Source organism: Rhodoferax potami (genome assembly GCF_032193765.1).
GTDB classification, from domain to species: Bacteria; Pseudomonadota; Gammaproteobacteria; order Burkholderiales; family Burkholderiaceae_C; genus Allorhodoferax; species Allorhodoferax potami.
Genome location: NZ_JAVBIJ010000001.1, coordinates 3628471 through 3686141, shown reverse-complemented (window position 1 = coordinate 3686141; position 57671 = coordinate 3628471). Strand labels below are relative to the sequence as shown.

At 59.1% G+C, this 57671-nt stretch carries 48 protein-coding genes (2 of these 48 only partly in view); 13 read left to right on the top strand and 35 right to left on the bottom strand.

Annotated elements, in window-relative coordinates; all coding sequences use genetic code 11:
- From RAE21_RS17720 to RAE21_RS17705, 4 genes are all read right to left on the bottom strand, one after another.
- Window positions 1-392 carry the 5' portion of an exopolysaccharide biosynthesis protein gene (locus RAE21_RS17720; RefSeq protein ID WP_313882494.1) on the bottom strand. 226 nt of this gene lie to the left of the window's left edge, so only the first 392 of its 618 coding nucleotides appear in the window; it begins with the start codon at window positions 390-392; the stop codon falls past the left edge of the window.
- Window positions 389-1348 carry a TerC family protein gene (locus RAE21_RS17715; RefSeq protein ID WP_313882493.1) on the bottom strand — a complete coding sequence of 320 codons (960 nt, stop codon included), beginning with the start codon at window positions 1346-1348 and terminating at the stop codon, window positions 389-391. Before RAE21_RS17715 ends, RAE21_RS17720 begins: the two co-directional genes overlap by 4 nt.
- Before the next feature lie 277 nt (window positions 1349-1625).
- Window positions 1626-2444 (bottom strand): phosphatase PAP2 family protein, encoded by an 819-nt coding sequence (locus RAE21_RS17710; RefSeq protein ID WP_313882492.1) that lies wholly within the window; start codon window positions 2442-2444, stop codon window positions 1626-1628.
- A 5-nt stretch (window positions 2445-2449) separates the two neighbouring features.
- Window positions 2450-3913, bottom strand: a complete 1464-nt coding sequence (locus tag RAE21_RS17705; protein ID WP_313882491.1) for a glycosyltransferase family 39 protein — start codon at window positions 3911-3913, stop codon at window positions 2450-2452.
- A 115-nt stretch (window positions 3914-4028) separates the two neighbouring features.
- Here RAE21_RS17705 and RAE21_RS17700 point away from each other — a divergent pair, with 115 nt between their 5' ends.
- Entirely contained in the window at window positions 4029-4220 is a 192-nt protein-coding gene (locus tag RAE21_RS17700) for a 4-oxalocrotonate tautomerase (protein ID WP_087496029.1), read from the top strand.
- A gap of 28 nt (window positions 4221-4248) precedes the next feature.
- Window positions 4249-5139 carry a class II glutamine amidotransferase gene (locus RAE21_RS17695; protein ID WP_313882490.1) on the top strand — a complete coding sequence of 297 codons (891 nt, stop codon included), beginning with the start codon at window positions 4249-4251 and terminating at the stop codon, window positions 5137-5139.
- Window positions 5140-5193: 54 nt separating this feature from the next.
- Here RAE21_RS17695 and RAE21_RS17690 read toward each other — a convergent pair whose 3' ends face one another.
- The 18 genes from RAE21_RS17690 to RAE21_RS17605 all read right to left on the bottom strand — a co-directional run bounded on the left by RAE21_RS17690 (window position 5194) and on the right by RAE21_RS17605 (window position 23573).
- The gene (locus RAE21_RS17690) at window positions 5194-5772 is read right to left on the bottom strand and encodes a PKD domain-containing protein (RefSeq protein WP_313882489.1); all 579 of its coding nucleotides are present in this window, start codon (window positions 5770-5772) and stop codon (window positions 5194-5196) included.
- A 157-nt stretch (window positions 5773-5929) separates the two neighbouring features.
- Window positions 5930-6373, bottom strand: a complete 444-nt coding sequence (locus RAE21_RS17685) for a VOC family protein (RefSeq protein WP_428984072.1) — start codon at window positions 6371-6373, stop codon at window positions 5930-5932.
- 51 nt (window positions 6374-6424) lie between these two features.
- Complete coding sequence (gene gshB, locus RAE21_RS17680) at window positions 6425-7396, bottom strand: glutathione synthase (protein ID WP_313882487.1); 972 nt, start codon at window positions 7394-7396, stop codon at window positions 6425-6427.
- 53 nt (window positions 7397-7449) lie between these two features.
- Window positions 7450-8667 carry a benzoate/H(+) symporter BenE family transporter gene (locus RAE21_RS17675; RefSeq protein WP_313882486.1) on the bottom strand — a complete coding sequence of 406 codons (1218 nt, stop codon included), beginning with the start codon at window positions 8665-8667 and terminating at the stop codon, window positions 7450-7452.
- Between the two features lie 51 nt (window positions 8668-8718).
- Window positions 8719-10587, bottom strand: coding sequence for a potassium transporter Kup (locus RAE21_RS17670; protein ID WP_313882485.1), 1869 nt, complete (start codon window positions 10585-10587; stop codon window positions 8719-8721).
- A 169-nt stretch (window positions 10588-10756) separates the two neighbouring features.
- Entirely contained in the window at window positions 10757-12043 is a 1287-nt protein-coding gene (gshA, locus tag RAE21_RS17665) for a glutamate--cysteine ligase (protein ID WP_313882484.1), read from the bottom strand.
- Window positions 12044-12164: 121 nt separating this feature from the next.
- The gene (locus RAE21_RS17660) at window positions 12165-13445 is read right to left on the bottom strand and encodes a glutamate-5-semialdehyde dehydrogenase (RefSeq protein ID WP_313882483.1); all 1281 of its coding nucleotides are present in this window, start codon (window positions 13443-13445) and stop codon (window positions 12165-12167) included.
- A 44-nt stretch (window positions 13446-13489) separates the two neighbouring features.
- The gene (locus RAE21_RS17655) at window positions 13490-14050 is read right to left on the bottom strand and encodes a hypothetical protein (RefSeq protein ID WP_313882482.1); all 561 of its coding nucleotides are present in this window, start codon (window positions 14048-14050) and stop codon (window positions 13490-13492) included.
- Between the two features lie 20 nt (window positions 14051-14070).
- Window positions 14071-15168: a DNA polymerase III subunit delta gene (gene holA, locus RAE21_RS17650; protein WP_313882481.1), complete on the bottom strand. Its 1098-nt coding sequence runs from the start codon at window positions 15166-15168 to the stop codon at window positions 14071-14073.
- Window positions 15169-15221: 53 nt separating this feature from the next.
- Window positions 15222-16130 (bottom strand): arginase, encoded by a 909-nt coding sequence (locus RAE21_RS17645; RefSeq protein WP_313882480.1) that lies wholly within the window; start codon window positions 16128-16130, stop codon window positions 15222-15224.
- Window positions 16127-17179: an ornithine cyclodeaminase gene (locus RAE21_RS17640; RefSeq protein WP_313882479.1), complete on the bottom strand. Its 1053-nt coding sequence runs from the start codon at window positions 17177-17179 to the stop codon at window positions 16127-16129. The genes RAE21_RS17645 and RAE21_RS17640 overlap by 4 nt, the downstream gene beginning before the upstream one ends.
- Window positions 17180-17357: 178 nt before the next feature.
- Window positions 17358-17831, bottom strand: a complete 474-nt coding sequence (locus RAE21_RS17635) for an Lrp/AsnC family transcriptional regulator (protein ID WP_313874885.1) — start codon at window positions 17829-17831, stop codon at window positions 17358-17360.
- A gap of 7 nt (window positions 17832-17838) precedes the next feature.
- The gene (locus RAE21_RS17630; protein WP_313882478.1) at window positions 17839-18339 is read right to left on the bottom strand and encodes an LPS-assembly lipoprotein LptE; all 501 of its coding nucleotides are present in this window, start codon (window positions 18337-18339) and stop codon (window positions 17839-17841) included.
- A gap of 5 nt (window positions 18340-18344) precedes the next feature.
- Complete coding sequence (gene leuS / locus RAE21_RS17625; RefSeq protein ID WP_313882477.1) at window positions 18345-21083, bottom strand: leucine--tRNA ligase; 2739 nt, start codon at window positions 21081-21083, stop codon at window positions 18345-18347.
- A gap of 73 nt (window positions 21084-21156) precedes the next feature.
- A complete protein-coding gene (locus tag RAE21_RS17620) occupies window positions 21157-21585 on the bottom strand; it encodes an ExbD/TolR family protein (RefSeq protein ID WP_313882476.1) in 429 nt (142 codons plus the stop codon).
- Window positions 21586-21587: 2 nt separating this feature from the next.
- Window positions 21588-22238 (bottom strand): MotA/TolQ/ExbB proton channel family protein, encoded by a 651-nt coding sequence (locus RAE21_RS17615; RefSeq protein WP_313882475.1) that lies wholly within the window; start codon window positions 22236-22238, stop codon window positions 21588-21590.
- A complete protein-coding gene (gene dapB / locus RAE21_RS17610; protein ID WP_313882474.1) occupies window positions 22235-23038 on the bottom strand; it encodes a 4-hydroxy-tetrahydrodipicolinate reductase in 804 nt (267 codons plus the stop codon). Before dapB ends, RAE21_RS17615 begins: the two co-directional genes overlap by 4 nt.
- Window positions 23039-23063: 25 nt before the next feature.
- Window positions 23064-23573 carry an outer membrane protein assembly factor BamE domain-containing protein gene (locus RAE21_RS17605; RefSeq protein WP_313882473.1) on the bottom strand — a complete coding sequence of 170 codons (510 nt, stop codon included), beginning with the start codon at window positions 23571-23573 and terminating at the stop codon, window positions 23064-23066.
- Window positions 23574-23701: 128 nt separating this feature from the next.
- Between RAE21_RS17605 and fur the strand changes: the two genes are divergently transcribed.
- Window positions 23702-24136: a ferric iron uptake transcriptional regulator gene (gene fur, locus RAE21_RS17600; protein ID WP_313874878.1), complete on the top strand. Its 435-nt coding sequence runs from the start codon at window positions 23702-23704 to the stop codon at window positions 24134-24136.
- Here fur and hprK read toward each other — a convergent pair.
- The 4 genes from hprK to RAE21_RS17580 all read right to left on the bottom strand — a co-directional run bounded on the left by hprK (window position 24133) and on the right by RAE21_RS17580 (window position 27357).
- Window positions 24133-25083, bottom strand: coding sequence for an HPr(Ser) kinase/phosphatase (gene hprK, locus RAE21_RS17595; RefSeq protein ID WP_296510778.1), 951 nt, complete (start codon window positions 25081-25083; stop codon window positions 24133-24135). The genes fur and hprK overlap by 4 nt on opposite strands.
- 27 nt (window positions 25084-25110) lie before the next feature.
- Complete coding sequence (locus RAE21_RS17590) at window positions 25111-25578, bottom strand: PTS sugar transporter subunit IIA (RefSeq protein WP_313882472.1); 468 nt, start codon at window positions 25576-25578, stop codon at window positions 25111-25113.
- A gap of 76 nt (window positions 25579-25654) precedes the next feature.
- The gene (gene hpf, locus RAE21_RS17585; protein WP_313874876.1) at window positions 25655-25984 is read right to left on the bottom strand and encodes a ribosome hibernation-promoting factor, HPF/YfiA family; all 330 of its coding nucleotides are present in this window, start codon (window positions 25982-25984) and stop codon (window positions 25655-25657) included.
- 164 nt (window positions 25985-26148) lie between these two features.
- Window positions 26149-27357, bottom strand: coding sequence for an MFS transporter (locus tag RAE21_RS17580; RefSeq protein ID WP_313882471.1), 1209 nt, complete (start codon window positions 27355-27357; stop codon window positions 26149-26151).
- Window positions 27358-27564: 207 nt separating this feature from the next.
- On the opposite strand from RAE21_RS17580, the gene corA reads away from it, so the two are divergent.
- Window positions 27565-28551, top strand: a complete 987-nt coding sequence (gene corA, locus RAE21_RS17575) for a magnesium/cobalt transporter CorA (RefSeq protein ID WP_313882470.1) — start codon at window positions 27565-27567, stop codon at window positions 28549-28551.
- Between the two features lie 52 nt (window positions 28552-28603).
- Here corA and RAE21_RS17570 read toward each other — a convergent pair whose 3' ends face one another.
- The 5 genes from RAE21_RS17570 to RAE21_RS17550 form a co-directional block, all read right to left on the bottom strand.
- A complete protein-coding gene (locus RAE21_RS17570; protein ID WP_428984071.1) occupies window positions 28604-29278 on the bottom strand; it encodes a 5'-methylthioadenosine/adenosylhomocysteine nucleosidase in 675 nt (224 codons plus the stop codon).
- Window positions 29279-29337: 59 nt separating this feature from the next.
- Entirely contained in the window at window positions 29338-31011 is a 1674-nt protein-coding gene (locus RAE21_RS17565) for a long-chain-fatty-acid--CoA ligase (RefSeq protein ID WP_313874872.1), read from the bottom strand.
- A gap of 105 nt (window positions 31012-31116) precedes the next feature.
- Window positions 31117-32553, bottom strand: coding sequence for an NAD(P)(+) transhydrogenase (Re/Si-specific) subunit beta (locus tag RAE21_RS17560; RefSeq protein WP_313882468.1), 1437 nt, complete (start codon window positions 32551-32553; stop codon window positions 31117-31119).
- Window positions 32550-32870: an NAD(P) transhydrogenase subunit alpha part 2 gene (locus RAE21_RS17555; RefSeq protein ID WP_313874870.1), complete on the bottom strand. Its 321-nt coding sequence runs from the start codon at window positions 32868-32870 to the stop codon at window positions 32550-32552. The genes RAE21_RS17560 and RAE21_RS17555 overlap by 4 nt, the downstream gene beginning before the upstream one ends.
- 65 nt (window positions 32871-32935) lie before the next feature.
- Complete coding sequence (locus RAE21_RS17550) at window positions 32936-34063, bottom strand: Re/Si-specific NAD(P)(+) transhydrogenase subunit alpha (RefSeq protein ID WP_313882467.1); 1128 nt, start codon at window positions 34061-34063, stop codon at window positions 32936-32938.
- A 123-nt stretch (window positions 34064-34186) separates the two neighbouring features.
- Between RAE21_RS17550 and RAE21_RS17545 the strand changes: the two genes are divergently transcribed.
- From RAE21_RS17545 to RAE21_RS17515, 7 genes are all read left to right on the top strand, one after another.
- The gene (locus tag RAE21_RS17545) at window positions 34187-34678 is read left to right on the top strand and encodes an NUDIX hydrolase (RefSeq protein ID WP_313882466.1); all 492 of its coding nucleotides are present in this window, start codon (window positions 34187-34189) and stop codon (window positions 34676-34678) included.
- Between the two features lie 101 nt (window positions 34679-34779).
- A complete protein-coding gene (mnmA, locus tag RAE21_RS17540) occupies window positions 34780-35901 on the top strand; it encodes a tRNA 2-thiouridine(34) synthase MnmA (RefSeq protein WP_313882465.1) in 1122 nt (373 codons plus the stop codon).
- Between the two features lie 86 nt (window positions 35902-35987).
- Complete coding sequence (locus RAE21_RS17535; RefSeq protein ID WP_313882464.1) at window positions 35988-36368, top strand: hypothetical protein; 381 nt, start codon at window positions 35988-35990, stop codon at window positions 36366-36368.
- Entirely contained in the window at window positions 36369-38558 is a 2190-nt protein-coding gene (locus RAE21_RS17530; RefSeq protein ID WP_428984044.1) for a type I secretion system permease/ATPase, read from the top strand.
- Entirely contained in the window at window positions 38558-39973 is a 1416-nt protein-coding gene (locus RAE21_RS17525) for an HlyD family type I secretion periplasmic adaptor subunit (RefSeq protein ID WP_313882462.1), read from the top strand. Before RAE21_RS17530 ends, RAE21_RS17525 begins: the two co-directional genes overlap by 1 nt.
- Window positions 39970-40608 (top strand): response regulator transcription factor, encoded by a 639-nt coding sequence (locus tag RAE21_RS17520; RefSeq protein WP_313882461.1) that lies wholly within the window; start codon window positions 39970-39972, stop codon window positions 40606-40608. Before RAE21_RS17525 ends, RAE21_RS17520 begins: the two co-directional genes overlap by 4 nt.
- A 91-nt stretch (window positions 40609-40699) precedes the next feature.
- The gene (locus RAE21_RS17515; protein WP_313882460.1) at window positions 40700-49474 is read left to right on the top strand and encodes a Calx-beta domain-containing protein; all 8775 of its coding nucleotides are present in this window, start codon (window positions 40700-40702) and stop codon (window positions 49472-49474) included.
- Window positions 49475-49559: 85 nt separating this feature from the next.
- Here the strand turns inward: RAE21_RS17515 and istB are convergent, their stop codons facing one another.
- The gene (gene istB, locus RAE21_RS17510) at window positions 49560-50387 is read right to left on the bottom strand and encodes an IS21-like element helper ATPase IstB (RefSeq protein WP_313879687.1); all 828 of its coding nucleotides are present in this window, start codon (window positions 50385-50387) and stop codon (window positions 49560-49562) included.
- Complete coding sequence (istA, locus tag RAE21_RS17505) at window positions 50384-51457, bottom strand: IS21 family transposase (protein ID WP_428984048.1); 1074 nt, start codon at window positions 51455-51457, stop codon at window positions 50384-50386. The genes istB and istA overlap by 4 nt, the downstream gene beginning before the upstream one ends.
- Before the next feature lie 147 nt (window positions 51458-51604).
- On the opposite strand from istA, the gene RAE21_RS17500 reads away from it, so the two are divergent.
- Window positions 51605-53596: a type I secretion C-terminal target domain-containing protein gene (locus RAE21_RS17500; RefSeq protein WP_313882459.1), complete on the top strand. Its 1992-nt coding sequence runs from the start codon at window positions 51605-51607 to the stop codon at window positions 53594-53596.
- An 82-nt stretch (window positions 53597-53678) separates the two neighbouring features.
- Here RAE21_RS17500 and RAE21_RS17495 read toward each other — a convergent pair whose 3' ends face one another.
- On the bottom strand, window positions 53679-55604 hold the full coding sequence (locus tag RAE21_RS17495; RefSeq protein ID WP_313882458.1) for an EAL domain-containing protein: 1926 nt from the start codon (window positions 55602-55604) through the stop codon (window positions 53679-53681).
- 23 nt (window positions 55605-55627) lie between these two features.
- Window positions 55628-56239 carry a transglutaminase-like cysteine peptidase gene (locus tag RAE21_RS17490; RefSeq protein ID WP_313882457.1) on the bottom strand — a complete coding sequence of 204 codons (612 nt, stop codon included), beginning with the start codon at window positions 56237-56239 and terminating at the stop codon, window positions 55628-55630.
- A 263-nt stretch (window positions 56240-56502) separates the two neighbouring features.
- Between RAE21_RS17490 and RAE21_RS17485 the strand changes: the two genes are divergently transcribed.
- Window positions 56503-57671, top strand: the 5' portion of a protein-coding gene (locus tag RAE21_RS17485) for a TolC family outer membrane protein (RefSeq protein WP_313882456.1). 673 nt of this gene lie beyond the right edge of the window; 1169 of the gene's 1842 nt are visible here — the first part of the coding sequence; it begins with the start codon at window positions 56503-56505; its stop codon lies off the right edge, out of view.

The window sequence follows — 57671 nt, the reverse complement described above, 5'->3', positions numbered from 1 at the left end:
ACAAAGGGCGCAAGCCAGACGCGGTGACCGGGCTGCAGCCACCAACGCTGCCGGGTCCGCATGACCCGGGAGGCTTTTTCATAGAGCCACGCCAAGGTATTGAGTGCACGGCGCGCCATGGACGGCGACAACTGAAAGCGGCCCACCTTGCGGGGCATGACCAGACGCGGGTAATAGCGCCAGATCATCCAAGCCACCATCACCATCCCCATGGAAAGCAACATGCCCGCGCCGGGCACGGGCAAGAGGCAGGGGACTGCGAGCACCACCAACAAGGCCCCCGGCCCTGCCCGGCCATGCAGCCGGAACAGTTGCTGCAGGCTCAGCGGCTGGTCCTGCAGCGCGGTGGCTGCAGCCCGCAGCCGTTCGGCCTGCGTGTGGTGAACGCTCATGCGTGGTCTTCGTTCTTGCTGGTGCGTACGCTCAACCACATGGTGGCAGCCAGGATACCGATCACCACGCCTAAGGACACGCCCACCGGAATCTTGTAGATATCGATCAAGCACATCTTGGTACCGATGAACACCAGGATCACCGCCAAGCCGTAGTTCAACAGGTGGAACTTGTTAGCGACAGCTGCCAGCAGGAAGTACATCGCACGCAGACCCAGAATCGCAAACACGTTGCTGGTCAAGACAATGAAGGGGTCGCTGGTGATCGCGAAGATCGCAGGAATCGAGTCCACCGCAAAAATCACGTCGGTCAGGGCCACCAAGCAGATCACCATGAACAAAGGCGTTGCGATCTTCTTGCCGTTTTCTACGGTCCAGAATTTTTCGCCGTCGTAGTTCTTGCTCACGGGCAGGATCTTGCGCAGCAGCTTCAGTGCGGGGTTGTCATCCAGGCTAGGTTCCTGGCCTGCAGCCCACCACATCTTCACGCCGGTGAGGATCAGGAAAGCGCCGAACACATACAAGATCCAGTGGAACTCAGCCAACAACCAGCCGCCCACCAGAATCATGATGGTGCGCAACACGATGGCACCGATGATGCCGATCATCAGCACCCGCTTCTGGTAGTGCGTAGGCACCGCGAAGTAGGTGAAGATCAGCAGGAACACAAAGATGTTGTCCACCGCCAGCGATTTCTCGATGAGGTAGCCGGTCAGGAACTCCAGCGACTTGGTGTTGGCGATCTCGGTCGAGCCGGTGGTGTCTTTGACCGCCCACCAGAACAAGCCGTTGAACAAGAAGCTCAAGGCAATCCAGATCAGGGACCAGTTAAGCGCCTCTTTGACGCCGATGTCATGGGCGCCCTGCTTTTTGAGGACGACGAAGTCGACGAAGAGTGACACCAGTACGATGCCGATGAAGGTGGCCCATAGCCACAGCGGTGCGATTGTTTGCATATGCAAGACCTCGAAATGGTTGAAACATTCCCTGTAGGTCTTGCGGGAGAGCGCCATGTGGCGCCTCTGCATGTTCCGGCCGGGGCAATGAAACCACCCGCGACGTACTGACGAAACATGCAACCCCGGCACCTGCGCGCCGGGAATGCTACTCCCCTAAAAGGTGTGTGGATGATGGCAGAGACAAACTAATCCCTGCAAGCTTTCGGGGTATTCCGGGCCTCAGAATGCTATCAAATTAATAGCTACCAGCGCAATCAATTAGAGGGCCAGAAGGCTATTTGGCTTGAAACATGGTCCGCCACACCAATCGCAAATACCCCAACAAGCTGAGCACGGCCACCACCGTCAGCACCTGTTGGTGCACATGGTTTTCAGCGAAATCCAACTCTTCCGTCACAAGGTGGTAGACCGAGAGCGCCACCAAGACGGCGGCCACCTGCATGCCCTTGGCGTTGGGCGCGAACTGCCGCTCGGACAGGCGTATCCACACCTGGTGCCCCAACAAACCGGACAACAGGCCCAAGCTGGTCCCCACGACCACATCCCCGGGCCAATGGGCACCCACCGCAATGCGCGACAAACCTGCGCCGGCCGCCAGCACCATCAGCACCCAGCCGAACTGCCGGCGCTGCACCGGGGTCAGTGCGTAGTAAATGCCAGAGGCCACCGCGAAAGCGGTGAGCGTGTGCCCGGAGGGCATGGACACGTTGTGCAGCAACTCGCCGACCACCCGCATCTGCGCGTTGTCGACCACTGCGGCCGGGCGCGGGCTCTCAATCAGGAACTTGCCGGTGCGGGCAAACAAGACCGCAAATGGCGCGGCGCACAGCCAGGCCAACATCAAGCGCGGGGCCAGCACCAACAAAGGTGCGGTGACCGCCAGCAAACCCCAGCCATTGCCCAACAAAGAGAGCCCGGTCCAGAACTCTGCGGCCAGAGGCGCACACCACTGGTTGATCGCCACAAACAGGGCGGGCTCCCAGGTCTGCAACCACAAGGGCGTGCCGAGTACAAAAATGACCAAAGGCCACCACCAGCTGCGGAGGGCAACCGGGCTGGCCAGAGCGTGAGGGCTTGTGGGGGTGGACAACATGGCGTTCAGTTCCGGGAAATGGGCGCGAGTGTAAGGCGCGGCTGCGGTGTGGCGCCTGCCCAGCCGCGGCAATCGTAAAAACGGAAGCGGGCCAATGGCATGCCGATGTGCTGCACCGGCAGGCTTTCTAGCAATTGACAAGTGGCAAATCCATGCGCTCCCACCGGCGGGTCGTAGGCCATATGCGACCAGTCCACCAGCAACGCACCTTCGCCTGCGGGCAGCGGGCCGGACCACAGCTGGAATTGCGAATCGCCCTCCTCCAAGACAAACACGGGCAGTGGCCGCGCATACCAGCCCAAGCGGCTCGCGAGCGTCCAGTTTTGCACCGCCACCCGCGAGAGCCCGTGCTGGGTCGCCAATGCGCTGGCGCGGGTGCCAGCCGCGTCCCAGCCATGCAGGTCTGCAAAAGGATTGGGTTGGGGCGCCACCGCGGCGTCATTCCGGGGCACCAGCGGCCACCCGGCACTGCCCATCAGGCCCAGCAAGGCCAGGCAGACCACCGCCTGCAGCACGACCAGACCTTTCAGCACCGCGCGCATGCGCCCTTGCCACGCCAGTGCCAGCCCCATGCCTGCGAACGGGGCCAACGCGACCCAGGCAGGCGCTGTCCAATGCGGCAGCGCAGTGCCACCGCCTGCCATGTAGGCAAAGATCACAAAAGGAACAGCGAACAGCCCTACCAAGCTCTGCATGGCCGCAGGCGCGCTGCGCCACCCGACCACGGCCCACCACCACAAAGGCCCAAACACTACCACTTGGGTGAGCAAAAAGCGCAGCACATGTATGGCCTGCCATACGCTGCCTTTGCCATGCGCCAGCTGGTAGGCAAACGATATCCAGCCGTTCTGGGCGTTCCACACCAAGACGGGGCTGATCAGCAGGGCCGCGAGGGCCATGCTGCCCCACAAAGCCGGCACACGAAACAGCCGCCAGCCATGGGCTCGCACAAGACACAGCGCAATAGCCACCGCCGTGAAAACCGCCGTGTATTTGGCCAAGCCTGCCAGCCCCAGCAAACCACCCATCACCCACCACGGTGCGCTGCGGTGCATGGCACTGGGCTGCATCAGAGTCCAGGTCTGGTGCATCAAGGCGACTGTCAGCAGCATCAGCAGGGTGTCGGGCAGCAAGCCAATACCCAGCACATGCAACAAGGGCGCCAGCGCTAAGGCCATAACCGCAGCCAAGGCTGCTTGGTCTGCCTTGGCATGCCCCGCCCACATCCGCAAGGTCAACCGGTGTACACCCCAGACAGTTAGCAGCCAGCACAGGCCAGGCACCAGGCGCAACACCGCCACGGGGGCATTCAACGCCACCAAAGGCATTTGCACCCAGCCCACCAAGGGCGGATGGTCGAAGTAACTGAGCGCCGGATGGGCGGCATACAACAGGTAATGCGCCTCATCGACCGACAGGCCCAGCACCGCGCCCCACACGGCGTGCAGCAAAAAAACCAGCCACAACACCCGATGGGCGATCCAATGCCTGGAAGGAGGGAACAAAAATTGCAAAGGACGAGTCGGAGGAAAATAAGAATCCCGCAGTCTAATCTGCGCGCCTTATCCCCTTTGAAAGGACACCATGCCCACCTACCACGTTGAAATGTTTGAAGGTCGCTCCCCCGAGCAAAAGAAAAAGCTGGTGGAAGAAGTGACGCGGGTCACCGCGGAAACGCTGGGTTGCTCGCCGGAGGCGGTGGACATCATCATCACCGAGGTGAAGCGCGAAAACTGGTCGACCGGCGGCAAACTGTGGTCTGAACCACGCACGTGAACCCCATCCTGCGGAGTAAACTGTTTCCATGTGTCAATTGCTAGGAATGAACAGCCGCTTGCCGGCCAGCCTGACCCTGAGCTTCACCGGGTTTTCGCAACGGGGCGGCTGCACGGACCACCATTCCGATGGCTGGGGCATCGCTTTCTTTGAAAGCGAAGGCAATCTGCCCGGCAAAGCAGCCCGGCACTTTGTGGACAAAGAGAGTGCAGCAACCTCGCCGATTGCGAAGATGCTCAAGTCCTACCCGATCAAAAGCCACAACGTGGTGGCGCATGTGCGCAAAGCCACCGTCGGTGCGGTGACCCTCGAGAACTGCCACCCCTTCACCCGGGAACTCTGGGGCCGCTACTGGGTGTTTGCCCACAATGGCGACCTGAAAGAATTCCAACCGCCCTTGCACGGCAGCTTCAAGCCGGTGGGCAGCACCGACAGCGAATTGGCATTCTGCTGGCTGCTTCAAGAGCTCAACAAATCGCATGTCACGGTGCCCTCGGTCGAAGAGTTGACCAACACCCTGTCGGAGTTGGTGCCCCAAATCGCGCGCCACGGGACATTCAACTTTTTGCTCAGCAACGGCCAGGCGCTGTGGGCCCATGCCAGCACCAAGCTTTGTTATGTGTCGCGGCAGCACCCCTTCCCCGAAGTGCAGCTCAAGGATGAGGATGTGACGGTCGATTTGTCTGACCTCAACGGCCCCGAAGACCGCCAGGTGATCGTGGTGACCGAACCCTTGACGACCAATGAGGCCTGGGTGGCCATGGAGTCGGGTGAGTTGCAGGCCTTTGTCGAAGGCCGCCCGGTGGTGCGCGCTGTGTGCAAAACCACCCTGACGGCCGCTGCTGCAGCGGCTGCGGCCCTGCGACAAGCAGAAGAGGCTGCCAAAGCCGCAGCCCTGGCAGCCCCTGCTGCGAATTAACGATCACACGCCCTGCTATGGGTGAACGGCCTCGAGGCCGCACCCGCGTCGCTCTTAAGGCTTGCAGCCGTACTGGCCTTTTTTGCTGTTCTCAAAATAGCTCAAGTCGCCGCTACACACTGGCTTCACAGCGGGGAATGCGGTCCCGGCCTTGGCCGCACAGGTGAAGGTACCGGTTTTGACGTTGAGTTTGCCGGACAGCTTCCAAGGCTTTTCACAGACCTCTGCAGCTTTCACAGCCGCGGACGCCACGGGCGCGGCGGCTTTGGCAACCCCGGTGACGGTGATGTCGACAGCCCGCTCTTGGCCGCCGCAGTTGGGGTGGTTCTGGACGTTCTTGCCGCCCAGCGTGACATGGTAGGAGCCCGGCTTGTCAAAGGTGCGGGTGATCACCAAGGGCACAGGGGTGTTGATGTTGCTGACGGCGTCCTTGAAGGTGCCATCACCAAAGCCCACCACGAATCCGCAGTAGTTGGCGTTGATCACATCAATATTGGCCGTGATGGTCACGGGCTCGCCCACTTTGACGTTGGTGGACGACGCCGTGATGGTGCCGAGCACCTGGGCTTGGGCAGCGCCGGCGAGCAAGAGGCTAGCGGCAGTCAGGATGGAAGCGAGAGTACGTGATGTCATGGGGCGGTCTCCAAAGAATTGCGAGCCGCTGCACCCGGTTGGCCAGCGCGCTACAACAGCCATTGTGTGACTAGCTCGCGCCTACCGCTAGGGGCTGATTGGCCGCTTTTGCAGCGAAACCAGCTATCTGTGAACTATGTCAGCCCCCGATGCGGACTTATTTGGCAAACAAACGGCCGATGTCCGAAAACGCTTTCACCTCAATCGCGTTGCCCGAGGGGTCCAAGAAGAACATCGTTGCCTGTTCACCCGGCTCGCCTTTGAACCGGATATAGGGCTCGATCACGAACTCGGTGCCTTGCGCTTGCAGGCGGGATGCCATGGCCTCCCAATCCGCCATGGGCAACACAATACCGAAATGGCGCACCGGCACGCCGTGGCCATCGACCGCGCTGCGGGCCGCACTGCCGCATTCGCTAGGTGCGAGGTGGGCGACGATCTGATGCCCGTAGAAATTGAAGTCGATCCAATCCGGGGAACTGCGGCCCTCGGGGCATCCCAGTGTCTCGCCATAAAACCGCCGGGCGGCCGCGAGATCGTGCACCGGAAAAGCCAGATGAAAAGGCGACAAAGGCGCCGGGTTGGTAGCAGGCACCGGCATCACCACCGCAGTAGATTCAGACATACAGACCTTTCAAAAAAAGGAAAAGGCTCAAACGCCGGGGTGAGCTGCCACCGCCGCTTCCAGCGCGTCGATAAACATCTCCGGCACATTGAAGCCCGTCTGGTCGGTGATCTCCTGGAAGCAGGTCGGGCTGGTGACGTTGATTTCGGTCAGGCTGTCGCCAATGATGTCCAAGCCCACCAAAAGCAAGCCACGTGCGGCCAAGGTGGGCCCCAAGGCTTCTGCCACCGCACGGTCGCTGTCAGAGAGAGGCTGGGCCACCCCTTTGCCCCCTGCAGCCAGATTGCCACGCACCTCACCCCCTTGGGGAATGCGCGCAAGGCAAAACGGTACCGGCTTGCCGCCAATGACCAGCACCCGCTTGTCACCTTCACTGATGGCAGGCAAAAACTTCTGCACCATCAGGGTCTGGGCACCGTCTTTGTTGAGGGTCTCGATGATGCCGCCGAGGTTCAAGCCATCGTCTTTGACGCGAAATATCCCCATGCCGCCCATGCCGTCGAGCGGTTTCAAAATGATGTCGCGGTGCTCGGCATGAAAGCGGCGCACATCCTCAGCATCCCGTGTCACCAACGTCGGTCCGATGAACTGGGGGAACTCCAGAATCGCCAGCTTCTCGGGGTGATCCCGCAAGGCGCGTGGCTTGTTGAACACCTTGGCACCCTCACGCTCGGCTTGCTCCAAGAGGTGGGTGGCATAAAAGAACTCGCTATCAAACGGCGGGTCCTTGCGCATCACCACACAGTCGAAATTTTTGATGGCCTGCGGGCGTTCGTCCGGCTTGCTCTGGGCTGCGGTGAACCAGACATCGGGCTCGCCAGTCAGGGTGATATCCCGCACATAGGCGGTGACCACGCCGCCGCGCTGCCACATGATGTCTTTGGGCTCGCAGGCGCTGATGCGGTGGCCGCGCTTCTGGGCCTCGCGCATCATGGAGAAGGTGGTGTCTTTGTAAATCTTGAAGGATTCCAGCGGATCCGCCACGAAAAGAATGTGCATGCTGTCTCTTTGCAAAAAATAAGGGGGCTGCCCCAAGGAGGCAACGGAGCCCGTCAAGCCTTGCTTGGGGGCACGCGACCGGTATGTTGCACCAAAAGCGCCAACACGCCGGCCACCACACCCCAAAAGGCGGAGCCGACGCCGGCTATTACCACCCCGCTCAGGGTGACCAGAAAAGTAATCAGTGCCGCCTCGCGGTTACGCTCGTCTTGCACCGCCGTGTGCAAGGCGCCACCGATAGTGCCCAGCAGCGCCAACCCGGCAATGGCCGCCACCAGCTCTTTAGGAAAGGCCGTGAGCACGCCGGTAATGGCGGCACCGAAGAGGCCGATCACCAGATAAATAGCCCCGCAAGACGCAGCAGCGGTGTAGCGCCGTTCGGGTCGGGCATGTGCCTCCGGCCCCATGCAAATGGCAGCCGTAATGGCGCTGAGATTCAGTGCGAATGCACCAAATGGAGCCAGAACGAGCGTCATCACACCCGTGAGGGTAATGACCTTGGACACAGGGATACCGGCATCGCCCCCTTGTGCTCGGCGGTCTGCAAAGCCCGCCGCCTGAATCGCCGCCACCCCCGGCAGATTTTGCGACGCCATGGTCACCACGAAAAGCGGCAGCGACATGCTGATGAAGGCCGCGAGCGAAAACGCCGGCGCCACAAACACCGGCACAGTGAAGCCAAAATGGATGTCCGCGCTTATGAATTCAGCGCGAGCAGCTACAAAAACAATAGCAATCAACAGGGTAAGCGGCACGGCATAGCGTGGAGCCCAGCGCTTGCCCGCCAGGTAAGTCACCAACATCAAGCCCACCAGAGGCAGGGCAGTTTGGGCAGCGGCAAAGCCTTGCAAACCAAACCGCGCCAACACCCCGGCCAGCAATGCAGAAGCCAGCGACAAAGGGATCTTGTTCATCACCCGCTCAAACCAACCGGTCGCGCCTGCCACCGTGATCAAGAGAGCACACAGGATGAAAGCGCCTACGCCGTCCGCCATGGTGAATCCGCCGGCGGTCGCAGCGGTCGCGAGTACCGCCGCACCCGGGGTGCTCCAGGCCACCATCACCGGCTTCTTGAGCCAGAGGGAGGGCAACAAGGTGCACAGTCCCATGCCGATGCCCAAGGCCCACATCCATGAGGCCACCATGTCCGGCGTGGCGCCCAACGCCAGCGCCGCTTGGAACACGATCGCCACCGAGCTGGTAAAGCCCACCAATACCGCCACAAAACCGGCTGTGAAGGCCGAGAGACTCAGGTCTTTGAAAAAATGCATGGGCAGATTGTCAACGACCTGAGCAACAGCGGAGCGGCGGGGCTCCATTGCTTAGATTTCGATTTTGGAACCCAGCTCTACAACCGAGTTGTTGGGCAAATTCAAGAAGTCGGCAGCGCCACTCGCGTTGTGGTGCATCTGCGCAAACAACTTTTCACGCCACGGCGCCATGCCCTGACCCAAGGTAGGCACCACCGTATCGCGCGACAGGAAGTAGCTGGTGGTCATGGCGTCTAAGGCGCAGCCGCGGCCCCGCATCTGCTCCAGAGCCTTAGGCACATCGGGGTCGTTTTTGAAGCCGTAGTTGATGATGACTTGCCAGCAATCATGGCCAAGCGACTCGATCTGCAAGCGCTTGTCCAAGCCGATCCACGGCACCTCGTGGCTCTTGACCGTCACAAACAAGTTATTGGCATGCAATACCTTGTTGTGTTTGAGGTTGTGCAGCAGGGCGTTAGGCACACTGCCTTTGTCTGCGGTCAAAAACACGGCTGTGCCCTCGACCCGTGCGGGTGGGCTGACAAAGACCGCTTCCAGAAAACTCGAGAGATCCAGCGAATCAGCGCGCAGTTTTTCGTTGAGCAGTCTGCGGCCGTCTTTCCAAGTCACCATTAGCGTAAAGATCGCGCCGCCGATCGCCAGCGGGAACCAGCCGCCTTCAAAGAACTTGAGCAGGTTGGACGTCCAGAAGGCGAAGTCCACCACAAAGAAAAAGCCGGTGGCGCCGATGCACAGCCACAGCGGGTACTTCCAGTTGTAGCGGATGACATAGAAAGTCAGGATGGTCGTGATCAGCATGTCGGTACAGACCGCAATGCCGTAGGCCGCCGCCAGATTGCTGGAGGACTTGAACATCACCACGGCCAGCACAATCGCGACGAACAAGCCCCAATTCACAAACGGCATGTAAATTTGGCCGGTGTCTTTGACGCTGGTGTGGTCAATCCGCAAACGGGGCAGGTAGCCCAATTGGATGACCTGCTTGGTCACCGAGAACGCGCCCGAGATCAAGGCTTGCGATGCGATCACAGTGGCCATGGTGGCTAGGCCGACCAAGGGCAGCAAGGCCCAATCAGGCGCCATCAGGTAAAACGGGTTTTTGACAGCTTCCGGGTAGTCCAGCAACAAGGCGCCTTGACCGAAGTAATTCAGGGTGAGCGCCGGCATCACGATAGAAAACCAGGCGAGGCGGATCGGTTTTTTCCCGAAATGGCCCATGTCGGCATACAAGGCCTCGCCGCCGGTCACGCACAAGACCACCGCCCCCAGAATGATGAAGGTGGTGCCGGGGTTGTTCCACATAAAGCCCAAAGCGTAATGCGGGCTAATCGCCCACAAGATCCGCGGCTGGTCAATGATGTGGCTCACGCCCAGAACAGCGATGGTGACAAACCAGACCACGGTGATCGGGCCGAAGAACTTGCCAATACCGGCTGTGCCACGCTTTTGCACGGCAAACAGGCAAAACAGAATCACCAGCGTGAGCGGAATCACAAAGCGCTTGAAGCCCGGAGATATCACCTCCAGACCCTCCACGGCAGACAGCACCGAAATGGCCGGGGTAATCACCCCGTCGCCATAGAACAAGCAGGTTCCAAAGATCCCCAGCAGCAGCAATACCCTGCGCAGCTGTGGCTTGTCTTTGACCGACTGAGACGCCAGGGCCAACATGGCCACCAACCCGCCTTCGCCATGGTTGTCGGCCCGCAGGACGAGCACCACGTACTTGATGGAGACGATGACCGTCAGGGTCCAGAAGAAGATGGAGAGAATTCCGTAGATATTCTCTTCCGTGAAGGGCACATGGCCGGAGCCGAAGACCTCTTTGAGCGCGTACAGCACACTGGTGCCGATGTCGCCGTATACAACGCCGATGGCACCGAGTGTGAGTGCCGCGAGAGACGATTTGGATGCTGACACAAAAACCCCCAGCCTGCATGAAGCGCCGGGTTCCGTTCCTTGAGGGACCGCTATTTTGCGCTTTGTAAACCGGCCGGCAAGTACCAAACACGCGTTTCTCGGGCTTTTTCGCTCCGTGTTGCACTGCAGCAACTTGGAGCATCTTGGGCCCGAGAGGGCTTGACGGCGGTCAGTCGTAGCGCTCTGCGTCGGGGTCTGTCGCTTCCAGCTCGTAGCTGGCTGCCAGCATGGCCAGGCGGCCGATCACCCCGTACATGTAGAAGCGATTGGGTGCACTGGCACCGGGGCGCACACCGGGCTGAGGTAAGTGCGTACTTTCAGCAAAAGCCAATGGCACGTAGCTGGAGCCAGGGGCGCTGAGGTTCTCGTCGACCCCGCGCTCAGCATGCATCCGGTAAAAGCCACCGACCACATAACGGTCCATCAGGTAGACCACCGGCTCTGCCACCGCATCGTTGACGCGCTCATTGGTGAGCACCCCTTCTTGCAGAATCAGCTCCAGAGGATCGGGCCCAGCCTCCAAACCAGCGCCCATTTTGCGGAGTTTGGCCTCTAAATCTTTGGTGTCGCGCACCGAAAGAATCGTGTTGCCGCTGGTCCGGTTGTCCGCCTTGATCACGAGGAAGGGCTTTTCCTTGATGCCGTATTCCTTGTATTTCTTCTTAACCTTGGTCAGCATGCCCTCGATGCGGCTCACCAAAGCGGCAATCCCCTCGGCGCTCTGCAGATCCACCACGCCGTAGGGTTCGAACATTGGCGTCATCAGCCAATGGTCCACACCGATCAACTTGCCGAAGCGCTTGGCCACCTCTTCGTAGCAACGGAAATGGGTGCTCTTGCGGCGGGTCGACCAACTGGCGTGCAGGGGCGGCAACAGGTACTGCTCATGCAGGTCCTCGAGAATGCCCGGCACCCCGGCGCGCAAATCGTTGTTCAGCAGAATAGTGCACGGGTCAAAATCTTTCACCCCCAAACGGCCTTTGGTGCGCACTACCGGGTCCAGGGTGATCGAATCGCCGTCGGGCAAATCAATTTTGGTGCTTTTCTTGATGTCTGCGCTGATCGAACCGATCCGGACATTCAAGCCAGCCATGTTGAAAATGCGCCCCAACTGGGCCAGATTCATCAGGTAGTAGGTGCTGCGCAGGTTGTTGTCAGGAATGATCAACAGGTTGCGCGCTTCGGGGCAGATTTTTTCAATCGCCGCTTGGGCCGCCTGCACGGCCAAGGGCAGCATGGCAGGAGTCAGGTTGTTCCAGCCGCCGGGGAAGAAGTCGGTGTCCACCGGCGCGAGCTTGAAACCTGCATTGCGCACATCAACGGCGGTGTAGAACGGGGGCGTGTGCTCCATCCACTCCAAGCGGAACCAACGCTCGATCGCAGGCATGGAGTCCAAGATCCGCTGCTCGAGTTCATTGATAGGACCGGTCAATGCGGTAATGAGATGGGGAACCATGGAGTGGCTTTCTTTGAATAATTGTGACCAGTCAGTTTACAACATGACTGGTTAGGCTAGTAAGTTTCAGTTTAGTCATCATTCGCACACTGCGCGACGGAAAATCCGCGACGCATGGGGTTCAGGCTCGCACTTCGCCCTCGCCCAGCACCACGTATTTCAGCGAGGTCAGGCCCTCGATGCCCACCGGGCCCCGGGCGTGGAACTTGTCGGTACTGATACCAATCTCTGCCCCCAGGCCGTACTCAAAGCCATCGGCAAACCGGGTACTGGCGTTCACCATCACGCTCGCTGAGTCGACTTCGCGCAAGAACCGCTGGGCGTGCACGTGGTTGATGGTCAGGATGGCGTCGGTGTGGTGGCTGCTGTACCGGTTGATGTGGGCAATCGCTTCGTCCACGCCGTCCACCAACTTCACGCTGACGATGGGGGCCAAGTACTCTTCATACCAGTCTTGCTCGGTGGCGTCTGTAACTTTGGCACCGGCTACACCTTCGAGGATGGCTCGCCCTTCGGCATCGCAGCGCATCTCGACACCTTTGTCCGCATAGATTTTGCCGATCAGCGGCAAAAACTGGGCGGCTACACCGCGCGCCACCAGCAGGCCTTCGGTCGCATTGCAGGGGCTGTATTTGTTGGTTTTGGCGTTGTCGGCCACCTTGACCGCCATGGCGATATCGCAAGGGTCGTCCACATAGGTGTGGCAATTACCGTCCAGGTGCTTGATGACAGGCACCTTGGCATCGCGGCTGATGCGCTCAATCAGCCCCTTGCCACCGCGGGGGATGATCACATCTACAAACTGCGGCATCGCGATCAACTGGCCCACTGCCTCACGGTCGGTGGTTTGCACCAGTTGCACGGCATTGGCAGGCAAGCCGGCTTCAGTCAGGGCCTGTTGCACCAGCTTGGCCAGCGCTTTGTTGGAGTCAATCGCCTCCGAGCCCCCCCGCAAGATGCACGCGTTGCCGCTCTTGATTGAGAGGCTGGCAGCCTCGATGGTCACATTCGGGCGGCTCTCGAAAATCATGCCGAACACGCCGATCGGCACCCGCATCTGGCCCACGCGGATACCGCTGGGCTGCTGCTTCATGCCGATGATTTCGCCGATCACATCGGCCATGGCAGCCAGCTGCTCACAGCCTTCGGCACAGGTTTCGAGCACTTTGGGGGTGAGCTTGAGGCGATCCACCATCGGAGCAGACAGGCCGTTGGCCACAGCCCGCTCAATATCCTTGGCATTGTCCACCTGCAAGGCTGCAGTGTTCTCGCGCAACAGGCGGGCCAAGGCACGCAACGCTACGTTTTTCATAGCTGATGGCGCACGCGCCATGAGGGCGGATGCCACTTTTGCTTGTGAACCAAGGGCCAGGGTGTATTCGGTGGTGTTGGTGGCGTTCATGGGCTGATTTTCGCAGAACACAGAAAGACCCGATCCAGCCCCGCCTACCCTTTGCCCAGACTGCCCGACCAGCGCTCCAGATCCTGCACCACACCGCCCAAAGCCAGCGCATCAACCACCACCGCAGACCACACCGGTGAGGCCACACGCACGCCGGATTGAAACAGTGCTTCTTGCATGCGCTGCTGGATCTGGTGCTGCCATTTGGCAGCATCGGGCATCCCGCCCAAAGAAGCGAGTACCCGCTGCTTGGCTTCCACCATGCCTTGCACACGCATCAGCCGCAGCAGGCGCTGCTGCATCTCAGCTTGGGCAGACACACGGTCTGCCTGTCGGTGGATCGCTTCATTGAGCAACATCTCGGTCACCAGTGCCTCGTCCTGGCAAGTGAGTGTCCAGACGATCTCACCCTCGAAGTGCTGCAAACTGCGTTTGAAGGCAACTGAATTGGCATTCAGCGCATGGGTATGGAAAAAGCAGAATCCAAGCTCATTCCACTGCTGGGCCTCCACGCGGTGCCAATCGGCCTCAAGCCGGTAGTGCAGGCGTATGGAGATCTGGTTGTGGCGCTGCACATGCCGCTGGGCAGGGGTGGCATCGGTCACAGGTGTTTCCTGCCGGTCCCTCAGCGACGCAACCCGCCGGCAGATGCCGGATGGGCTTGACCGCCGCATAAGGCGCAAACCTGCAGCGCCAGCCGGTGCAAGGATTGCCAGCCACTGGCTGGCCAGTCGGGCTGCTTCAGGCCTTTGACGATGCCGTCCACCACATGGGCGGACTGCAAGAGCTCTGCCAATGTGCGCTCAGACAGCTTGGGCAGCACCCGCTCGAACAGGCGCTCTTTGACGCCCCATATGCGGTTTTCGCGCAGGGCCATCGGCAAGGGGCGCCCCTGGCCCATGGCGTCTTTGACCCGCTTCAAGGAGCGAATATCTTCGGCCAAAGTGTAGTGCACCAGCACTTCCGCCTCGCCTTCGGCCTGCAGACCATCGAGCATGCGCTGCACCCGCGCTGCCTGGCCGGCGAGCACCGCTTCGGAGAGCTTGAACACGTCGTAGCGCGCCACATTCAGCACGGCGCTTTCGACCTGTGCAAGCGTCAACACGCCGTCACCGGTATCCGCCGGATACAGCAGGCCGAGTTTTTGAATTTCCTGATGAGCAGCCAGCAGGTTGCCCTCCACACGGTCGGCAAAAAACTGCAGGGTGCGCTGCCCTTCTTCACCGGCGGCCACTCGCTGCCCTTGGGCGCCCAGGCGCTGGGCAATCCACTGCGGCAAGGCGTTGCGCTCAATCGGATCGACCTGAAGCGAGATGCCATAACTCTCCAGCGCGGAGAACCAGGCGCCGGACTTGGTCATCTTGTCCAAGCGCGGCAGCATGACGATGGTGAGGGTGGAGTCGTTGCCTTGCGCGGCTTCGGCCAACTGCTGCAGCGCAACGCTGCCGTCTTTGCCCGGCTTGCCGCTAGGGATGCGGATTTCCACAATCTGCTTGTCTGCAAACAGGCTGAGCGAGCCGCCTGCGGCAAGCACCTCGCTCCAATCGAAGTGGGCACCGGCCACGGTGTGCGAGGTTCGCTCGGTGTAGCCCTGGGTGCGGGCCACTGCGCGGATCGCATCCAGCGCCTCTTGCTGCAGCAGCGGCTCGTCACCGTGCAAGGTGTACAGGCTTTTGAGCCCGCGTTGCAGGTGGTTCTGGAGTTGGTTGGCCGCGACTTGCATAGGGTGGTGAGTTTACTTGGCACACCGGCCCTTGCACAGCCGCGGCGCTGGGCTTAGGCGGCCAGCTCCAGCGTGGCAGCCGACGGCGCCAGTACGGTGCACAACAGCGCTGTCGCCGCGCGGGCGGTCTGCCCCCCAAAGTCGCGCAAGGGGTTGTACTCGGTGAGCTCCATGGCCACAAACTGCGGATCGTGGCTGCAGCCGTCGAGGGCCTGAAGCGCATCTGCGAGGCGAATGCCCTGCTCCACCGGGGTACCAGTGCCGGGGGCGTCCCGCGGGTCCAAGCCGTCCAGATCGAAGCTGATGCCCCATCCCGCGGTACCGGTAGACGCAATAGCCCGAGCCTCGGCAAAGCAGGCTGCAAACCCGCGCTCCAAAACCTCGGGCATGTACATCACGCGCACGCCCAATTGGCTGAGCAAGGCCTGCTCGGCCGGCTCATAACTGCGGGCACCGATGATGGCGACCTGCGAAGGCAACAACTTGCCGCGCCAGCCAAATACATCCGTCATCCCCACCGAACCGTAACCCAACAGCGCCGCCAATGGCATGCCATGGGGGGCCTGGGTATCGGAGGTGTCGGGGGTGTGGGCATCCAGGTGTGCGTCGATCCAGACCAGCCCCACTCTGCCTTGGGGGCGCAGATGTTCTGCCACGGCACTCCAGGTGCCCACTGCACACGAATGGTCACCGCCCACCACCAGGGGTTGCTGCCCATGGTGCAGCACCTGCGCCACCGTGTGGGCCAGGTGCTCCGAGAACCCTTCGATTGCACCCAAGCGGCTGCTAGCCAGCATAGGCTGGGCACTCACAGTCTCGCCCCAGGTGACGGTGCGTCCGGTCGCTGCCAAAGCGCGCTGCAGACCATGCTCTTTCAGGGCGTTGGAGCCCCATTTGCATCCGCCATCGCTGGCGCCCTCGCCGACCGCTGCGCCGACGATGTGTAACACCGGCTGGCTCATGCGGCTTTGCGCAATGGCGCAGGAACGGCGGTGGCACAGGCGAACAGGTCTTTGGGGTCCGCGAGATCGGGCACCAGTTGCACGGTACTGCCTACGCCCAGTTTCTGCGAGAGTGCATGAACATAGCGCAGGGCCGACAAATCCTCCAGGGCAAAACCCACCGAGTCAAACAAGGTCACTTGTTCGGCGTGGTCCCGGCCCGCAGCGTGGCCCGCCAGTACCTGCCAGAGTGGGTGGGTCACAAAGTCCGCAGGCATCTGCTGCAGCTCGCCCTCGATGCGCGTCTGGGGTTCAAACTCCACGAAAACTTTGGCCTGATTCAGGATGGCGGCCTCTAGCTCGGTCTTGCCCGGGCAGTCGCCGCCCACGGCATTGAGGTGCATGCCGGGTTCGATCATGTCCGCCGTCAGGATGGTGGCATTGGTTTTGTCGGCGGTTACCGTGGTCACTATGTCGGCGCCGCGCACCGCTTCACGGGTCGAGGCACAGCGCACGATGGTCAGCGCGCCAGACTCGGTGTACGGGCGCAAGTTCGCCACCAGCTTGTCGGTAGCGCGGGCGTCCACATCGAACACGCGAAGCGTGGTGATCCCCAGCTGCGTCATGAACGCAATGGCCTGGAATTCGCTTTGCGAGCCATTGCCGATCAGCGCCATGGTTTTGCTCTCCGGGCGGGCCAGCACTTTGGCCGCCATAGCCGAGGTCGCAGCCGTGCGCAAGGCGGTGGTAATGGTGAGTTCGCTGAGCAACTCGGGGTAACCAGTGGCCACATCGGCCAGCACGCCAAAGGCCATCACGGTGGACAGGCCTTGCAGCGGGTTCTTGGGGTGGCCGTTCACGTATTTGAACGCGTACAGCGCGTTGTCGGACACCGGCATCAGCTCGATGACACCGTTGATGCTGTGGTTGGCAGTGCGGGGGGATTTGTCGAAGTCCTCCCAACGCAAAAAGTCTTCACGGATGGTCTGGGCCATCTCGGACATCATGGGGGCCAGACCGTGCTGGCGCACCAGGGCTTGCATGTCATGGACGTCGATATAGCGGGTCATGGGCTTCTCCTCAGGGCAAAGTGCCGCGAGGGGATGCGGATTCCGCATCTACCGCAACGCCGGCAGCTGCACCTAGTCTAGGCCTGCCACCAAGGAGTTAAGCGATGAAGTCGGGCTGGCAAAGCGCGCAAACCGCTGCCGACCCTGAATGCCACTTCCGAAACGGAATTGACCGCTATCAGCGGGTCGTGCGGACCATTAGAGGGAAGCCAGCAAACTCTTTCACAGTTTGCAGCTCGGTGCTGGTCACAACCTTGTCGACACCCAAGCCGACGTCGTCAATCCAGGTGTTGGTCAATTCACGGTAGTGGTTCAGGTCGCGACAAGCCAGGCGGACCAAGTAGTCGTAGCGGCCACTCACCAAGTAGCAGGCAATCACCTCCGGGCAAGCGACCATGGCCTGCTCGAAGCGCTGTACCGTCGCCTGGCGCTGGTCCTTGAGGGCAATTTCCGCAAACACCGACACATGCTCACCGATGGACTGGCGTGCCAGCAAGGCGCGGTAGCCCTCGATGTGCCCTTCGTCCTCCAGCTTGTGGATCCGGTTCAAGGTTGCTCGTGCCGACAGGTTGACCACCTCTGACAAGGCTTGCGCGCTCATGCGCCCGTCGCGCTGCAGCAACTCCAGCAGGGTGTGATCGACCCGGTCCATGGCCACCTTAGGGATTCAGGCTTTTCACAGCCGCGATACGGCGCAGCAACTGCTGCACGATGTCGGACTGCATGTCGCGGTAGAGCAGCACCTCTTCCGCCTCTTTGGCCAGCACAGCAGACTCGTTGAAGCTGATATCCCGCTCCTGCAAGATGTCCGTGGGCTCAATCAGGTCACGGCCTTGCGAGGTGCGCATGCGAAAACGTACCTTGATCCGCAATTGGTATTCGCGCACCTGGCCGGAGGCGTTAAGGGCCACGATCACCTTTTCGCGTGTTTCGCCCAATATATCGACGATCACTTCCGGAGGCACACCGCCCGCAGGCGGCGCCACCGGCCGCACCATGTCGCCCAGGTAGCGGCTGAGCTCCGAGGCCACCGCAGCGCCCTTTTCGGGCGTGACCGCAATCGTCTCAAAGGCGTAGTTTTGTTTGCCGCGCAGCTTGAAGCCGCAGCCTCCCAGCAGGGCAGCCACAGGCAGCGCAAAAAGCGATCGGCGTTGCAGCATGGTGATCAGACGACGATGTTGACCAGGCGACCGGGCACCACGATAACCTTCTTGGCCGCAGCACCTGCTGCATGGGCGATAAACACCTCGCTGGCCAGCGCTGCCGCTTCGATGGCGGCCTTGTCAGCGCCTGCCGGTACACGCACCGCGCCGCGCAACTTGCCGTTGATTTGTAGGACTAGCTCGATCTCGTCCTGCACTAGAGCCGCTGCATCCACCTGGGGCCAAGGCGCGTCCAGCAGATCACCAAGTGCGGAGGCATAGCCCAGCTCGGACCACAGGGCGTGGGACAAGTGTGGCGTAGCGGGGTACAGGCAACGCAACAGAATGCCGAAGCCTTCGATGAGGGCCACTTGCGCACCCGCGCTGTCCAGGGCCTTGAAACCTTCCAGCGCGTTGATCATCTTCATCGCGCCTGACACCACCGTGTTGTATTGCATGCGCTGGTAGTCAAAGTCCACCTGCTTGAGTACGGTGTGCATCTCCAGTCGCAGGGCCTTGGCTTCCTTGCCGAATTCCACATCATTCAGGCTCTTGGCGCCCGCTACGCTTGCGCGAGCAGCTACTGAATCCATAGCAGACAGTTTGTAGCCAAAGTTCCAGACACGGCGCAGGAAGCGGTAGCTACCCTCCACCGCCGAGTCGTTCCACTCCAGCGTGGCCTCGGGGGGTGAGGTGAACATGGTGTAGATGCGGGCGGTGTCTGCGCCGTACTTGGCGATCAGCTCTTGCGGGTCCACACCGTTGTTCTTGGACTTGGACATGGTGCCCACGCCCTCGTAGTCAATCGCGGTGCCCACCGGCAGCAGGCCGTCGGCGCTGTCCACCGGGTTGATGAGCTTGGCACCCACCACCTTACCAGCGGCGTCCTGCACATGCTCCACATCGTGGGGCCAGAAGTACTCTTTGCCACCCTTGGCTGTTTTACGGGAGTAAATGTGGTTGAGCACCATGCCCTGGGTCAGCAGCTTGGTAAAGGGCTCGTCCACCTTCACCAGACCCAGGTCGCGCATGACCTTGGTCCAGAAGCGGGCGTACAGCAAGTGCAGGATGGCGTGTTCGATACCTCCGATGTATTGGTCCATCGGCATCCAATAGTCCGCCCCGCCGGCCACCATCGCGTCCGGATTCTTTGGATCGCAATAGCGCATGAAGTACCAGGACGAGTCCACGAAGGTGTCCATGGTGTCGGTCTCACGGCGCGCAGGCTTGCCGCACACCGGGCAGACCACGCCGGCGTGGAAGCCTTCATGCTTGTGCAGCGGGTTGCCGGAACCATCGGGCACGCAGTCCTGCGGCAGCACCACGGGCAGGTCTTTTTCAGGCACCGGCACGGCGCCGTGCTCCTCGCAATGGATGATCGGAATCGGCGTGCCCCAGTAGCGCTGGCGACTCACGCCCCAGTCGCGCAGGCGCCAGGTGGTTTTCTTCTCGCCGAGGCCTAGGGCAGCTAGGTCTGCAGCCACGGCATCGACCGCTGCTTTGTAAGCCAAGCCGTCGTACTTGCCGGAGTTCACCGTCACGGCGCGCTGCTTGTCGCCATACCAATCAGCCCAAGACTCCAGCGAGAAGGTTTCGCCTTCTGCGGAGACAACCTGCTTGATCTCGATGCCGTATTTCTTGGCAAAGGCAAAGTCGCGTTCGTCGTGCGCGGGCACGCCCATCACGGCGCCATCGCCATAGCCCATCAACACATAGTTGCCGACCCACACAGGCACGGCCGCGCCGGTCAGCGGGTGGGTCACAAACAGGCCGGTGTTCAGGCCTTTTTTCTCTTGGGTAGCCAGCTCGGCCTCTGTAGTGCCACCGGTCTTGCACTCTTCAATGAAGGCGGCCAGCGCGGGGTTGGTTGCTGCAGCATGCGCAGCGAGGGGGTGCTCGGGCGCCACCGCGCAGAAGGTCACGCCCATCATCGTGTCAGCACGGGTGGTGAACACATACATGCGCCCATCGCCGATCAAAGCGCCCGTCGAATCCTGGATGTCGTGGGTGAAGGCAAAACGCACGCCCTCCGACTTACCAATCCAGTTTTCCTGCATCAGACGCACACGGTCGGGCCAGCCGGTGAGCGTGGCCTTGTCGTTGCCCATTTGCACGTGGTCCAGCAGCTCTTGCGCGTAGTCTGTGATCTTCAGGTAATAGCCAGGGATCTCGCGCTTCTCCACCACCGCACCGGTGCGCCAGCCTTTGCCGTCAATCACCTGCTCGTTGGCCAACACGGTCTGGTCCACCGGGTCCCAGTTCACGACCTGGGTCTTGCGGTAGGCAATACCCTTCTCCAGCATCTTCAGGAACAGCCATTGGTTCCATTTGTAATAGCTCGGGTCACAGGTGGCGACTTCACGGCTCCAGTCGATGGCCAGGCCCATGGCCTGCATCTGGCCTTTCATGTAGGCGATGTTCTCGTAGGTCCACTTGGCAGGGGGCACTTTGTTCTTGAGCGCCGCGTTTTCGGCAGGCAGGCCGAAGGCGTCCCAGCCCATGGGCATGAGCACGTTGTGGCCGTTCATGCGCAGGTAGCGGGCCAGCATGTCGTTGATGGTGTAGTTGCGCACGTGACCCATGTGCAGCTTGCCGCTGGGGTACGGCAGCATGGAGCAGGCATAGAACTTCTTCTTGGGCTTGCCGTCCACGCCCACGGCGTTTTCGGTCACACGGTAGGCGGTATCGCCATTCCACAAAGGCTGTGCCCAATGGGCTTGCGCGGCTTGTTCTACGTCGAGGTGCTGGTACTTGTCTTGCATGGGGAATGAGCAGCAAAGGCGCTGCCAAATAGAGAGGCTTGATGCGATTTTAGGCGCTGCACTGCGCCATAGTTCAGGGAGCTGCTGTCGGCCGCGGTTCGGCCACGAATCCGATCTTGCTCAGACCCGCTTTTTGGGCCAAACCCATCAACTCCACCACCTGCCCATAGGGCACCGTGGAGTCGGCGCGCAACTGGACTTCTGTTTGGGGGTTGCGTTTGGCGGCCTCTTCAAATGCTTTGCCGACAGCAGGCTGGTCGAGTGGCTGCTCGTTCACATATACCTGCCCCGCAGGATCCACGGAAACCGCTATGAATTGAGGAGCATTGAGCGCTTGCCCTCCTTGGGCTTGCGGCAGATTTACCTTGACAGCACTCACCATCAAAGGTGCGGTGATGATAAAAATCACCAGCAGCACCAACATGACGTCGATCAGCGGCGTCATATTGATGTCGCTGATGGGTTGGGGTGCATTGGAGCGCTCCAGACGGCCAAAAGCCATGGTCAGGCCCCGTTGCCACGCGTGAGCAATAACTCACGCAGATCCAGCGCAAAACCTTCCAGATCGGCCTCGATACGCCCGATCAGGCGGCCGAAAATGTTGTAGGCCAACACAGCAGGAATCGCCACCGCCAAGCCCGCGGCCGTCATGATCAGCGCTTCGCCGACCGGCCCGGCAATTTTGTCGATGCTGACCTGGCCACCTCCCGTGATACCGACCAACGCGTGATAGATCCCCCACACCGTGCCCAGTAGCCCGACGAAGGGCGCTGTGGAGCCCACCGTGGCCAACAGCACCTGCCCGGCCTGGAGGCGCTGCAACACGCCATGCAAGGCATCGCGCAGCACCCGGGTGAGTTGCTGCCCACGGTCACCGGCACTCGCCAAGGTACCGGGCTGTTGAACTTGAGATGCCTGCACGAGGGGAAGGACCAAGCCCTCGCGGTCAAAAGCAGGCAGGGCAAGCAAAGCGCCTTGCATATCCGGTGACTGCCAAAAGGCGGCGGTGCTGCGGGACACATCGCGCGAGGCTCGCTGCAAAAGCCAGCCTTTCCAAAAAATCACAAACCATGCGACCACCGACATGCTGAACAAAACCAGTGCAACACTGGTGTGGACCGCATCCCCCTGGAAGATGATGTGCAACGCACTCATTTCAAATTGAGTACATCAAACATGTCATACAAACCGGGCGCGCGGCCCGCCAGAAAGCGCACGGCGCGCAAGCTGCCTTGCGCGTAGGTAGCGCGGCTGGAGGACTTGTGGGTGATCTCAATCCGCTCACCGGTGCCGGCAAATAGCACCGTATGGTCACCCACGATATCGCCCCCCCGAATGGTGGCGAAGCCGATGCTCGAGGGATCGCGCTCACCGGTTACACCATAGCGCTCGTACACAGCGCATTCCTTCAAATCACGACCGAGGGCGTCGGCGATGACTTCGCCCATCTTGAGCGCGGTGCCGGAAGGAGCATCCACTTTGTGACGGTGGTGGGCTTCCACAATCTCGATGTCATAACCGGTAGAAAGCGCTTTGGCAGCCATCTCCAACAGTTTCAAGGTCACATTGACCCCGACGCTCATGTTGGGAGCCATCATGATGGGAATGGACTTGGCGATCTCGGCGATTTCGGCCTTTTGCTCGTCGGTAAACCCGGTGGTACCGATCACGGCGGCAACCCCCAGCTCGCGGCACACCTGCAAATGCGCCAGAGTGCCTTCTGGCCGGGTGAAGTCAATCAGCGCCTTGCTGTTTTTCAGGCCTTCACGCAAATCGGATGTGATCAACACGCCAGCCGCTTTGCCGGAAAACGCGCCAGCGTCCAAGCCCAATGCGGCACTGCCCGCGATATCCAATGCGCCAGTCAATGTGCAGTCGTCTGCAGCGCGCACAGCTTCAATCAACATCTGGCCCATGCGGCCGGAGGCACCTGCGATGGCAATGGTATGGGTCATGGTCTAACTATTCTTCAAAGGGAGATCAAAGTCCGCTGGGTTCCAGCGGCGGGTAAGCAGTACCGGAGTTGCTGGAAGACGGAGAGGGAGTGGCGGCACCATCACCCCGCTTGGGCGCGGGAAACTTTTTCAACGCATCCTCGGACGCAGTCAAAGGCGGTAGCGGGCCCGCGACCGCTTTCGAGCGCAGGGTGGACACAAATTCTGTTTCACTGGGCAACTCGTCCGCTTCAATACGGCTGATCGCATCGTTGGCAAAAAACACGGTGACCTTGCGGGCCTGTGGCTCGCTGCCCTGGCGCTTGAGCGTGAACACGTAATCCCAACGATCGGCATGGAACACACTGGTCAGCAAGGGAGTACCCAGCACGTCCTGCGCGATGGCGCGGGGCATGCCCACGCGCAACACTGCCAACTGCTCGCGGGTCACCACATTGCCCTGCACGATATCGATTTTGTAGGGTGTCATCACACCCAAGGCTTTGTCGCTGGTAGAGCGGACCGATCCGCATGCGCCCAGCGTTGCCAAAGACAAGACAACGGCGGTAGTCCGGAGACTACGGATGGATATAAGGGGCATGAAAATTGAAGAACGATATGATCGCGGCATTGTAGCGGTTGGCCCCAATTGGCCTGTCCGATGACCACGCCAGGAATGTGCTGATGAACAATATTGACGAACTGAAAAACACCGGCCTGAAAGCCACTGTCCCCCGCCTGAAAATTCTGGAAGTCTTCCAGCGCGGCACTCAACGCCACATGACCGCAGAAGACGTGTTCCGGGTCTTGCTGCAAGAGCGCTCCGATGTGGGGCTGGCCACCGTGTACCGCGTGTTGACGCAGTTCGAACAAGCCAGCATTCTCAGCCGCAGCCATTTTGAGAGCGGCAAAGCGGTGTATGAACTCAACGAAGGGCAGCACCACGACCATTTGGTGTGCCTGGACTGCGGACGCGTGGAGGAGTTTTACGACGCGGAGATTGAAAAGCGCCAGCAAGCGGTCGCCAAATCCAAAGGCTTTGCGATTGCAGACCATGCACTGAGCCTTTACGCCCACTGCACCAAGGGCGACTGCCCGCACCGGAACGCTACGAACTAGTAGCCCTGCGCCATGGCTTTGCGATGGCGCTCCACAAATTCCTGGTAGGTATCGATACCGCGCAACTGCAAAATCGTGTTACGCACTGCAGCCTCCACCAATACAGCGATGTTGCGGCCTGCCACCACCTGGATCACCACTTTGCGGACTGGAATCCCGAGCACATCTTGTGTAAGGGGCTCGTAGGGAATGCGCTCGTAGTCGCGCTCCAGGGTTTCGCGGCGAACCAGGTGCACAATCAACTTGAGTCGCATTTTCCGGCGAACCGCTGTTTCTCCGAAAATACCGCGAATATCGAGCAAGCCGATGCCACGGACTTCCAAAAGATTCTGCAAAAGCTCCGGGCAGCGACCTTCAATCGTCGTCTGGTTGATGCGGAAAAGGTCCACTGCATCGTCGGCCACCAAACCGTTGCCGCGCGAGATCAGCTCCAGACCCAATTCGCTTTTACCCAGACCGGATTCACCGGTGATCAACACCCCAAGGCCCAGAATATCCATAAACACACCGTGCATGGACATGCGATCTGCAAAGTGCTTGGACAAATACGCCCGCAGCACATCGATCACAAAAGCGGACGACTCTTTGGTCGCGAACATGGGAATCTGTGCGCGCTCACACATGGCGAGCAGCGCTTGTGGGGCCACTTGCCCGTCGGCTAGTACCAATACGGGCGGCTCCAAGGTTACGATGCGTGAGATGCGGCGGGCGCAGTCCTCGGGGGTGGCATTGGTGATGTAGGTGATCTCCCGCTCGCCCAGAATCTGCACGCGATAAGGATGGATGTAGTTGAGGTAACCCACCAAGTCGGCACCAGACCTGGCAGCTTTGATAGCGACCTCGTCAAAGCGGCGCTCTGAGGCACCCAAACCAGCAACCCACTCCCACCGCAAATGCCCCCGGAATTCTTCAAAAAGGGCGTCAGCGCTTACGGCGGTAGGTTTCACGGCAGTACCAGGCTCGGCAGTGGGGTGTTATGCAGCTCTCGCCGATTGCCAACCGGCAATCAAGCCATGCAACTGGGTCGCGTCTGCGCAGCTGGTGATTTGCTCGCGGAGCACGGAATCACTGAGCAACTCCGCAATTTCGGAGAGGATTTCCAAGTGCTTTTGTGTAGCCGCTTCGGGCACCAACAAAAAAATCAACAAGCTGACGGGCACATCATCCGGCGAATCAAACCCGATCGGGTGAGCCAGCTGAAACACAGCCGCCATCGGTGACTTGAGGCCTTTGATGCGGCCATGCGGAATGGCGACACCATGACCCAAGCCTGTAGAGCCCAAACGTTCACGAGAAAACAAGCTGTCCGTTACCAACGCCCGGCTGAGGCCGTGCAGGTTTTCAAACAGCAAACCCGCCTCTTCAAATGCGCGTTTTTTGCTGGTGACATCGACTTGCGCAAGTACTTGCGAAGGAGGGAGGATGGACGCGAGGCGGTTCATGGTAAGGAGCGGATTATGCACATAAAAAAACCGCCCGTACTAGGGCGGTTTTAGTGTTGTGGACTCAATTGCAACACTACATCAGGCGTTTCGGTGCCTCGTGGTGGTGATTTTGCAAACGGTCTTTGTGCCGAACCACTTGGCGGTCCAGCTTGTCGACCAGATCATCCACCGCCGCATACAGGTCTGAATGCGCGCTCTCGGCAAACATGTCGCTGCCTTTGACGTGGATGTTGCATTCGGCACGTTGCCGTCGTTCCTTTTCCTTTTGCTTTTCAACGGTGAGCAGAACCTTGACATCTACCACTTGATCGAAGTGGCGCATGATGCGATCGAGCTTGGTCGTGACATAACTACGCAGGGCCGGGGTAACTTCAAGGTGGTGACCGCTGATCGTCAAATTCATAAATAACCTCCAGTTGCTCTCAGGGTTGAAAAAGCTTCCTGCCACTCGGGCATTCAGCACTCAAACTTGTTCACCAAATTGCGGTCTCGTTGAACTCACTATGCGCCCGTTTCGGCCCAAATGCAAAAACTTTTTGTAATGCACCGCAACAAAAATGGACTTGCTCAAGATGGCTTGGCCAGGCCCTGATGAAGGTTCAGTCTTCCTGCAACAAACACCGCCAAAACGCTGGCTACCGCACCAATTGAGGCGGAAAGCCAATAGTTCTGCACCAGGCCGGCCGCATCCCGGCTGATGATGTAACCCCCCACCAACGCGGCCAAGCCCATGGCGGCGGATTGCACCGATGCGTTCAGCGTCATGAACGTGCCCCGTAAAGCCGGGTTGGCGGCGGAAGTCACCATGGCCATGCCGGGAATCATGCGACCGCTGCCGCACACAAAAAATAAGGTGGACACCAGCAAAGCGCCGGCCATTCCCACACGACCCAAAAGCGTCAAGCCCACTAGGGGCAAGACAAATGCCAAGGCAATCGCGCGAAAGGTATTGAACTTGCCCCAACTATCCGCCAAGCCACCGAACCAGCGCGCGGTAATCAAGGTCGCAACGCCACCGCACAGGTATACGTAAGGCACCTGATCCGCGCGCAAACCCACATTGGTTTGCATAAAAATCGTGATGTAAGGAATGACTGTGAATCCGGAGAACATCAGCAAGGCCGAAAAGCTGAAGGCCTTGAGGTGGTTCCGGTCTTGCAACACCTCCGATATCCGGCCCCAAGCAGATGCATCAGCGTGGCCCTGAAGGTGGCTATTCAATGCGGGCAGGGTCAAGAAAGCAAACACTGCAAACAGAACGCAGATGGCGGCGATCAAAAGAAACGGCATGTGCCAACCAAACTGTGCAGCCAGAAACAACCCCAGTGGAACACCGGCCACCGTAGACACCGAGAAGGAAGTCATCACAACACCCATGGCACGACCACGGCGCTCAAAAGGAATGACATCACCCACAATGGTTTGGCTCAAGGCGGACAACACCCCGCCAAAAAGACCGGCAAATACCCGTGCGACCATCAAGGCCTCGTAACTGGGCGCAATGCCGCAAGCCAAGGTGGAGAGCGCAAACAAGCTGTACAACACCAACAGCAAGCGCTTGCGATCAAACTTGTCAATGTAGGTCGAGGCTAGCAGGCCGGATGCGCCACCCGCCAGCGTATAGGCCGAGACCAACAGGCCGAACTGGGCGTCACTGATGCGAAACAGGCTGGTCAATGCCGGCCCGAGAGGCATCATGATCATGAAGTCGAGGATGTTGGTGAACTGGATGCCCGCCAGCGTGATTAGCAGCCAGCGTTCGCGCCGGGGAGACATGGAGAGGGGCATCGTAAAAAGAGTTGCTGGAGAACAGAATGGGCACCTACTCTAGCAGTCTGTGCGGTGCGATAATTTCTGCTTCTGAATTACTGGAGAGCACTCCTTGGAAACCTACCCTAGTCGGTAGCTTTCAACTCCCACCACTGCATCGGGGTTGAAAGCACCCAACACCCGATTGCAGCCAACATCACCTGGGAGTGAGCCATGCTCAATATCTTTACGCTCGCCAACGGGCGACTCTTTCAAGAAGAAATCGAGTCGCTGGAAGAGCTGTCCAAGTTCCACCCCATCTGGGTCGATTTGGAATCCCCTACGCTCGAAGAAAAGCGATGGGTCAAACAGTACTACGGCCTTTCGATCCCGGACGACGCGATGGACGAGGACATCGAAGAGTCCGCCCGCTTCTATGCGGAAGACAACGGTGACCTGCATATCCGCAGTGACTTTTTGATTGCCGATGACGATGAGCCCCGCACCGTCCGCGCCGCCTTTATCTTGAATTTGGTAAACGACGACCTCAAAAGCAAAGGGGTGCTTTTCTCCATCCACGATGAAGACGTTCCGGTCTTCCGGCTGCTGCGCATGCGTGCACGACGCGCCCCTGGCTTGATCGAAGACGCCAAAGAAGTCCTGCTCAAGCTGTTTGACGCGGATGCAGAATATTCAGCGGACACGCTCGAAGGCATTTACGACGAGCTGGAGAAAGTCAGCAAGAAGGTGCTGTCCGGCAACGTGACGGATGCGATTGCCGGCGAAGCACTCGGCGCCATTGCCCGGCACGAAGATTTGAGCGGCCGGATTCGCCGCAACGTGATGGACACCCGGCGCGCAGTGAGCTTCATGATGCGCAGCAAAATGTTGAACGCCGAGCAGTTCGAGCAGGCGCGGCAGATTTTGCGGGACATCGACTCCCTGGACTCGCACACCGCATTTTTGTTCGACAAAATCAACTTTTTGATGGATGCGACCGTCGGTTTCATCAACATCAACCAAAACAAAACCATCAAGATCTTTTCGGTCGCCAGCGTGGCCTTGCTGCCGCCGACCTTGATCGCCAGCGTCTACGGCATGAATTTCGAGTTCATGCCGGAGCTCAGGCAGACCTGGGGCTACCCCTATGCACTCGGGCTGATGATTGCCAGCGCCGTGGTGCCGATGTGGTATTTCCACCGGCGTGGTTGGCTGCGATAAGAGCCATTTCGACCTCTAGCACCCGTCAATATTGCGCAAGCAGCTATTATTTTTATAGCAATCGCAGCATTTTGCGCACGATAGCCAACGCATAGACACTGGCGGTCTCCCGCACGAACTGCGGGAAATCGGTGTGGGCAGCGTCATCCGCACGGTCCGAAATAGTGCGAATCGCCACGAAAGGCACCTGATAGTCTGCACAGACTTGGGCTACCGCAGCGCCTTCCATTTCCACCGCCAAGGGATGGAAGCCTGACGCGGCAGCGGCTGCCAGCAGCGCATGCACCTCACCACTGGCACTCACGAAGCGGTCGCCACTGGCAATCAGCCCACAGTGCAGGTCTGCGCGGTAGCGCCCGCCGCGCAGATCGAGCTGAACCTCGCGAACCGCCGCACACGCGGCCTCCAGCAACAAGGGATTCGCCGGAAACAAGGATTGGCCCGTCAATGGAATCTCGTAACGGGGGAACAGCGGGGAGGCGTCCATATCGTGCTGCAAATAGTGGCTACCGACCACCACATCACCCACAGCCACCCCGGGCCCGGTACCGCCGGCGACCCCGGTAAATACCATCCGCTGGACGCCCCACTTGGCAATCAATGCGGTGGCGGTCAGGGCCGCTGCCACTTTGCCAATGCGGGACAGCGTGAGCACTACCTCCTGCCCGTCCAAGTACCCCAACCAGAAAGTGCGCCCGGCGTGCTCCACGCACTCCACCCGGGTCATGCACTCCACCAAGCCGGCCTGCTCCTCGGCCAAGGCGCTCAGAATAGCGATCAAGGGGCTTACTTATCCCGCAGCTCGCGGCGCAAAATTTTGCCGACTGGCGTTTTGGGGAGATCTGTCCGGAACTCCACCACTTTGGGCTGCTTGTAGCCGGTGAGGTTCTCTTTGCAGAAAGCGCGCACGTCTTCTTCGCTCAGGTTAGGGTCTTTTTTGACGATCACCAACTTCACGGCTTCGCCGGTTTTGGCGTCTGCCACCCCGACACAGGCACACTCCAACACACCGGGGATCTGGGTGACCACATCTTCAAGCTCGGTGGGGAACACGTTAAACCCGCTCACCAGGATCATGTCTTTTTTGCGGTCTACGATTTTGAAGAAACCGCGGGCGTCGACCACCCCGATGTCACCGGTTTTAAAGTAGCCATCGGACGTCATCACCTTGGCCGTCTCATCCGGCCGCTGCCAATAACCCGCCATCACTTGCGGGCCTTTGATAGCAATCTCTCCACTCTGCCCTTGCGCGACCTCTACACCCTCATCATCCAAGAGCTTCATGTAGGTGCTGGGCAAAGGTACACCGATCGTGCCGGTGAACTCCGTAGAGGTAATTGGGTTGCAACTCACAGTGGGCGAGGTCTCGCTCAGGCCGTACCCTTCGCAAATGGGGCAGCCAGTCTTGTCAAACCACAGCTTGGCCACACCACTCTGCACTGCGGTGCCACCGCCCACTGCAACTTTCAAATGGCTCCAGTCCACCTTGTTGAAGTCGGGGTGATTGGCCAATCCATTGAACAGGGTGTTCACCGCAGGCAGGCTGTGGATAGTGTGCTTGGATAGCTCTTTCAGTACCCCCGGAATGTCACGCGGGTTCGGAATCAAAATGAGTTTGCCGCCGGTACGGACCGACAGCATCATGCCCACTGTAAAGGCGAACACGTGGTACAGCGGCAAAGCACACACCGTGGTGGGCTGCTGATCAGCGGGCACCTTGGCCATGGCCGGTGCATACCAGGCCTCTGACTGCAATGCATTGGCGATGACGTTGCGGTGCAAGAGCACCGCACCTTTGGACACTCCGGTCGTACCGCCGGTGTACTGCAGGACCGCCACATCATCCGCCTTGATTTCGGGCTTTTTGAAGGGCGCTTTGGTGCCACGGGCAATGGCCTCGTTGAAACGCACTGCATCCGGCAGGCTGAAAGACGGCACCATCTTTTTGACGTTGCGGACCACGTAGTTCACCATGGTGCCCTTGAGCAGGCCCAAGCGATCGCCCATGGAGCACAAGACCACGTGCTTGACCGGCGTGGCAGCGATGCACTTTTCTAGAGTGTGGGCAAAGTTCTCAATGATGACGATGGCCTTGGAGCCGGAGTCCTTGAGTTGGTGCTCCAACTCACGGGCGGTGTAGAGCGGGTTCACATTCACCACCACAAAACCGGCCCGCAAAATGGCGGCTACCGCAATCGGGTACTGCGGCACATTGGGCATCATGATGGCGACGCGGTCGCCCTTGCTCAGACCCAGGCCTTGCAGGTACGCGGCAAACGCCAGGCTCAAACTATCGGTCTGACCGAAAGTGACATCTTTGCCCATGAAGTTGTAGGCCACGCGGCTTTCGTATTTGCGAAAGCTTTCTTCCAGCAACGCCACCAAGGAGGAGTATTTGGCAGGGTCGATGTCAGCAGGCACACCTTGTGGGTAGCTGCCGAGCCAAACGCGTTCAGTCATGTCTTGTGTCTCCGGTCAATTTTTATGCAGCCTGCTATTTTGATGCAGACGAACAAGCCCGCCCACGGTGTTTACCTTAGGCGGGCTGTACTTAGGCGTGCGCCTCTATTCGATGGCTTTACCCATGTCCTCGACGACTTTTTTGGCGTCGCCAAACACCATCATGGTCTTATCCATATAGAACAACTCGTTGTCCAAGCCGGCATAACCCGCTGCCATGGAGCGCTTGTTCACGATGATGGTCTTGGCTTTGTAGGCCTCCAGAATCGGCATGCCGTAGATCGGGCTGCCCTTGATGTGGGCAGCGGGATTCACCACGTCGTTGGCGCCCAGGATGATGGCCACATCCGCTTGGCCGAATTCGCCGTTGATGTCTTCCATCTCAAACACCTGGTCGTAGGGCACTTCAGCTTCCGCCAGCAGCACGTTCATGTGGCCCGGCATACGGCCCGCTACAGGGTGAATGGCGTACTTGACAGTAATGCCCTTCTCGGTGAGCTTGGCAGCCAGTTCTTTGACGGCGTGCTGAGCGCGGGCTACAGCCAAGCCGTAGCCGGGCACGATCACTACCGTCTCGGCATTGCCCAACACAAAGGCCGCGTCATCCGCACTGCCGCTTTTGACGGAGCGCTGTACCGCGGCACCCGCCGGGCCAGAAGACGCGTCGCCCCCGAAGCCGCCCAGAATCACGTTGAAGAACGAGCGGTTCATCGCCTTGCACATGATGTAGCTCAGAATGGCGCCGCTGGATCCGACCAGAGAGCCGGCAATGATGAGCATGCTGTTGTTCAAGCTGAAGCCGATGCCCGCTGCCGCCCAGCCGGAATAGCTATTGAGCATGGACACCACCACCGGCATGTCGGCACCGCCGATGGGGATGATGATGAGAACGCCCATCACGAAACTGAGCGCCAGCATCACAAAAAACGCGGTCCAGTTTTCTGTGAAGGCAAACATCAAACCCAAGCCTAGCGTGGCAAGACCCAACACCAGATTGAGCTTGTGCTGACCGGCGAACTGCACCGGTGCGCCCTGGAACAAGCGGAACTTGTATTTGCCGCTGAGCTTGCCGAATGCAATGACCGAGCCGCTAAAGGTGATGGCGCCAATGGCCGCACCCAAGAACAACTCGAAGCGGTTGCCGGTGGGGATGGCCTCGCCCTTGGCTGCAATGCTGAAGGCCCAAGGCTCAGCCACCGCAGCCACGGCAATGAACACCGCGGCCAAGCCGATCATGCTGTGCATGAAGGCCACGAGTTCGGGCATTTTGGTCATTTCCACGCGCTTGGCCATCAGCGTGCCAGCGGTGCCACCCACCAGCAAGGCGCCCAGCACCCAGGCCATGCCGGTCATGCCGTCCTGGCCAAGTTGCCCGGCGAGTTTGAAGATCAAGGCGCCGGTCGTGAAGACGGCCACGCCCATACCCACCATGCCAAACACATTGCCGCGAATGGAAGTGGTCGGGTGCGACAGGCCTTTGAGCGCCTGAATAAAGCAGACGCTGGCAAAAAGATACAACAGGGTGACGAGGTTCAGGCTCATTCTTTGGCTCCTGCGGTGGGGGCTTTCTTTTCTTTCTTCTTGAACATTTCCAACATGCGGCGCGTCACCATGAAGCCGCCGAACACATTCACCGCAGCAAGCGCGACCGCCAACACGCCCATCGTTTTACCCAGGCCTGTTTCCGTCAGTGCAGCGGCCAGCATGGCCCCCACAATGACGATGGCGGAAATGGCGTTGGTTACGGCCATCAAGGGGGTGTGGAGTGCGGGCGTCACGGTCCAGACCACGTGGTAACCCACGTAGATGGCCAGCACAAAGATGATCAGGTTCAGTATGGTGGGGGAAACCATTTCCATGGTGTCGCTCCTTAAGTGAGGGTGGATTCGGGAATATGCGTAAACACGAGCCTGTGGAGTGGCGCTTACTTGCGGCGCACTTCGCCGCCTTGGGTCACCAGGCAGGCTGCCACGATGTCGTCTTCGAGGTCGATATGCAAAGCGCCTTCTTTGTTGAGGATCAACTTCAAGAAATCCAACACGTTGCGCGCATAGAGGGACGAAGCATCTGCCGCCACCAGTGCTGGCAGGTTGGTTTCGCCGATCAGGGTGACGCCATGTTTGACCACGGTCTTGTCAGCCTCGGACAGCGGGCAATTGCCTCCGCCGTTCGGACCTTTGCCCGCAGCAATGTCCACAATCACCGAACCGGGCTTCATGGACTTGACCATGTCTTCGGTGATCAGGGTGGGGGCTGCGCGACCGGGAATCAGCGCGGTGCTGATCACCACATCAGCCTGCGCCACGCGCTTGGCAACTTCAGCTTTCTGGCGGTCCAGCCAGCTCTGGGGCATGGGTTTGGCGTAACCGCCCACGCCTACAGCGGCTTCTTTTTCTTCATCCGTCTCGTAAGGAACGTCGATGAACTTGCCCCCCAAGGACTCGACTTGTTCTTTGACGCTGGGGCGCACATCAGAGGCCTCGATCACCGCCCCGAGGCGCTTGGCGGTGGCAATCGCCTGCAAACCGGCCACGCCGACCCCCAAGATCACCACGCGAGCAGCCTTCACCGTACCGGCAGCTGTCATGAGCATCGGGAAGAAGCGCTGGTATTTGTCGGCCGCCATCATCACGGCTTTGTAGCCGGCGATGTTGGCCTGGCTGGAGAGCACATCCATGCTTTGTGCGCGGGTGGTGCGGGGTGCGGCCTCGAGGGCATAGGCATTGAGCTTGGCGGCTGCCAAGCGCTGTAGGCCCTCCTTATCAAACGGGTTGAGCATTCCCACCAAGGTGGAACCAGGCGTCATCGACGCGGCCTCTGCCTCCGTAGGGGTGCGAACCTTGAGAACGAGGTCGCAGCTGAGCGCACCCGCCGCATCGGTGATGTCGGCGCCTGCAGCCACATAGGCCTCGTCCGTCACACTGGCCGCTACACCGGCACCGCTTTGGATACGAACCGTGTGCCCTTGGGATTTCAGCTTTTTGACTGTTTCCGGGGTCACGGCAACTCGGGTCTCGCCCGCTAGTGTTTCAGCGGGTACGCCTATCTGCATGCGGCTCTCCTATAAAGGTTGGATTCAAGCTGTCAGCAAGCTTACATGAGTTTCCCTGCATTCCATAGGGCTAAAGTTGCGAGTTTTGCCAAAGACTTTTGCGCTAAATGCACATAATCTGCCATGACTGAACGATGGAAACCCAGTGTGACGGTGGCCGCGGTAATTGAACGCGACGGGCGCTTCTTGTTGGTCGAGGAGCACACCCCAGAGGGCCTGCGGCTCAACAATCCGGCCGGCCATCTGGACCCGGGGGAATCGCCCGCGCAAGGCTGCGTGCGTGAGACGCTGGAAGAAACCGCCCACCTCTTGGAGCCCACCGCCTTGGTGGGCGTGTACCTCTCGCGGTTTGTGAGATCCAGCGCAAGCGGTACCGAAGACATCACCTACGTGCGGTTTGCTTTTTGCGGAACGGTCGGTCCAGCCATTGACGGGCGCACCTTGGATGCCGGCATCGTCAGAACCTTATGGCTCACGCCCGAAGAGGTTCGCGCCAGCCAAGAACGGCATCGCAGTCCCCTGGTCCTGCAGTGCATGGAAGACTACCTGCGCGGCCAACGGTTCCCTTTGTCCTTGGTGTACAGCGCCCCCAGCCTGCAAGGCTGCACACAATAGAGTCGCTACAAAAATCATAGCTACATCCGCATACTAAATCTGCGCTAGTGGCCTTTTTTATCCTGAACACCCTATACGGGTCTGCCGACTAAAATGCAGCCATGAGCAAGCAACGAATTGTGGTGGGACTGAGCGGCGGCGTCGACTCTGCGGTCACGGCCCACCTGTTAAAGCAGCAAGGCCATGAGGTCGTCGGCATCTTCATGAAAAACTGGGAGGACGATGACGACAGCGAATATTGCTCCTCCAACATCGACTTCGTGGATGCCGCAGCCGTGGCCGATGTGCTAGGCATTGAAATCGAACACGTCAACTTTGCAGCCGAATACCGTGACAGAGTGTTCGCAGAGTTCTTGCAGGAGTACCAGGCCGGGCGCACCCCCAACCCGGACATTCTGTGTAACGCAGAGATCAAGTTCAAGGCGTTTTTAGACCACGCCATGCGCTTGGGTGCCGAAAAAATTGCGACAGGTCACTACGCCCGGGTGCGCCTCAATGAGGACAGCGGCCAACATGAGTTACTCAAAGGCTTGGACCCCGCCAAGGACCAGAGCTACTTTTTGCACCGGCTGAATCAGGCGCAGTTGTCCAAAACGCTGTTTCCAGTGGGTGAGCTTCATAAAACCGAAGTGCGCCGGATCGCAAACGACATCGGGCTGCCCAATGCCAAGAAGAAAGACTCTACGGGCATTTGCTTCATCGGGGAGCGCCCTTTCCGCGACTTCTTGAATCGCTACATCTCCAAAGAGCCCGGGCCGATCAAAAACCCCAAAGGCCACACCATCGGTGAGCATGTCGGCCTGTCGTTCTACACCCTGGGCCAGCGCCAGGGCTTGGGCATTGGTGGCATCAAGGCCAAAGGTGCGCAGCGCGGCGGCGGCGACCACAACCCTTGGTTTGTCGCGCGCAAGGATTTGGACAACAACACCTTGTGGGTCGTTCAGGGCCATGACCACCCTTGGTTGTTGTCAGAAAACTTGTCAGCGCTGAATGCAAGTTGGGTTGCAGGCACTCCGCCGGCCCCGCAATCTGCAGGGGCGAAGACACGCTACCGCCAAGCCGATGCACCCTGCACATTCCATGCCGATGGGCCGGCCACGTTCGCATTGCAGTTTCCACAAGCGCAGTGGGCCGTGACGCCTGGACAATCCGCGGTGCTGTACCAAGGCGAGGTTTGTTTGGGCGGGGGCGTGATTGAGCAGGCCTCTGCACTGGCGAGGTGAAAGCCCGCCGCACTGCAATCGCCTCAGCAAATATTCGTAAAAACCAGGGCTTTTTTGCCTTCGGAATTTGAAGTTGCAGTGCTAGTATGAACGCGCTCGGGCGCACGCTCCAGCCCACCCGTTACCTTGAGGATGTGCCTGTTATGTTTCACGTGCTGAGAAATGAAGATGGCTCGATTGCCTCGCTCGCTCGTACGGAAAGACCCGGCGGCGAACTGCTTCCGGATGACCACCCGGCGATTCAGGCGTTCCTGAAAGGTAGCGGGAACGTGTCCAGCTTCAGCGAGGCGGACGCAGAGTTTGTGCGGGTTCTGGAAGACCTGATCGACACCCTGATTGTGAAAAACATCATCCGGCACACCGATCTCCCCGTCGCCGCACAGCAGAAAATCACCCGTCGCAAGGGCCTGCGCAATCGAATGCAAGGCGCTTTGAATCTATTGGACGATGACCAACGTATTATTTGAATGACTGTGCAATTGCCCACCTCCGCCGTAATCACGCCGCCCCCCAACAGTGGCTGGCGCATCAGTGAGCACAGCACCCACGTCGATCCTTTGCTGGATAGTTTGGTTTCTCTGGCGCGGATCTACGGGATCACGACGACGCAAGCCGCTGTGTCAGCGGGTCTTCCCCTGGAAAACAACTTGGTCACCCCGGCGCTGTTTCCCCGCGCTGCAGCCCGGGCAGGGCTGACTGCCCGCTTGGCGCGACGCAAACTGGACGATTTGCGCCCCGGACTCTTGCCGGTCATTTTGCTTTTGCAAAACAAACAGGCCTGCGTGTTCCTAGAATGGATGGAAACCGATCAAGCGCGCGTGCGTTTTCCAGAAAGCGGAGAATCGGGTGACGTGATCAGTCGCAAGGATTTGGAGGCTTTGTTTTCGGGCGTGGTGTTCTTTGTCCGCCCGGTATTCAAGTTTGATCCACGAACCCCCGCCACCGGTGAGCTCAAATCCAAACATTGGTTCTGGAGCGTCGTATTCCAGAATTGGCGCCTATACCGGGACAGCTTGATTGCAGCACTGCTGATCAACCTGTTTGCGCTGGCAATGCCGATGTTTTCGATGACGGTGTATGACCGCGTAGTCCCCAACCGTGCGGAAGAAACGCTCTGGGTGCTCACGGTAGGTGTCATTCTCATGATGCTGTTTGATACGGTGCTGCGGACGATGCGCGCCTATATATTGGACACGGCCGGCAAGCGGATTGACGTAACACTGTCTGCGCGCATCATGGAGCGGGTGCTTGGCTTGAAGATGTCTGACCGGCCAGCGTCGGTCGGGTCTTTTGCCGCCAACCTCCGGGCGTTTGAGTCTGTTCGCGACTTTGTGGCCTCAGCTACGATCACGACGATTGTCGACCTGCCCTTTGTGCTGGTGTTCTTCCTGGCGCTGATCTGGATCTCGCCCTGGCTGGCGATACCCCCGCTTGTCTGCATCGTGCTGTTATTGATCGTATCCCTGATAACCCAGCGCAAGATGCAAGAGCTGGTCGAAACCTCCCAACGGGCCACATCCCAGCGAAACGCGACCTTGGTAGAGAGCCTTGTGGGTATTGAAACCATCAAATTCATGGTGGCGGAAAGCAGCTTTCAGCGACAGTGGGAGCAGAGCACCGTGTTCTTGGCGCAAACCAGCACAAAGCTGAAACTGCTCTCCAACGGAACCATGAACTTTGCACAGGCCATGCAGCAATTGGTGTCTGTTACCAGCATCATCGTGGGGGTGTATTTGTTGATTGCCAACCAGGTCAGCATGGGCGCCATCATTGCTGCGTCCATGTTAGCGGGTCGCGCGATGGCGCCATTTGGTCAGGTCGCAGGCCTTTTGTTGCAGTACCACAGCGCAAAAAGCGGCTTGGCGTCGGTAGACATGCATATGCAACAGCAACCCGAAAGAAGTGAAGACACCGCGTACCTTCACCGGGGCAGCTTTCAAGGCACCATCGAGTTCAAAAATGTGAGCTTTACTTACCCGGGGCAGCAGCAATCGGTATTGAGTAACGTTACGTTCAAAATCCAGGCTGGCGAGAAGGTGGCCTTCATTGGGCGCATTGGGTCGGGCAAATCCACGATCCAAAGGCTGATTTTGGGTCTGCAGCAACCGACTGAGGGCGCGATCTTGATCGATGGCATCGACGCGCGGCAGATCGATCCCGCCGAGCTGCGCCGGGCCGCAGGCTTCGTGTCGCAAGACGTGAGCCTCTTTTACGGTACTTTGAAAGAAAACATTGCACTGGGCGCGCCTTTCGCAGACGACCAAGACATCCTGGCTGCAGCTGAAGTGGCGGGAGTCACAGAGTTTGCCAACAAGCACCCCAAAGGCTTTGACATGACCATCGGCGAGCGGGGTGAGTCCCTCTCAGGCGGGCAGCGGCAAGCGGTCGGCATCGCACGAGCCGTTCTCAATGACAGTCCGATGCTGCTTCTCGATGAACCCAGCAGTGCGATGGACCACCAGAGCGAAGACGCCTTGAAGAGTCGCCTGAAGCGGTTCTGTACCGGCAAAACCATGGTGCTGGTCACGCACAGGACCTCGCTGCTTGAATTGGTGGACCGGCTGATCGTGATCGATAGCGGCAAAATCGTCGCAGATGGCCCCAAGGCACAGGTGGTGGAAGCACTGCAAAGTGGCCGTATCGGGAGGGCCTCTTGATGGATACCCCAGCCAAAGAAAAAGCTTGGTGGACGCGGTTGTGGGAGCGCGTCTACGGCTTCTGCTCCCCCGCACTAGACCGGGCGTTGGACCTCACGGCCGCCAAAAAAGCGAGCCTCGACAGCGACTTCGACGCCAGCGCAGACTGGGCCATCGCAGAGCAAACGCCCCATGGGGCAAGAATAGTGGTCTGGCTTAGTGCATTGACGGTCGCTGTTCTGCTTGTGTGGGCAGCATTGGCTGAACTCGATGAAGTAACCCGCGGTGAAGGCAAAGTGATTCCGTCACGGCAGATTCAGATTTTGCAAAGCCTGGACGGTGGCATCGTCTCCGAAATATTGGCCAGAGAAGGTCAAGTGGTCAAAACCGGCGACCTTTTACTGAAGGTGGACCCGACACGGATGGTGTCATCCCTGCGTGAAAACCAATCGCAATACTTGTCGCTCTTGGCCAAGGCCGCCCGCCTGAAGGCTCTGGCGGAAGGCTCGCGGTTTGTGCCCCCTGAAGAAGTGCTCAAAGAGGCGCCCTTGCTGGTCGAGCAAGAGAGGGCCCTCTATGAATCCCGCCGTGCCGAACTGGATGCGACAGTCGGGGTAGCGCGTCAACAATCCTCCCAACGATCACAGGAGTTGATCTCTGTGCGCGCACGGCGAGAGCAAGCAGCCCAGAGCTTTACTCTTACAGCCCGTGAGTTAGAGCTCACACGTCCGCTGGTCAAGTCCGGCGCTGTTTCTGACGTGGAGCTTCTGCGTTTGGAACGGGATGTCGCCCGGTACCGGGGTGAAAGAGACAGTGCGAACTCGGACATTCCACGTCTGGAATCCGCGGTTGCCGAGTCCAACCGAAAAATTCAGGAAGTGGAATTGACCTTCCGTAACATTGCGCGTTCTGAACTGAGTGAAACCAGTGCAAAACTGAGCGCATTGTCTGAAGGCAGCACGGCACTTGAAGACCGGGTCAAGCAAACCGAAATTCGATCCCCGGTCAATGGCACAGTCAAACAATTGCGCGTCAATACCGTGGGCGGGGTGGTGCAACCTGGCAAAGACTTGATTGAACTTGTTCCCTCTGACGACGCACTGCTGCTCGAGGCGCGCGTGTTGCCCAGAGATATTGCATTCTTGCGCCCCGGGCAAAAGGCTTTGGTCAAGTTCACCGCTTATGACTTTGCCGTCTACGGCGGACTGGAAGCAACCCTCGAACAGATCAGCGCGGATAGCGTTATCGACGAAAAAGGGAATGCCTTTTTTGTGGTCAAAGTTCGTACGCTTGCCACCACCATCGGGCAAAAAAATCTGCCCATCATTCCTGGAATGGTGGCGGAGGTCGACATACTTACAGGAAAGAAGTCAGTACTGGCTTACTTGATGAAGCCCATCCTGCGAGCCAAGTCCAACGCAATGACTGAACGATGAGACAAAGCTCTGCGCCCCTGCTCGTCAGCAGCGATCCCGGCTTACTGAGGCACTGGCGGAGTGCGCTGGGCATCGAGTCGCCGATAGAGCTCAGCAGTTTCGCGGCCTTGAAAGGTCTGGTGCGCCGAACTGGTGACATCGTTTGGCTGGATTTGGCAGTGGCCGATATTCCCCCGTGGTCTGACCCTGTTTGGAACGAGCTGCTGCAACACAAAAAGCTGCGGATTCTGGCCGCCAGCTCTTACCCCAAGGACGAAGAGGCCATGATCGCGCTGGATAGAGGATGTGCGGGCTACTGCCATGCGTTCGCAGATCCGGAAACGCTTCTTCAGGTCCACCAGGTGACTTCGGCCGACCATGTGTGGATCGGGCAACAACTGATGCAGCAATTGATCCAACGGGCCAATAGCGCCATGCCGGTGAGCAAACCGGCCCCGACCCATTGGGCCGAACAACTGACCTCACGGGAGCGGGAAATCGCATCCCTCGCCGCACATGGCGCGACCAATGCGGTGATTGCAGCCCAATGCGACATCACCGAACGAACGGTCAAAGCCCATTTGAGCGCTGTTTTTGAAAAGCTGAACGTTACGGACCGCCTGCAACTAGCGTTAAAAGTTCACGGGATCCAATAATTTTCGAAAACCTGTACTACGGGACAATAGCTAAGACAGTTCAAAGGCTCTACATTGGTCAGTATTCAATGCTGATTCTGGAGTTTTTGACATGGCTACATCCCAAGTTTCCGCCCAAGCCCGTGGCGTCGTCGTAATTTTGCAAGGCAACGCATGGGTCGTATCTCCGGACGGAACTAAGCGTGCCATCAAGGTCGGCGACGAAATCCAAGAGGGTCAAGTCGTCATCACCGAGAACGGGACTCGCTTAGAGTTGGCTTTGCCCAATGGGCAAGCCATCAGCTTGGAAGCTGGCAGAGAGCTGTTGATCGACGCCAATCTGCTGGGATTGAGCCCTACCGATGCCACTGAAGCCGCCTTACGGGACCTGAATAGCGGTTCAGCAGCCATTGAACAAATCATTGCGTCAGGCGGAGACCTGAGCACACAGCTCGAAGCGACCGCGGCCGGCCTCTCCGGCGGTGATGCCAGTGACTCTCATAGCTTCGTCCGCGTCATGCGGATCAATGAGTCCCTGGGTACAGCATCCATTGATCGCGACGCTGACACCCAAGAAACAGTCTTTGTGCAAGAGAACGCCGCCACGCCTGCGGCACCAAGCATTGCTGGCATTAGCAGCACAAGTCAAACAGAAGGCAATACGCTCGTTTTCAACGTCGCGCTCTCCAGCGTCACGACATCGGCCAGTACATATCCTTTTTCGCTCGGAGGTGGTACAGCGAGCTCGGCGGACTTGGGGACATTGAGCTTTAGCAACGGCGTCATATTCAATGCAGCTGCCGGGACCATCACCGTCCCGCCTGGAGTAAGCAACTTCACCGTATCGGTCCCCACGGTCGACGACCCCCAGTTTGAGGGTAACGAAACCGTGCCTATCACTATTGGCAGTGTCACAGGAACCGGCACCATCTTGGAAAGTGACGTTCCGTCGTTAGCTATCAACAGCGTTCGAATTGACGAAGCATCAGGGACTGTCTTTTTTACGGTCACTCGAACTGGCGACTTGAGTCAAGTTGCTTCTGTTGACTTCAGCAGCACCAACGGTAGCGCAGGAGCCGCAGATTTCACGATCGCACCAGGAACGGTCACGTTTGCGCCAGGTGAAGCTACTCGCACGATTGCAGTAGCCGTCACCAATGACGGGGTCCTAGAAGGAGCAGAAACCTTTAACGTCAATTTAAGTAACCCTGTGGGCGCAACCATCGCTGTTGCTACAGGCACGGGCACCATTGTTGACGATGGCAGCACAGGCATTACAGATGACGACCGCCCGGTGTTCAACATGGGCAGCGACTTCACGATCAACGAAGACGCTGGAACGATCACTTTCACTGTTACAAAAACAGGCGCAACCAACTTGCCCGCAACGGTGAACTTCAACACGGTCAATGGCACTGCTATCGCAGGTACAGACTATGTTGCAACATCAGGCTCACTCACGTTTGCGCCAGGTGAGACTAGCAAAACGGTGACGGTATCAATCCTTGATGACGCTCTTCTGGAAGGTACAGAGACCTTCAGCGTTCAAATTAGTGCACCTATAAATGCGACGATTGGCGATGACACGCAAACATTAAACCTGCAAGACGAGGCCACCCCCGGCCCAGAGGACACGGTCTCCGTCTCCCTCACCGGTCCTGCCTCCGTCACTGAGGGTCAGTCCGCCTCCGGCTATACCGTCACTCTCAGCCAGGCCGCCGTCACCCCCGTCACTGTCGCTTTGACATACTCCGGCACCGCCACCGATGGCTCCGACTACACCCGTGTGGTCAATGTGACTGTCCCCGCAGGCGCCACTTCTGCCACCTTCGACCTCACCACCCTCGATGACGCTTTGGCCGATAACGGCGAGACCATCGTCGTGGAATTGGGCGCCATCTCCGGTGGCGGCTTTGAGGCGATCTCCGCCAACCCCGCTGCCAGCTCTGTCACTACCACCATCAATGATGATGTGACTCCCGGCGGCCCCGGCACCCCCGGCCCAGAGGACACGGTCTCCGTCTCCCTCACCGGTCCTGCCTCCGTCACTGAGGGTCAGTCCGCCTCCGGCTATACCGTCACTCTCAGCCAGGCCGCCGTCACCCCCGTCACTGTCGCTTTGACATACTCCGGCACCGCCACCGATGGCTCCGACTACACCCGTGTGGTCAATGTGACTGTCCCCGCAGGCGCCACTTCTGCCACCTTCGACCTCACCACCCTCGATGACGCTTTGGCCGATAACGGCGAGACCATCGTCGTGGAATTGGGCGCCATCTCCGGTGGCGGCTTTGAGGCGATCTCCGCCAACCCCGCTGCCAGCTCTGTCACTACCACCATCAATGATGATGTGACTCCCGGCGGCCCCGGCACCCCCGGCCCAGAGGACACGGTCTCCGTCTCCCTCACCGGTCCTGCCTCCGTCACTGAGGGTCAGTCCGCCTCCGGCTATACCGTCACTCTCAGCCAGGCCGCCGTCACCCCCGTCACTGTCGCTTTGACATACTCCGGCACCGCCACCGATGGCTCCGACTACACCCGTGTGGTCAATGTGACTGTCCCCGCAGGCGCCACTTCTGCCACCTTCGACCTCACCACCCTCGATGACGCTTTGGCCGATAACGGCGAGACCATCGTCGTGGAATTGGGCGCCATCTCCGGTGGCGGCTTTGAGGCGATCTCCGCCAACCCCGCTGCCAGCTCTGTCACTACCACCATCAATGATGATGTGACTCCCGGCGGCCCCGGCACCCCCGGCCCAGAGGACACGGTCTCCGTCTCCCTCACCGGTCCTGCCTCCGTCACTGAGGGTCAGTCCGCCTCCGGCTATACCGTCACTCTCAGCCAGGCCGCCGTCACCCCCGTCACTGTCGCTTTGACATACTCCGGCACCGCCACCGATGGCTCCGACTACACCCGTGTGGTCAATGTGACTGTCCCCGCAGGCGCCACTTCTGCCACCTTCGACCTCACCACCCTCGATGACGCTTTGGCCGATAACGGCGAGACCATCGTCGTGGAATTGGGCGCCATCTCCGGTGGCGGCTTTGAGGCGATCTCCGCCAACCCCGCTGCCAGCTCTGTCACTACCACCATCAATGATGATGTGACTCCCGGCGGCCCCGGCACCCCCGGCCCAGAGGACACGGTCTCCGTCTCCCTCACCGGTCCTGCCTCCGTCACTGAGGGTCAGTCCGCCTCCGGCTATACCGTCACTCTCAGCCAGGCCGCCGTCACCCCCGTCACTGTCGCTTTGACATACTCCGGCACCGCCACCGATGGCTCCGACTACACCCGTGTGGTCAATGTGACTGTCCCCGCAGGCGCCACTTCTGCCACCTTCGACCTCACCACCCTCGATGACGCTTTGGCCGATAACGGCGAGACCATCGTCGTGGAATTGGGCGCCATCTCCGGTGGCGGCTTTGAGGCGATCTCCGCCAACCCCGCTGCCAGCTCTGTCACTACCACCATCAATGATGATGTGACTCCCGGCGGCCCCGGCACCCCCGGCCCAGAGGACACGGTCTCCGTCTCCCTCACCGGTCCTGCCTCCGTCACTGAGGGTCAGTCCGCCTCCGGCTATACCGTCACTCTCAGCCAGGCCGCCGTCACCCCCGTCACTGTCGCTTTGACATACTCCGGCACCGCCACCGATGGCTCCGACTACACCCGTGTGGTCAATGTGACTGTCCCCGCAGGCGCCACTTCTGCCACCTTCGACCTCACCACCCTCGATGACGCTTTGGCCGATAACGGCGAGACCATCGTCGTGGAATTGGGCGCCATCTCCGGTGGCGGCTTTGAGGCGATCTCCGCCAACCCCGCTGCCAGCTCTGTCACTACCACCATCAATGATGATGTGACTCCCGGCGGCCCCGGCACCCCCGGCCCAGAGGACACGGTCTCCGTCTCCCTCACCGGTCCTGCCTCCGTCACTGAGGGTCAGTCCGCCTCCGGCTATACCGTCACTCTCAGCCAGGCCGCCGTCACCCCCGTCACTGTCGCTTTGACATACTCCGGCACCGCCACCGATGGCTCCGACTACACCCGTGTGGTCAATGTGACTGTCCCCGCAGGCGCCACTTCTGCCACCTTCGACCTCACCACCCTCGATGACGCTTTGGCCGATAACGGCGAGACCATCGTCGTGGAATTGGGCGCCATCTCCGGTGGCGGCTTTGAGGCGATCTCCGCCAACCCCGCTGCCAGCTCTGTCACTACCACCATCAATGATGATGTGACTCCCGGCGGCCCCGGCACCCCCGGCCCAGAGGACACGGTCTCCGTCTCCCTCACCGGTCCTGCCTCCGTCACTGAGGGTCAGTCCGCCTCCGGCTATACCGTCACTCTCAGCCAGGCCGCCGTCACCCCCGTCACTGTCGCTTTGACATACTCCGGCACCGCCACCGATGGCTCCGACTACACCCGTGTGGTCAATGTGACTGTCCCCGCAGGCGCCACTTCTGCCACCTTCGACCTCACCACCCTCGATGACGCTTTGGCCGATAACGGCGAGACCATCGTCGTGGAATTGGGCGCCATCTCCGGTGGCGGCTTTGAGGCGATCTCCGCCAACCCCGCTGCCAGCTCTGTCACTACCACCATCAATGATGATGTGACTCCCGGCGGCCCCGGCACCCCCGGCCCAGAGGACACGGTCTCCGTCTCCCTCACCGGTCCTGCCTCCGTCACTGAGGGTCAGTCCGCCTCCGGCTATACCGTCACTCTCAGCCAGGCCGCCGTCACCCCCGTCACTGTCGCTTTGACATACTCCGGCACCGCCACCGATGGCTCCGACTACACCCGTGTGGTCAATGTGACTGTCCCCGCAGGCGCCACTTCTGCCACCTTCGACCTCACCACCCTCGATGACGCTTTGGCCGATAACGGCGAGACCATCGTCGTGGAATTGGGCGCCATCTCCGGTGGCGGCTTTGAGGCGATCTCCGCCAACCCCGCTGCCAGCTCTGTCACTACCACCATCAATGATGATGTGACTCCCGGCGGCCCCGCCACCCCCGGCCCAGAGGACACGGCAAACCTGTCGTTATCCGGTCCAACAGACATCACCGAAGGTTCGACTGCTACGTACACGTTGACTGTGGACAAAGCCCCTGCAACCGACTTGGTAGTGAGCGTAGTAACTAACCACATCACTACAAATGATGGGGACTTAGTCCCGGTATCAAGGACAGTAACAATCGCGGCAGGAACCACAACAGCAACATTCGTTGTTACAACGCTGGACGATGCGGTGTCAGATACTGGCGAACAGTTCAGGGTATTGATTACCGGCTCAACCGGCGGCGGATATGAGAACCTTGCTGTGGGCAACAGTTCTATCACGACCACCATTACCGACAATGACAACCCACCAGTCAATGGCGTTCCTGCAGCACAATCCACCAACGAAGACACCACCCGCGTCTTCAGCACCGCCAACAACAACGCACTGTCGGTGTCTGATGTCGATGGCGGCACTCTGAGCACTACGGTGGCCGTCACTAACGGCACCCTGACTGCCGTGGCCTTTGCCGGCGCCACCATCACCAACAATGGCTCCGGCTCTGTGACGATCACCGGCACTGCAGCAGCTATTAACGGTGCGTTGAATGGCTTGAGCTTCGCGCCCACTGCCGACTACAACGGCGGCGCAACGCTGACGCTGACCACCACCGACGGCACCTTCAGCGACACCGATACGGTCGCCATCAATGTGGCCTCCATTGCCGATATCGTCGCCGACGCGGTCTCCACCAATGAAGACACCGCCATCAGCTTTAACCCCATCACCGGCACCAATGGCGCCAGTGCGGACAACTTCGAAGGCGCCAATCCTCAGATCACCGCGATCAACGGCACCGCCATCGCAGTGGGTGGCTCTGTCGCTGTGACCAATGGCTCTGTCAGCCTGGCTGCAGGCAATGTCCTCACGTTCACACCGGCTACAAACTTCAACGGCACCGTGCCTGTGTTCTCCTACACCGTCACCTCCGGTGGCGTCTCCGAAACCGCTAACGTCTCCGTCAATGTCATCGCCGTCAATGACCCACCAGTCAATGGCGTTCCTGCAGCACAATCCACCAACGAAGACACCACCCGCGTCTTCAGCACCGCCAACAACAACGCACTGTCGGTGTCTGATGTCGATGGCGGCACTCTGAGCACTACGGTGGCCGTCACTAACGGCACCCTGACTGCCGTGGCCTTTGCCGGCGCCACCATCACCAACAATGGCTCCGGCTCTGTGACGATCACCGGCACTGCAGCAGCTATTAACGGTGCGTTGAATGGCTTGAGCTTCGCGCCCACTGCCGACTACAACGGCGGCGCAACGCTGACGCTGACCACCACCGACGGCACCTTCAGCGACACCGATACGGTCGCCATCAATGTGGCCTCCATTGCCGATATCGTCGCCGACGCGGTCTCCACCAATGAAGACACCGCCATCAGCTTTAACCCCATCACCGGCACCAATGGCGCCAGTGCGGACAACTTCGAAGGCGCCAATCCTCAGATCACCGCGATCAACGGCACCGCCATCGCAGTGGGTGGCTCTGTCGCTGTGACCAATGGCTCTGTCAGCCTGGCTGCAGGCAATGTCCTCACGTTCACACCGGCTACAAACTTCAACGGCACCGTGCCTGTGTTCTCCTACACCGTCACCTCCGGTGGCGTCTCCGAAACCGCTAACGTCTCCGTCAATGTCATCGCCGTCAATGACCCACCAGTCAATGGCGTTCCTGCAGCACAATCCACCAACGAAGACACCACCCGCGTCTTCAGCACCGCCAACAACAACGCACTGTCGGTGTCTGATGTCGATGGCGGCACTCTGAGCACTACGGTGGCCGTCACTAACGGCACCCTGACTGCCGTGGCCTTTGCCGGCGCCACCATCACCAACAATGGCTCCGGCTCTGTGACGATCACCGGCACTGCAGCAGCTATTAACGGTGCGTTGAATGGCTTGAGCTTCGCGCCCACTGCCGACTACAACGGCGGCGCAACGCTGACGCTGACCACCACCGACGGCACCTTCAGCGACACCGATACGGTCGCCATCAATGTGGCCTCCATTGCCGATATCGTCGCCGACGCGGTCTCCACCAATGAAGACACCGTCATCAGCTTTAACCCCATCACCGGCACCAATGGCGCCAGTGCGGACAACTTCGAAGGCGCCAATCCTCAGATCACCGCGATCAACGGCACCGCCATCGCAGTGGGTGGCTCTGTCGCTGTGACCAATGGCTCTGTCAGCCTGGCTGCAGGCAATGTCCTCACGTTCACACCGGCTACAAACTTCAACGGCACCGTGCCTGTGTTCTCCTACACCGTCACCTCCGGTGGCGTCTCCGAAACCGCTAACGTCTCCGTCAATGTCATCGCCGTCAATGACCCACCAGTCAATGGCGTTCCTGCAGCACAATCCACCAACGAAGACACCACCCGCGTCTTCAGCACCGCCAACAACAACGCACTGTCGGTGTCTGATGTCGATGGCGGCACTCTGAGCACTACGGTGGCCGTCACTAACGGCACCCTGACTGCCGTGGCCTTTGCCGGCGCCACCATCACCAACAATGGCTCCGGCTCTGTGACGATCACCGGCACTGCAGCAGCTATTAACGGTGCGTTGAATGGCTTGAGCTTCGCGCCCACTGCCGACTACAACGGCGGCGCAACGCTGACGCTGACCACCACCGACGGCACCTTCAGCGACACCGATACGGTCGCCATCAATGTGGCCTCCATTGCCGATATCGTCGCCGACGCGGTCTCCACCAATGAAGACACCGCCATCAGCTTTAACCCCATCACCGGCACCAATGGCGCCAGTGCGGACAACTTCGAAGGCGCCAATCCTCAGATCACCGCGATCAACGGCACCGCCATCGCAGTGGGTGGCTCTGTCGCTGTGACCAATGGCTCTGTCAGCCTGGCTGCAGGCAATGTCCTCACGTTCACACCGGCTACAAACTTCAACGGCACCGTGCCTGTGTTCTCCTACACCGTCACCTCCGGTGGCGTCTCCGAAACCGCTAACATCTCCGTCAATGTCATCGCCGTCAATGACGCGCCTACCGTCGGATCCAGTAGTGCCAGTGTGTCGGAAGAAGGTCTCGCGGGAGGCATCCAAGATACCGCGGGCAACCCCAGCGATACAACAAACGCACGGAGCGTGAGCGGAACCATTGCGATTTCTGATATCGACAGCACACCGACGATCACACTCACGGCCCCTGCAGGAGTGCTAACTTCTGGTGGTGTGGCGGTGACATGGACAGGTAATGGAACCAGTGCTTCGCCACTCGTCGGCAGCGCATCCGGCGTCGAAGTGTTGCGGGCCACCATTGACAATACCGGTAACTACACGATCACTTTGTCCAAGGCGATCGATCACCCCACCGGTGGTAATGAAAACATCAGATCACTGAACATCGGCGTAACAGCGACGGACCCTGGATCTCCGTCAGCAACAGCAACAGGCACCATCACACTCAATATTGAAGACGATGCGCCGGCCGCTGTTGCCAGCACACGCGTAGTGACGTTGCCTGCCATCAACACCAACATCGAACTGATCCTCGACGTTTCCGGCAGCATGGGGTCCGCTGTAGGCAACACCACGCGACTGCAGATCATGAAAGATTCCGTTGCGCTGTTGCTCGATCAGTACGACAACCTGGGCGACATCAAGGTACGTATCGTGACTTTCTCGGACGCAGCTGTGGCGAACAGTGCGGGTTGGGTATCAATTGCACAGGCAAAGACTTTTGTGAATGCTTTGACTGCCAATGGCGGCACCAATTACGATGCTGTCAAACGCAGTTTCGATTTGATACAGCTGTCGAACGCAAACGCGGCGTGGATTTGATACACCGTTGTGTGGGGCGATTGTCTGTTTTGTCTTTGCTTGTCTTTCAAGCAGTCAGTGGCTCGCCACTGACTGCTTGGCGCCCTTAGGCTGCCTGTTCCTCCTGTGTATCAAGGTGACTGCGTTTTCGTTTGAGTAGGGTATTGCTGCTGGCGGCAATCACACCGGCACGCCGCTTATCTTTCAGGCGATAGGAGTCTCCTGAAATCGGGACCACATGGGCGTGGTGGAGCAGTCGGTCAAGTAGCGCCGCTGTCAGCGTGGCATCGTCTGCAAACGTCTGGTCCCATTGCCCAAACGGCAGATTGGAGGTCAGGATGAGACTTCCCACTTCATAGCGTTTGGCAATGACTTGGAACAGAAGATTCGCCTGTTCCCGATTCATGGGAAGGTACCCGACCTCGTCAATGATCAACAGCCGGTAGGGACGCACGATGCGTTTGATAGCCTCTTCCAGGGTGTTCTGCCGTAGTGCCGTGCTCAGTGTCATCAGCAGATCTGCCGCCGTGATGAAACGCGTCTTGATTCCAGCCTGGGTTGCCCTGTAGCCCAAGGCGATGGCCAAGTGGGTTTTGCCCACCCCACTGGCGCCCAGCAAGACCACGTTCTCGCTGCGCTCCACGAAGGCCAGACTGCCAAGCTCCTGTACCAGGGGTTTGGGCACGCCGCTGGCAAACTGGAAGTCAAACTCATCAAGCGTCTTGATGGCGGGGAAGCCCGCTATGCGCGTGAGCATGGCGCGTGTTCTCTCCACTCTGGCTAGAGCCTCGCCACGCAAGGCTTGCTCCAGGAACTCCAGGTACCCCAGCTCTTTCTTGGCCGCCATTTGCCCCAAGTGGGCAAGCTGATCGGGTAAGTTGAGCAGGCGCAGCTGATCACACAGTTCACGCAGTCTTTCCATTTGCAGGCTCATGGTCGTCCTCCTGCTGAGGCTTGGTTGTGCACCAGCGTGTCATACATCGCCAGAGGATGCTGCAGGCCTCGCCATGCCGCGGCTGGAATTGGCCGGACTGCTGCGCCGCTACCGGTGACTTTTTGCAATTGACGCACTGTTCGCCCACTGTAGGCGCTGGGGATGGCCAGCAGATGTGTGCGCTCCTGTTGCAAAGCCAGTGCCGGCACACACCCAGTGGTTCCGTGGATCCGCACATTGGCAACGTCACGCAGCCAGGTGCGCATTTCCCGATTGGCTGTGTCCGCGTCCACCACCAAGCATTGCTGCTTCATACTCGCCACCAATGGCACCCAGAAGCTGCGCCGGATGTAGCCATTCATGCGTTCGACTTTGCCCTTGGTCTTGGCCCGATAGGGCTTGCACACCCGCGGCACAAAGCCATGGTGGTGCGCAAAGTCAGCAAAGGCACCCTGGAACTGGTGCAGGTTCTTGCCGTAGGCGTCACGCTTGAGGATGACGGTCTTCATGTTGTCGTACAGCACTTCACGGGTGACTCCACCAAAGCTCTCGAACGCCCTGACATGGCACGCCAGTAGTGTCTCCAGCTTCATGTCTGTGACAAACTCCGCGAAGGTCGCCCGGCTGTGGCCAAGCGTTGCCACAAACGCCGCCAACATGCCGTCTTTATGCCCAGACTTGCGGAACTCGATCCAGTCCATCTGCATTTGCTCACCGGGCTGGGTCTCGAACCGCACAACCGGATCCGGGCGCGCCTGTGGACGCAACTCCTTGAGGTACTCCTGCAGGATGCGCACGGAGCCCGTATACCCCTGTGCGGCAATCTCACGCTGCAGCACCGTTGCGGGAATCCAATCAGGCTTGGCCGCCTGAATACGTCCAGCCAAGTAGTCCTTGAATGGATCGAGCTTGCTTTTACGTTCCGGCAGTTTCTTCATGGCCGGCGGACCGCCCTCCAAATACTTACGCACCGTGTTGACTGCCATTCCAGTTTGCGCCGATATCTCGCGCAAGCTCAGCCTGTGCTTCCTTAAAACCTTGAGTTCCATGTACTCCTCGTTCGTAATCATTGCCAGTCCCATCCATGGTTCGGATGGCTTGGCACGTTAGTCGAGGTGTATCAATTCCTCACCGCGTTTGCGTGTCATTTTCATACTGCGCGTGACAATGCGGCCATTTCCACAGCACAGACCTCCTGGACGACCCCAGGAAAGTTGGTGAATGCACAAAACGTTAGCTATTTCCTGACGGACGGTGCGCCTACCGCAGGTCAAGAAATGGGCGCTGCTGATGAAGCGATTTGGACAGACTTCTTGAATCGCAACGACATCAACTCGTTTGCGTACGGCATGGGTACAGGTGCAACCCAAGCGAATTTGGATCCGATTGCTTACAACGGTTTAGGCGCCGGCAACAACACAGCGGGCGTGGTGGTGGCAGACATTACCCAATTGCCTCCAATTCTGCGTGACTCCATCCTCACACCATCTGGTGGCGATATTGTTACCGGTGGACTGGGCGAAGGCTCCGGTCTCGGTGCCGATGGCGGCTTCTTGCGGAGCGTCACAATCGATGGAACTACGTACACCTACGACCCTGCTGGCAACGGGACTATCACCACGAGCGGCACCAATCGCGGCACGTTTGACACATCAACCAACACCATGACGATCTCTACCACTGCGGGTGGCAAGTTCGTAGTGGATATGGACAATGGCCTGTACACCTATACGCCGCCTGTATCAACATCGACTACCTTCAACGAATCGATTGGCTTTTCGCTGCAAGATCAGGATGGAGATACCGCTGGCAACACACTCACCATTACGGTCAACCCTCCGGGAACAGCTCCGGCATCTGCCATCGACACGGGATTGACGCTAACCCTGTCTACGACGACCGCTGCAGTTGCAACTTCCGGCTTGCATGGCGAGTACTACGGTTACAACGAGACCGCGAATATTGCAGGTAACAACTACCAGGCAGGAGACACTACGGTAGGGAACGCTGACCGTGTTGCAGATCTCAACACCATCATTAACTTGCGGGAAGGCAGCACCATCGTCGGCTCCGGGCGGACAGCCAGTGCTGCGGCTTCTGATGCAACATGGAATGCAACCAACCTGACCTACGGGGCGTCACCCACAGTCACCGGCAATTTGGGCACTAACCCCAACATCGCCAGCGGTGGTACGGCGGTTACATCAGGCGCGCTGTACAACTTCCTTGGCGCAGGCAATGCCGGAAGCAACGCAGGCACACTGCAAACTACCAGCAGTTTTGGCAACACAACGGATTCGATGCTGCGCTTTGCGGGCTCTGCCTACTTTGCGGCTGGGAACTATGACTTCCGGGTGCTTGCTGACGACGGCTTCAGCATTCGAATCGACGGAGTTACTGTTTTCGAGTTCAACGACATTCAATCGCCCACCACACGCACGTCAACACCTATCGCAATTGGTGAGGGCATGCACACGATTGAAATCCTGTACTGGGAACAAGGCGGCAACGCTGCATTGCAAGTTGCCTACAGACCGACAGGCTCTGCAACGTTTAACAGCCTCAGTCTCGACAACTTGGCCATGTTCCAAAGTACAGAATTGCCTGTGCTGTCGGATCTCCAAGATATCGTCGAAAGCCCTACTAACGGTCAGTACCTGATCCGCACCGGCCAAGAAGTTACCGGCTCTGGCTCTAATGACACGATTACCGGCAGCGCCGGCAGGGATCGAATTCATGGAGGTGATGGCAACGACACCATCAGCGCAGGTACGGGTGCTGACTGGATGGAAGGCGGCCGAGGCAATGACACCTTAACTGGTGGCGCTGGTTCAGACACATTCCGCTGGCAGTTGTCAGACCGTGGAATCACCGGCCAACCTGCGGTGGACACGATTACGGATTTCGATGTCACATCAGCGAAGTCTGGCGGTGATGTACTGGACCTGCGAGATCTACTGCAAGGAGAAGCGGGGGTCAGCAACTTGCAGAACTACTTGGATTTCAATTCCGCAAACGGCTCCACTGTGATCCGGATCAGCACAACCGGTGCATTTACCAATGGCACCTACAGCGCAGCTGCAGCGGACCAGGAAATCGTTTTGCAAGGCGTAGGTAACTTGCGGACATCACTGGGCTTGGCAACCAACGCCACTGATACGCAGGTAATTCAAGAGCTCATCAATCGCGGTAAGCTCATCACAGACTGACTCGACCTCGGCAGCTAAAAGGCCTCAGAGACAAACGTCTCTGAGGCCTTTTTTTATATAGTGCGCTTACTCGGAAATGTGATCAGGTAGACGGGGCATCTTTCACTGCAGGCCCGGTTGCACCATCAAAGCCCAAGGACTTCAACGCGTCGATCTCAGCATCGGTCGAAACACCCTCAGCCAAGACCACGAGTCCAATGTTGTGAGCAATACCGCAAAGACCTTTCAGGAAGGCTGCGTTACCCACGTTGGAATCTACGCCGCGAACGAAACTCGAGTCCACCTTCAAATAGTCGAGCCCCAAGTCATGCAACTGCCCGATTTGGCTGAAGCGGTGACCAAAGTGCTCCAAACCCACGTGGCAGCCGTACAACTTCAGTTGCGGACATAGTGCCCGGAATGCCTCCAAATGTTTGAATGCCCCCTCTTCTGCGACTTCAAGCCAGAGCCGATCAGCGGCTCCTGCACTTTGGCGAACCAAAGCAATTAGCTTCGGGATAAAGGAACGGTCATCCAATGAGCTCGCGGAGAGATTGATGGCCAAGCCCGGAAGCGCAGGCGTCCGCGCAAGATCTTGCAACCCAAGCTCCACCGCCTTGAGGTCCAAATCAGCGGTCAACTTCAGTCGCTCTGCAATCGGTAAAAAACGCCCGGCCGGCAACCACTCTCCGCGCTCGTCAAACATCAAGCGCAAAGGGCACTCGCGGTGCGATAGACCGCCAGACATGGTCATTACGGGGAAAGAAATGAGGCGCACCCAGCCATGCTCCAAAGCACGTCGGATCATGATGGCCCACTGGTCTGCAGTGCGTGGCAAATCATCATCTGTCGATACGCGAGCCTCTTGAACACTGTTCGCCTGGGAGGCCTCTGCAGTCGCCAGCGCACTGTCGATCCGCGCCAGAAGCTCACCGATGTTTTCGCCCTGGCTGAAACGTCCATAGCCCACTGCTGCTGTATTTCCACCCTCCACAAAGGGCGCAGCCTCTTTAATCAGTACTTGGATGAGTCGGCTTGCGAGCTCTTGCCCCTCCACCTTGGCTGGCACCAAAAGCGCAAAATCAGCACCGTTCAGTCGGGCAGGCACGCTCTCTGAGTGGGCTTCGGCTACCCGCTTGAGGACATGTCCGGTCAACTTCAAGAAGTCGTCCGTCGCTGCACGCCCCAGACGCCGGTTGATACCCGCCAGATCCGCCAAACGAACCATCAACAGCAAGCCACCTGAAGAGTCTTCCGCGTCCATGCTTTGACGCAATCGCGCCATGAAATAAGCTCGATTAGCCAATCCGGTCAAGCTATCAAAGTTAGCCTCCTGCCTGACTTGCTCAAGGCGAAGGGCTTCATCGTCAAACATCGACTTCAAGCGCCCGACCGTTGCATTCATCGCGCTGGCGAGCTGCTTCAGCTCTGGTACCTTGGGCTCCTCCACCGTGACGAAGCGTCGCTGCGTAATAGCCGTCGCTTGTTCGATCACCGTGTCTAAAGGTCGCCGCAAGCGCCCCAACACCGAGCTCCCCAGCCAGCCGCCGACCAATCCCGCCAAAGCGAGTGCCAGTGTCATGTCACACGCACTTTTCCACAAAGCGCCATAAGCAAAACGGCTATGGCTGATCAGCGTAACCGTGCCGAACTGCTTCCAGCCATTGGATATCTGCGCCTGCCCTGGAGCCGATTGAATCGGAAGCAATGCCGCAAACCATGCGGGTGCATCGAACTCTCCCTGTGGCGCAATCCGCTCCGAAATCACATTGCCTGTCGGATCCAACACACGCACAAGTTGGTAGTGCCCACTATCAAACAACGACGCAGACACCAAATCCACACTCACAGGATCCGGATCACTCTGACTCAAAGCAAGCGCCAGAGCAGTAGCATTGTCGGTATTCTTGATCGCCAGTTGCGACTCCAGATAGCCCCGCGCCGAGAGCAGTGATGCCAACAGGCCCCCACCAAGGGCCAGCAACATGCTGGCAATAATCGCCAGCCACAGTTGTCGGTACATAGACATGGGTGTTTCCTCTTCCTACTAAATTACTCAAAGCCTTCGGCCTTAGCCCGGCGTAACAAATCTTCCCAGCGCGACAAACGCCCGGTGCCCTCCGCAGCAGGGCTCGCGCCCGCAGCCCCGGTAAAAACGCCCGTACTGTTAAAACTAAACACCGGAACCAAATCCGGGCGACGCGAGGCCGGTTTGATCTCACCGACCAAGTTATCCATCACCAAAGGTTCTGCGTCCGGCGAGGCATAAAAGGCCAACACCATGTGCGCTTGTGTTGCATCAGACGTTCCAGTCTTGGCGCGCACGTAGATAAATCGGAGCTTGTCGGGCGCCACCCCGATCTGAAGGAGTGTGAAGTACTTGGCAATAGCGAAGTCTTCGCAATCTCCGGCACCACGCCCCAGCGTTTCGACAGGCGTCGCCCAATAATCGGTTTGCCCCCACACGGCCGTGTCTTCGCTGAACTGCACCTGTTGATTCACGAAACTGTTGACGCGCTTGAGACGCTCTGTGTCCCCCAGATCGGTCAACGTGGGGAGCAATTTGCGCCACGCATCGAATCGGGGTTGGGCAGCCGCACCCCAACGTTGCAAGAACGAAGCCTGAACCGTATCAATGCCAGCCCCCACCTGAACGCTCAACATCGCCGCGCCCAAAAGCACCCAAAGTAACAGTCGTTGCGCAAGCAGCTGACCGCCGGCACCAAAAACCATTAATTTGTTAAAGACGATGCACATTAAGAAAAAATAAAAAAACGGGCGTTTATCACAGAATGGCTAGTCACATTTTGGCCCAAAGGGTTAAAATTGCAAGCAGTACCAGACTTCGTTAGCATTTGTAACAGCACCTTGTTTTTGATTACGACGCCCCTAGTCACCTGATGCCTAGGCCAGAAAGCCGAAAAAAAATGACATATCGCACTCCGTTGGCTCTTGCAATCGCCAGTATTTTCTTCACCGGTTTTTCCAATGCACAGCCTGCGACGCAGCTATCTACCGCGGTCGAGAAGGCAATCCTTGAAAACCCGGAAGTCAAACTCAAGCACAAGAACTTGATGGCCAGCTCCAATGAGCGCGCCGTTGCGGAAGGCGGATTCAAGCCGAGGATCGACTTGGAGGCTACTGTTGGTGAGAAATCCACGTTCTCCCCCGGCTTGTCTGGAGATCGCGCGTACTCCAACTCGACCGCTAGCTTGCAATTGCGGCAAACACTGTTTGACGGCTTTGCCACCGCAAGCGATGTGAGGCGTTTGGGCTACAGCCGCATGGCGGCTTACTACGACCTCTTGGCTAGCAGCGACAACATTGGCCTGGAAGCAGCACGCGCCTACCTGGACGTACAGCGCTTCCGTGAGCTGGTCGAGCTCGCCAAAGAAAACTACGCGAATCACTTTGATGTGTACACCCGGCTGGAAACGCGGGTCAAGGCGGGTGTCGGTCGTCGGGTGGACTTGGAACAAGCCTCCGGGCGCTTGGCCCTGGCCGAGTCCAACTGGCTGACGGAAGCATCCAACCTGCATGATGTTTCTTCGCGCTACCAGCGTTTAGTTGGAGAACAGCCCGCAGCGGACCTCAGCCCCATCCCTAACTTGACACCGTCGCTGCCAGCGCGCGAGAACTATGTGGGTAACGCTGTACGCGGTAACCCAGAGTTTCTGGGTGCGGTGTCCAACATCCGCGCATTCCGTGCAGATGCTGAATTGCGCAAGGCTGCAAACTACCCGACCCTGGAGTTCCGAGCGTCGCAGAGTTTTGAGACAAACCGCTCCGCAGTGACCGGCGACTACCGCGACTCTGCGGTTCAGCTGGTGCTGAACTACAACTTATACCGCGGCGGCTCTGACCAAGCTCGCATTCGCCAATACGTAGACAAGCTCAACGCCACTTACGATCTCCGCGACAAAGTCTGCCGGGACGTGCGCCAGACTGCCCGAATCGCGCTGAATGATGTGGCAAAGCTCGAGTCCCAAATCGGGTTCTTGAGCCAACACGAACTCTCCACGTCCAAGGCGCGTGAAGCCTACCGCCAGCAATTTGATATCGGCCAACGCTCATTGCTCGATCTGCTGGACACCGA

What these genes read in the sequence shown, in the direction of transcription:
- RAE21_RS17715 (WP_313882493.1), bottom strand. Translation starts at nt 1,348, where the DNA reads ATGCAAACAATCGCACCGCTGTGGCTATGGGCCACCTTCATCGGCATC.
- RAE21_RS17710 (WP_313882492.1), bottom strand. Translation starts at nt 2,444, where the DNA reads ATGTTGTCCACCCCCACAAGCCCTCACGCTCTGGCCAGCCCGGTTGCC.
- RAE21_RS17700 (WP_087496029.1), top strand. Translation starts at nt 4,029, where the DNA reads ATGCCCACCTACCACGTTGAAATGTTTGAAGGTCGCTCCCCCGAGCAA.
- RAE21_RS17695 (WP_313882490.1), top strand. Translation starts at nt 4,249, where the DNA reads ATGTGTCAATTGCTAGGAATGAACAGCCGCTTGCCGGCCAGCCTGACC.
- RAE21_RS17690 (WP_313882489.1), bottom strand. Translation starts at nt 5,772, where the DNA reads ATGACATCACGTACTCTCGCTTCCATCCTGACTGCCGCTAGCCTCTTG.
- RAE21_RS17685 (WP_428984072.1), bottom strand. Translation starts at nt 6,373, where the DNA reads ATGCCGGTGCCTGCTACCAACCCGGCGCCTTTGTCGCCTTTTCATCTG.
- gshB (WP_313882487.1), bottom strand. Translation starts at nt 7,396, where the DNA reads ATGCACATTCTTTTCGTGGCGGATCCGCTGGAATCCTTCAAGATTTAC.
- RAE21_RS17675 (WP_313882486.1), bottom strand. Translation starts at nt 8,667, where the DNA reads ATGCATTTTTTCAAAGACCTGAGTCTCTCGGCCTTCACAGCCGGTTTT.
- gshA (WP_313882484.1), bottom strand. Translation starts at nt 12,043, where the DNA reads ATGGTTCCCCATCTCATTACCGCATTGACCGGTCCTATCAATGAACTC.
- RAE21_RS17660 (WP_313882483.1), bottom strand. Translation starts at nt 13,445, where the DNA reads ATGAACGCCACCAACACCACCGAATACACCCTGGCCCTTGGTTCACAA.
- holA (WP_313882481.1), bottom strand. Translation starts at nt 15,168, where the DNA reads ATGCAAGTCGCGGCCAACCAACTCCAGAACCACCTGCAACGCGGGCTC.
- RAE21_RS17645 (WP_313882480.1), bottom strand. Translation starts at nt 16,130, where the DNA reads ATGAGCCAGCCGGTGTTACACATCGTCGGCGCAGCGGTCGGCGAGGGC.
- RAE21_RS17640 (WP_313882479.1), bottom strand. Translation starts at nt 17,179, where the DNA reads ATGACCCGCTATATCGACGTCCATGACATGCAAGCCCTGGTGCGCCAG.
- RAE21_RS17635 (WP_313874885.1), bottom strand. Translation starts at nt 17,831, where the DNA reads ATGGACCGGGTCGATCACACCCTGCTGGAGTTGCTGCAGCGCGACGGG.
- RAE21_RS17630 (WP_313882478.1), bottom strand. Translation starts at nt 18,339, where the DNA reads ATGCTGCAACGCCGATCGCTTTTTGCGCTGCCTGTGGCTGCCCTGCTG.
- leuS (WP_313882477.1), bottom strand. Translation starts at nt 21,083, where the DNA reads ATGCAAGACAAGTACCAGCACCTCGACGTAGAACAAGCCGCGCAAGCC.
- RAE21_RS17620 (WP_313882476.1), bottom strand. Translation starts at nt 21,585, where the DNA reads ATGGCTTTTGGCCGTCTGGAGCGCTCCAATGCACCCCAACCCATCAGC.
- RAE21_RS17615 (WP_313882475.1), bottom strand. Translation starts at nt 22,238, where the DNA reads ATGAGTGCGTTGCACATCATCTTCCAGGGGGATGCGGTCCACACCAGT.
- dapB (WP_313882474.1), bottom strand. Translation starts at nt 23,038, where the DNA reads ATGACCCATACCATTGCCATCGCAGGTGCCTCCGGCCGCATGGGCCAG.
- fur (WP_313874878.1), top strand. Translation starts at nt 23,702, where the DNA reads ATGAACAATATTGACGAACTGAAAAACACCGGCCTGAAAGCCACTGTC.
- RAE21_RS17590 (WP_313882472.1), bottom strand. Translation starts at nt 25,578, where the DNA reads ATGAACCGCCTCGCGTCCATCCTCCCTCCTTCGCAAGTACTTGCGCAA.
- hpf (WP_313874876.1), bottom strand. Translation starts at nt 25,984, where the DNA reads ATGAATTTGACGATCAGCGGTCACCACCTTGAAGTTACCCCGGCCCTG.
- RAE21_RS17580 (WP_313882471.1), bottom strand. Translation starts at nt 27,357, where the DNA reads ATGTCTCCCCGGCGCGAACGCTGGCTGCTAATCACGCTGGCGGGCATC.
- corA (WP_313882470.1), top strand. Translation starts at nt 27,565, where the DNA reads ATGCTCAATATCTTTACGCTCGCCAACGGGCGACTCTTTCAAGAAGAA.
- RAE21_RS17570 (WP_428984071.1), bottom strand. Translation starts at nt 29,278, where the DNA reads ATGACCCGGGTGGAGTGCGTGGAGCACGCCGGGCGCACTTTCTGGTTG.
- RAE21_RS17565 (WP_313874872.1), bottom strand. Translation starts at nt 31,011, where the DNA reads ATGACTGAACGCGTTTGGCTCGGCAGCTACCCACAAGGTGTGCCTGCT.
- RAE21_RS17560 (WP_313882468.1), bottom strand. Translation starts at nt 32,553, where the DNA reads ATGAGCCTGAACCTCGTCACCCTGTTGTATCTTTTTGCCAGCGTCTGC.
- RAE21_RS17555 (WP_313874870.1), bottom strand. Translation starts at nt 32,870, where the DNA reads ATGGAAATGGTTTCCCCCACCATACTGAACCTGATCATCTTTGTGCTG.
- RAE21_RS17550 (WP_313882467.1), bottom strand. Translation starts at nt 34,063, where the DNA reads ATGCAGATAGGCGTACCCGCTGAAACACTAGCGGGCGAGACCCGAGTT.
- RAE21_RS17545 (WP_313882466.1), top strand. Translation starts at nt 34,187, where the DNA reads ATGACTGAACGATGGAAACCCAGTGTGACGGTGGCCGCGGTAATTGAA.
- mnmA (WP_313882465.1), top strand. Translation starts at nt 34,780, where the DNA reads ATGAGCAAGCAACGAATTGTGGTGGGACTGAGCGGCGGCGTCGACTCT.
- RAE21_RS17535 (WP_313882464.1), top strand. Translation starts at nt 35,988, where the DNA reads ATGAACGCGCTCGGGCGCACGCTCCAGCCCACCCGTTACCTTGAGGAT.
- RAE21_RS17530 (WP_428984044.1), top strand. Translation starts at nt 36,369, where the DNA reads ATGACTGTGCAATTGCCCACCTCCGCCGTAATCACGCCGCCCCCCAAC.
- RAE21_RS17525 (WP_313882462.1), top strand. Translation starts at nt 38,558, where the DNA reads ATGGATACCCCAGCCAAAGAAAAAGCTTGGTGGACGCGGTTGTGGGAG.
- RAE21_RS17520 (WP_313882461.1), top strand. Translation starts at nt 39,970, where the DNA reads ATGAGACAAAGCTCTGCGCCCCTGCTCGTCAGCAGCGATCCCGGCTTA.
- RAE21_RS17515 (WP_313882460.1), top strand. Translation starts at nt 40,700, where the DNA reads ATGGCTACATCCCAAGTTTCCGCCCAAGCCCGTGGCGTCGTCGTAATT.
- istB (WP_313879687.1), bottom strand. Translation starts at nt 50,387, where the DNA reads ATGAGCCTGCAAATGGAAAGACTGCGTGAACTGTGTGATCAGCTGCGC.
- istA (WP_428984048.1), bottom strand. Translation starts at nt 51,457, where the DNA reads ATGATTACGAACGAGGAGTACATGGAACTCAAGGTTTTAAGGAAGCAC.
- RAE21_RS17495 (WP_313882458.1), bottom strand. Translation starts at nt 55,604, where the DNA reads ATGTCTATGTACCGACAACTGTGGCTGGCGATTATTGCCAGCATGTTG.
- RAE21_RS17490 (WP_313882457.1), bottom strand. Translation starts at nt 56,239, where the DNA reads ATGTTGAGCGTTCAGGTGGGGGCTGGCATTGATACGGTTCAGGCTTCG.